Raw genomic sequence first — 55,625 nt, 5'->3', positions numbered from 1 at the left:
CCTCAGTTGAGGTCACGGCTGCCGGGTCTACGCCCTCCAGCAATCCGGCATAACCAGCCGCGGTTTTGGCGCGGGTAATCTGGTCCGGCAGCGCCCTGGCCAGATCTGCAGCGCGTTCGTCGGCACTGCGGGTTTCAAGCGTATCAAAATAGCTCATCACATCACCATCCCGCATCAGCTCAGCCACCGCTTGCGGCGGCGGTAGGACCGCACGTCGCGGAAGCTCTTGCGCCCCTCATCCGACATGCCGAGGTAAAATTCCTTCACGTCCGGGTTCTCGCGCAGCTCTGCCGCGGGCCCATCCATCACAACCCGGCCCGACTCCAGGATGTAGCCATAGTGGGCATAGCGCAGGGCGACGTTGGTGTTCTGCTCAGCCAGCAGAAAGGTCACGCCCTCCTGCTCATTGATCGACTTCACGATCTCGAAAATCTGCTCCACAAGCTGCGGTGCCAATCCCATCGAGGGTTCATCCAGCAGGATCGTCTCCGGGCGGCTCATCAGCGCCCGGCCCATCGCCACCATCTGCTGCTCGCCGCCCGAGGTGTAGCCCGCCTGGCTCTTGCGGCGTTCCTTCAGGCGCGGGAAGTAGCTGTATACCATCTCAAGGTCTTTCTGGATGTTCGCGCCGCCGTCCGAACGGGTATAGGCGCCGGTCAGCAGGTTTTCCTCTACCGTCAGGTGCTCGAAACAATGTCGGCCTTCCATCACCTGGATGACGCCCTTTTTCACCAGCTCTGCCGGGTCCTGCTCATGCACATGCTCGCCGCGGTACTTGATCGAGCCCTTGGTGACCTCGCCGCGTTCCGAGTGCAGCAGGTTCGACACCGCCTTAAGCGTAGTGGTCTTGCCGGCTCCGTTGCCGCCCAGCAGCGCGGTGATGCCGCCCTTGGGCACATTCAGGCTCACGCCCTTCAGGACGAGGATCACATGATTGTAGATCACCTCGATATTGTTGACCTCCAGCAGGGTCTCGGCCTGCACATCGGCGGTGTCGGCGGCGGTGTTCGCTGCATCCAGCATCAAAGCGTGTCCTCATGCCTGTCCCGGACCTGAGCCGGAACCCTGTTTGCGCAGCGCGGCGGCCCCCCGCCGCGCCGGTTGTTCCCGGCCCTGCCAAGGCAGGGCCGCCAAGCCCTTAGTTGCAGCGGGGCTCGATGTTGTTTTCAGCCGCGTAGGCGCCCGAATCTTCCTCGATCAGCTTGCCGATCACTTCGGTGTCAGAGGGTTTGAAGTCCGAGATCAGCGACCAGGTCTTGCTCTCCGCATCCCACTGGGTCACGCCCACAAGGCCGGGGCCGCCGTGGTTGTCGCAGGACACGTTGAAGGTCGGGCCGAAGTTCGGCATCCCCAGCGCTTCCATCTTGGCTTCATCGATCACCAGCGCTTCCATGCCGTCGCGCATCATCGCCGCTGTGATGTCCGCGGTGCCATGGATTTCCTGCGCGGTCTTGGCGGCCTCAGCTGCGAGCATCGCCGCGTACATGCCGCGGTTATACAGGACGTTGCCGACCTGATCGCCGGCACCCGCGGCCTTGCCTGCATCCACGACATATTTCTGGATGTCGTCAAACACCGGGAAGTCGCGGCCCACGTTGTGGAAAGTCACCGCCTTATAGCCATCGGCCTTGTCGCCTGCCGGCATAACATCATGCTCGGCACCGGACCACCACACGCCGATGAAGTTCTCCATCGGGAAACGGATGTTGGCAGCTTCCTGGATCGCCACCTGGTTCATCACGCCCCAGCCCCACATCACGACATTGTCGGGACGCTCGCGGCGGATCTGCAGCCACTGCGACTTCTGCTCCTGGCCCGGGTGATCCACCGGAAGGGCAATCAGCTCAAAGCCATGCTTCTTGGACAGCTCTTCCAGAGTGCGGATCGGCTCCTTGCCATAGGCGGAGTTGTGGTAGACCAGCGCAATTTTCTTGCCGCTGATGTCGCCGCCGTTGGATTCCAGCAAGTAGTTCACCACGCCCGAGGCACCGTTCCAGTAGTTGGCCGGATAGTTGAACACATGGCTGAACACTTCGCCGTTCGCGGCCGAAGTCCGGCCATAGCCCATGGTGTGCAGCGGGATGTTGTCCGCGGTCACCTTGGGGATCAGCTGGTAGGTAATGCCGGTGGACAGCGGCTGATAGATCAGCGCGCCCTGGCCCTTGGTGGACTCATAGCATTCCACGCCTTTTTCGGTGTTATAGCCGGTCTCGCATTCGATCACCTTGGCCGGCACACCGCCGATGCCGCCATCGCGCTCGTTCAGCAGGGTGAAATAGTCGTTGTAGCCATCCGAGAACGGGATGCCGCCCGCCGCATAAGGCCCGGTCCGGTAGCTGAGGTCCGGGAACACCAGGTCCGCCATTGCCGGACCGGCTGCCATCGCGGCGCCCAGCGCCAGTGTGGTCAGTGTCTTTTTCATCGGCTTAAATCCTCCCTTTGGTCTTATCCGATGGTTTCCAAAAACGGGGGTGGTCTTGCTTTTCTCCCCGCCAGCTCTCAGGCCGCCCGCATCAGTGCGGGAACGGCCACAGTCTCAGTTTCTCCTTGGCGACGCGCCACAGCTGCGCCATGCCGTGCGGCTCCGCGATCAGGAAGACGATGATCAGCGCGCCGACGATCACCAGCTGGAAATGCGCCACGATGTCAGTGGGCCAGTTCAGCAAATCCACGCCCACAACTTTCAGGATCACCGGCAGCAGCACCAGGAAGGCGGCGCCGGCAAAGGAGCCGAAGATCGAACCCAGCCCGCCGATAATCACCATGAACAGCACCAGGAAGGACTTACTGATGCCAAAGGCCTCGCCGACCTCGACTGCGCCCAGGTAGACCGCAAAGAACAGCGCGCCGGAGATGCCGATGAAGAAGCCGGAGACGGCAAAGGCGGTCAATTTGGCCTTCAGCGGGTTCACCCCGATGATCTCGGCGGCGATATCCATGTCGCGGATCGCCATCCAGCTGCGGCCCACGGTGCCGCGGGTCAGGTTGCGGGCGACCAGCGCGCAAACAGTCAGGAAGATCAGGCAGAACAGATAAGTGGCCCAGGCCGGCGCATTGGGGCCGGTGATCAGGATGCCGAAAGTATCCCGCTCCGGCGCGTTGATCTGCCCCGAGGCGGAGTAGTTGTAGAACCATGGCACCCGGTTGAACAGCCACACCAGAAAGAACTGCGCCGCCAGCGTCGCCACCGCCAGGTAGAACCCCTTGATGCGCAAGCTGGGCAGGCCGAACAGCACACAGACGCCAGCGGTGATGCCGCCCGCCAGGACCACATGGATGAACATGCTGACTTCGGGAAAGGCGGTCATCAGCTTGTAGCAGGCATAGGCGCCAACAGCCATGAACCCGCCGGTTCCCAGGCTCACCTGCCCGCAGTAGCCGACCAGAATGTTCAGCCCGATCGCGGCAATCGAATAGATCAGGAACGGCAGCAGGATCGCATTGGCCCAGTAATCGTTGATCAGGAACGGGATGATGCCAAAGGCCACGGCCAGCACCACATAGTACCGGTAGCGGTCGAATTTGATCGGGAAGGTCTGGCTGTCATCGGCATAGGAGACTTTGAAATCCCCGGCTTCACGGTAGAACATGTCTCAGATGCTCCCTTTCTCTTGCAAACGGGCCCCGGTCCGGGCGTCTGTTTTGATTGTTTCAGAGGCGGCATTCATTCGACCTGCCCCCATAGGGCCTGCGCCGCATCGCGCTGCTCGCGGGTCCTCCGCTTGGACGGCCTGGCATAGCCGCTGCGCTCGCTGCCGCGCACCAGCCGCAGATACGCGATGATCCCGGTGATCAGGCCGAAGGCGGCCAGCAGGGCAGCGGTCACGATCTGGGTTTCCGTGAACCCTTCCGCCGTCAACGCCAAGTATCCGAACGACCAGAACCCGGCCCAGGCAATCACGTTGATGATGGCAATCGCCTTGGTCATGCCGCGCTCCCAGCGTTAACCAGTTTGTCAGAAATCCGTGTCTGGCCACATTTTGCCCATTTCTTTGTGCCACCCTTTGCTTGGGTAAAGTGAGTGGGAACAATGACCGCGATTTTCGAGGAAATCCGGCGGCTGGAGGCCGCGCGGAAGAAGGGTGACATCTCAGCCGCCGAATTTGCAGTGGCCAAAGCCAAGCTTCTGGAAACGGTGGAAGACGCAACAGTGCTGCCGCCGTTCCAGCCGGCAGCGCCGCGGCGGCGGGCTTCCAGCGCCGCACCCGGACCCTGGGGACTGATGCTGATGGGTATTTGCGGGGCAGGACTGCTGACGGTGCTGGCGGCGCAGCTCATCGGCGACTTGACCCTCGCCTTCACATTGATCGCCACGGTGTTCGCCGCCATCGTCATCGCCGCCTTCCGCCGACTGGAGGGCTGAGCACCAGGGGAGCAGATCATATGAGCCTCAGACCCGTTCAATGATCTTCTCCCCGAACAGGCCCTGCGGGCGGAACACCAGGAACAGCAGCGCCAGCACATAGGCAAACCAGTTCTCGGTGGCGCCGCCGACCATCGGGCCGATGGCGAATTCGAACAGTTTCTCGCCCACACCAATGATCAGGCCGCCCACGATGGCGCCGGGGATCGAGGTGAAGCCGCCCAGCATCAGCACCGGCAGGGCTTTCAGCGCGATCAGCGACAGCGAGAACTGCACGCCGGACTTGGTGCCCCAGACGATGCCCGCAACCAGCGCCACGAAGCCTGCAACCGACCAGACCAGAACCCAGATGAAGTTCAGCGAGATGCCGACCGACAGCGCCGCCTGGTGGTCATCCGCAACTGCGCGCATCGCCCGGCCCTGCTTGGTGTACTGGGCAAAGCAGACCAGGCCCGCCACCAGCAGCGCCGCAATCACTGTCGCCACGATATCCAGGTTGTCGATGAAGAAGCCGTAGCCGAAGATGTTGAAGGTGGCTTCGTCGATCCACAGGTTGATCCCCTGCGGCAGACCCACGTCCAGCGTCTTGATCTCGGAGCCCCACATCAGGTCGGCGACGCCTTCCAGAAAATACGCCAGACCGATGGTGGCCATGAACAGGATGATCGGCTCCTGGCCCACCAGGTGCTTCATCACCAGCACCTGCACCAGCCAGGCCAGCAGCACCATCACCGCCACCGTCAGGGCAATCGCGAGCACCCCGGGCACGTTCCAGCCGAAATGGGTGATATGGCCGCCGAAGACCGCATTGATGACATGCGAGAACGGCACCTGCCCCTGCATGATCCCGACCAGCGTCATCGCCGCAAACAGCGCCATGACCCCTTGCGCATAGTTGAAAATGCCGGAGGCCTTGTAGATCAGGACAAACCCCAGCGCCACCAGCGCATAAAGCACGCCCGCCATCAGGCCGTTCAGCGTCACTTCCATCGCAAAGACGAGTTGTTCAGGCATTAGAGACTCTCCTCGGAATTCTGCGCGGTGGCGGTGCACAGGGGGTGCACAGGGGGTGTACGGTAGTCATCCCGCCGGGGCCGGGTGTTGCTGCGTTGCAACTCAGTCATGGGAAACCCCCAGATAGGCGTCGATCACATCCTGGTTACTGCGCACTTCAGACGGTGTGCCGTCCCCGATCTTCTTGCCGTAGTCCATCACCACCACACGGTCGCTGAGATCCATCACCACGCCCATATCGTGCTCGATCAAGGCAATGGTGGTGCCGAATTCGTCGTTCACATCCAGGATGAAGCGGGACATGTCCTCCTTCTCTTCGACGTTCATGCCGGCCATCGGCTCATCCAGCAGCAACAGCTTCGGCTCCGCCGCCAGCGCGCGCGCCAGCTCGACCCGCTTCTTCAGGCCATAGGGCAGCCGCGAAACCGGAGTCTTGCGGATGTGCTGGATCTCCAGAAAATCGATGATCCGCTCCACAACCTCGCGGTTCTCGGTCTCTTCCCGCTCTGCCTTGCCCTTCCACAGCGCCTGCGCAAACAGGCCTGTTTTCATGTAGTTGAGCCGCCCGGTCATGACGTTGTCCAGAACGCTCATGCCCTCGAACAACGCAATATTCTGGAAGGTGCGGGCGATGCCCTGGCGCGCCACCTCATAGGGTTTCATCTGCGGGCGCTTCTTGCCGTGGAACAGCACCTCGCCCTCCTGCGGCACATAGAAGCCCGAAATCACGTTCAGCATCGAGGATTTGCCGGCCCCGTTGGGACCGATGATCGCGCGGATCTCGCCCTCGCGGATATCGAAGGAGATGTCCTTGATCGCCACCACGCCGCCGAACCGCAGGGTGATATTCTTCATCTCCATCACCACACCGCCGATGGTGCGGCCGTCCTCGGTGACGTAGCTTAAGGAATTGTCAAGCATAACAACGGCCTCCATTTTTTTGCCACATAGAAATTTTAAGATTTCCATGCGATACTTGTTCAAAACGAGCAGCAAGGAGATCGAAGTTATGTTCGGCGAACTTGAGCATTCCTGCCTTCTGAAGATGGCAATCGAATGCAAGCAGATGGGCCTTAGCCAATCCGAAAGCCTGGCCTCCATTATCGAGCAAACCCATGGGTTCAGCTCCCCCTTCAAGATCCAGCAGGTGGTCAACACGGCCTACAATCCCGGCCTGAACCCCGACCTGATCTGAGGATCGCCCGGCCTGCCCGGCACGGGGCGGAAGTGTGTCCGGAGATACAGGCCTCATTCTGCGGCCACCTTGTGAACCGCTGCCGGTTTCACATCCGCATCGACAATGGTCAGCGTCGCTTTGATCGAGCCCTTGCGGCCATCTTCATAGGTCACCTCCGTGACCGTCGAGACCTTTTCCGAACCGTCGTAGAGTGCGGCGATGATATCGGCAAATTTCTCTTCCACGATGCGGCGGCGCACCTTGCGGGTACGGGTCATTTCACCGTCATCGGCATCCAGTTCCTTGTGCAGGACCACAAAGCGGTGGATCTGGCACCCGGACAGCATCGGATCCTCTGCTACCGATTTATTCACTTCCGTCACATGCGAACGGATGGTTTCCAGAACCTTCGGATGGCCCGCCAGTTCCTGGTAGGAGGCATAGGCGATATTGTTGCGCTCAGCCCAGTTGCCCACCGCCGTCAGATCGATGTTGATGAAGGCGGCACAGCGGTCGCGGCCATTGCCGAACACGACTGCCTCCAGGATATCCGGGTAGAATTTCAGCTTGTTTTCCACATATTTGGGCGCAAACATGCTGCCATCAGCCATCTTGCCCACGTCCTTGGCGCGGTCGATGATCCGCAGATGGCCGGAGCTGTCCTCGAAGAAGCCGGCATCGCCGGTGGCCACCCAGCCCTCGGGGTCCTTGGTCGAAGCGGTGGATTCCGGGTTCTTGTAGTACTCCACAAAGGTGCCGGGTGAGCGGTAGTAGATCTCGCCATTATCGCCGATCTTGATTTCCACCTCCGGTGCCGGAACGCCCACGGTATCGGCCCGCACTTCTCCATCAGGCTGCACCGTGATGAACACGGTGGCCTCGGTCTGGCCGTAAAGTTGTTTCAGATTGATCCCAAGCGAGCGGTAGAAATCGAAGATCTCCGGCCCGATCGCTTCCCCCGCGGTGTAGCCGACGCGGATACGGCCATAGCCTAGGGTGTCCTTGAGCGGCCCGTAGACCAGAACATTCCCCAGCGCGTACTTCAGGCGGTCCATCAGCCCGACCGGCTTGCCGTCCAGAATGTGACCGCCGACTTTCTTGGCGTGGGCCAGGAAGTGATGGAACATGTTGCGCTTCAGGGCGCCCGCGTCCTCCATCCGGATCATCACATTGGTCAGCTGGCCTTCGAACACGCGCGGCGGCGCAAAGAAATAGGTCGGACCGATTTCGCGCAGATCGGTCATCATGGTGTCGGCGCTTTCCGGGCAGTTCACGCAGAAGCCGCACCAATAGGCCTGGCCCACTGAAAAGATGAAATCTCCCACCCAGGCCATCGGCAGGTAGGACAGGATATTTTCGCCCTTGGTCAGACCGTCGAACTCGGCGGAGTTCTTGGCGCTTTCGATAACGTTGCGGTTTGACAACACCACGCCCTTGGGCTTGCCAGTGGTGCCGGAGGTATAAAGCATCACGCAGGTGCTGTCGTAGGTCAACTTGTCCTGGCGCGCCTGCAGTTCGCCGGCCAGTTCGTCACGGGCGGCGCGGCCCTGGTCCTGAATATGGCTGAACTGGTGCAGCTGCGCATGGTCGTATTTCCGCATGCCGCGCGGGTCGAGATAGATCATGTGCTCGAACTGGTGGAGCTGATCCTGGACCTCGATCACCTTGTCGGCCTGCTCCTGATCGCCCACGATCACAAAGCGCGCACCGCAATGGCCCAGCACATAGGCCATCTCCTCTGCCACCGCGTCCTGGTAGAGCGGCACCGGCACGGCACCCACCGCCTGCGCCGCAACCATCGACCAATATAGATAAGGCCGGTTGCGGCCGATAATGGCGACGAAATCGCCCTCGTTCACGCCGAGGTTGACAAGCCCCAGCGCCAGCGCCTCGATTTCTTTCGCAGCCTCGGACCAGGTCCAGCATTGCCAGATGCCGAATTCCTTTTCCCGGTAGGCCGGCGCGTTTGCGAATTGCACCGCATTGCGTTGAAGCAGCGCCGGCAGGGATTGCATCCCTTCGGCGCCCATCTGCATCTGAGCCAACTTTCTTTCCTCCCTTTCCGGCGTTGCTGCCGGACCGGCCGCTGTCCGCGGCTCTGGCCCCGATTAGGGACGACCGGATGTTAACCCGTCAACTTTTTCCTGATGTTTTCCCAAATCTTACAAATTGTAACAGCATAGGCCCCCTTGTTTTCCGGGCTGTTACGAACAATTGCCGTAGCACCAAAAATTGGAAATACTGCAACACTCCTGCAACCGCCCTTGCAAAGCGCGCGAAATGCGCACGAACCGGCGGATTTCGAATCAGATGCAGAGGCTGGTCTTTTTTAAGAACGGAATCAGATGTGCCATCATCAGCACACCATGCCCGGCAATCAGAAGGCGACCGCGGCCTTGACGCCACGGCACGTTTACCGTCCGCGGCCGAATGGCAATTTGCTCCGCAACCGCCGCAATGCTAGCCATGGTCCGGGGAGCACCATGAACCGCACAAGCAAGCAGCACGCCGCCATGACGACCGCCGGGCTGAATCTGATCGCCCAGGCGCTGTCGATTTATGACAACGACCTGCGGCTGGCCGTGTGCAACCGCCGCTTCCAGGAAATGTTCAATCTGCCGGACCACCTGGCCCAGCCTGGCGCCGCCTTTTCCGACACCATCCGCTTTCTGGCCGAAAGCGGCGAATATGCCCCGGAAACGGATATCGAAGAAATTGTGCGGACCCGTGTCGAACAGGCCCTGGATTTCGTGCCGCATTACTTGGAGCGCGAACGTCCCAACGGGCAAATGATTTCGATCGAGGGCTCGCCGCTGCCGCAGGGCGGTTGGGTCACAGTCTACACCGATATCACCCGCACCAAACAGGCGGAGCAGCTCCTGCGCTCCCGGTCTGAGGAAATGTCAGAGAAACTGATTGCCTACACCGAGGAGCTTTCCGCCGCCAACCGGCAGCTGGCGGCCAGCAATACCGCGCTGGAGGAGGCCAAGCGCCAGTTGACCGAAATCGAAGGCCGCACCCGCCTCACCACCGAAATGATGCCGGCTCATATCGCCCACGTCGATGCGGACGGCTATTACACCTATACAAACCGCCGCCTCAGCTCGGTGTTTCCCAGCCGCCCATCTGACATTCTGGGGATGCATATCTCCGACGCATTGGGCGAGGACGCCTTCGAGCGGATCGAACCGCATCTGCTGGCGGCCTACAAAGGCGGCAGCCCGGTCTTTGAGTTCACCGAAAGTCACGGCAGCCGCCGTATCCGGGTGGCCTTCACCCCGGACCAGCACGGCGGCGTCTATATCCTGTCGATGGATGTAACCGAGGAAACCCAGGCCCGCGTCGCCCTGCAGCAGGCGCGCCGGCGCGAGATGGCAGCACAGATGACGTCCGGCCTTGCGCATGACTTTTCAAACCTCCTGACAATCATTCTCGGCATGCAGGGCAAGCTGGAGAAGATGGAGCTGAGTGACGGAGCCGCTGAACTGATCAAGGGCACATTGTCCGCCGCAAGACGCGGCGGGCGGCTCTTGAACCGGATAGCCGAGATGACCGGCCAGCGCAGCCTGCGTCCGCAGGCCACCGACATGCACACGCTGCTGGGCGAGCTGAAGATTCTCGCGTCGCCATTGCTGCCGCAGGGGATTGGGCTCAGCATCCTCGACAACATGCCCGACGAGGTGCTGCTGCTCGACAGCGGCAAGCTGCAGGATGCGCTGCTGAACCTGATCCTGAACGCCCGCGATGCCTGCGGAACCACCGGGCAGATCACCGTCAGTGCCCATGCGGTGGGCCGGACCTGGGTAGAGATCACAGTTAGCGACACCGGGCCCGGCTTCTCACCCGAGGCATTGGACAAAGCGCTCAATCCCTTCTTCACCACCAAGGGCAGCGAGGGATCCGGCCTCGGCCTGCCAATGGTCTATGACATGGCAAAGCTGGCGGGCGGCGACATTCGGATCGGCAACGGCGTCTCCGGTGCCGCGATCATCCTGCGCCTGCCTTACCGGCTGGCTCCGGATGCAGGCGGCGGAATGGCCTTGCTGGTAGAAGACAGCGAGGAGCTGCGCGCCGCCTTCCGGGACATGCTGATAGATCTCGGCTACTCGGTAATCGAAGCCGCCAGTGTGGATGAAGCCTGCGCGCTCACCGCCGGCCTTCCGGACATCGCCCTGGTCCTATCGGACATTAAGCTGGAAGGCACCGCCACCGGCATCGACCTGGCCTCCCGCCTTGACGGTTCCGGCCTGCCCTGCATCCTGATGACTTCGCTGCCGGTCAGCGATCCGCTGTTTCGCAAGGCATTGAAATGCGGCCCGGTTTTGCGCAAACCTTTCACCACGCACCAGCTGTCCGAGCTGATCAAACCGGAGCCTGCCGCATGACGCCCCCCCTGGTCACCATTCTGGATGACGAGCCGGAGATCCGGCAGATCCTTACCGATACATTGGAGGAAGCCGGCTTCCGGACCCTCAGCTTTTCCCGCGCACGGGAGTTCGAAGCCGCGCTGAACCGGATGACCCCGGATGTCTGCCTGGTCGATCTGTCGCTGCCCGACACTGACGGTCTGGCGCTGGTACACCGGCTGGCGCTGGAGCAGGGCGCCGCTGTCATCATCATCTCCGGCCGCGCCCAGGTGCAGGACCGGGTGACCGGACTGGAACTGGGCGCCGATGACTACATAACCAAACCGTTTGACCCGGCCGAAGTCGTCGCCCGCATCCGCGCCCGCCTGCGCAGCGGCCCCCGCACCATAGCCCCGGCAAGCGACACTGCCCGGTTTTCCGGCTGGACAGCGCATTTCGACCGCTATGTGCTGGAGGACGACACCGGCGCAGAGACGCAGTTTTCCCATGCCGAAGGCGAGGTTCTGCGGCTGTTCTTAGACAGCCCCAAACGGCTGATCTCCCGTGCCCAGATGCAGGAGACACTGGGCGGTGCCGCCGGAGACAGTTTTGACCGGGCCATGGATGTACGTATCTCGCGCCTGCGCACCAAGCTGCGCGAAGACCCCAAGAATCCGCGGCTGATCAAGACGATCTATGGCGCGGGCTACATCTTTCTGGGTGATGTGGATTGGACCTGATTTCGCAAAAGTAGAAAAGCCGTCTGAAAACACTACGCTTTCTCCTGTCAGATGGAGGAACGTGCGATGACGCAGCTGCAGTATTTCACCACCCTGTCCGGGCTTTGGTTGGCGGTGGCCTGGGTGCCCTATATTCTCGACAGGATCTTTGTCCGCGGCCTGAAGGGGGCGCTTGCCAATCCCAGCCCTGATGACAAGCCGCAATCACCCTGGGCCCAGCGCGCGCACCGGGCGCATATCGTCGGGGTGGAGCTGTTTGCCGCCTTTGCGCCGCTCTCCATCCTGGCCATGCTGGTGCTCCCGCCGGACCAGCAGCCCGGCACTCTCGGGCTCGCTTTCTTCACCGGCATGGCTGCGCATTATGTGATCTACATGATCGGTATTCCGGTTCTGCGTACTGCGGCCTTTGCCGTGGCAGCCCTGTCCTCGGCGCTGCTGGGTCTCACCGTCCTCGGCGTGATGTAGAGATTCTTGCCGGGGCGAATCGCTTGGCGTAGAATCTGGGCATGTCCACCTGTCTGCTCTACCGCCAAGCCCCCTCGCGCCCGTCGCGATTCTACCGCATCGAGCTGGCGATGAACCTGTTTTCTGAGGTTTCCGTGCTGCGCGAATGGGGCGTGGCCGGCCGCAACGGGCAAAGCGTGATCAATATTTACGGCAACCTGCGCGAGGCCTCTCTGGCCGCCGACAAGCACCGCAACCGGATGCTCAAACGCGGCTACGGCCGGGCCTGACCGGCGCCGCGCCAGCGGCGCCCGGCCCAACTGTGACGGGCATTCTGCGAATGGCCGGGAACAGGCGGGAGCGCCCGGCCCCTGTCGCGTGCCGCCAGGGTCATGCCGCCAGCGCCCGGGCCGCCCGGTCCAGCACCTGCAGGCCCAGCACCAGATCCGCCTCGTCCGTGTCCTCGTCAAAGGCGTGGCTGATGCCGCCGACCGAGGGCACAAACAGCATCCCTGCAGGCATCACCGTGGCCAGATTGGCGGCATCATGCAGCGCGCCGGAGGGCATCTTCTGCCACTTGCCGGGCGCAAATGCCTCCGCAGCGTCACTCAGCTCCGCCTGAAACCGTGCATCCATCGCTGCCGGCTCAATCCCGAGCACCGGGCCAAACGCCGCTGTGATACCGTGATCAGCAGAGACTTCCCGCGCGGTCTCCTTGATGAGCGTTTCCATCCGCGCCAGCCGGTCTGCATCCGCATCGCGCCATTGCAGGGAGAATTCCACCCGCCCGGGCACCACGGAGGAGGCATTGGGATGCAGTGCAACTTGGCCGATGGTCCAAACCGTGGCAGGCGTGGCCACATTGGCAAACCGGCCGTTCAGGCTCTCGTTGAAGGACGTTAGCGCCTGGAACGCGTCGCGGCGCAGGTGCATCGGCGTGGTGCCCGCATGGTTCTGGCGGCCCTCGAAGGTGATCCGCATATCGCGAATGCCGACGATATCCGTCACAACCCCAATCCCTAACCCGGTCGCCTCCAGATAAGGGCCTTGTTCGATGTGCATCTCCAGAAACCCGCTGAACCGGCCATGAGGCAGGAAATGCCCGGCCAGGACCGCCATCTGCGCCCGCATCTCTGCCAGCGTGGCGCCTTGCGTATCGGTAAACCCATCCGCCTCCTCCAGCGCCAGCTTGCCAGTCCAGACGTCCGAGCCGGTCAGCACCCCGAACCGCCCCTCCTCATCCTGAAAGCTGACGCAGGAGATCCGTGGCCCGCCCGCCTCCCTGGCCGCGCGGGCAACCTCCAGCCCGGCCACCACGCCCAGCGCCCCGTCCAGCCAGCCGCCCTCGGGCTGGCTGTCGCTGTGCGAGCCCACCAGCAGGCTCCGCTCCCCTGCCAAGCCGAAAAGATTGCCCAGCGGGTCGAAATGCGGCTCCAGCCCGGCCTCTTCCATCCGCCCGGCCAGCCATTTGCGCGCTGCAATGTCAGCTCCGGAAAAGGCCTGCCGCACCACGCCCTTGCCCACACCCGATGCCCCGAAGCTGCGCAATATGTGCAGATCATCAAGAAATCTCTGAGGATTGAGGGGCATCACATATCTCCTGGCTGACAAGCCCACAGTGCTCCAAGTTTTTCCCGCTCTCAATGGAATTGATGGAACCACTGCCCAAACCCTCTCTTCCCTCTGCCCGGAACCTCCCCTAAGACTTTCCCGGTAACAACGGAGCCGCCTGTCGATGTCCCACATCACGCTGATCCGCCACGGCCAGGCCAATACCAGCGCCCGGGACGAGGCGAGCTATGACCGTCTGAGCGACCTGGGCCACCAGCAGGCGGCCTGGCTGGGGGAGCATCTGCGCAGCAGCGGCAATCACCATCCGCGCGTCTACTGCGGCACGCTGACCCGGCATATCGAAACCGCCGCCTCGATGGGATACACCGAAGTTGTGCAGGACGCCCGCCTCAACGAGATGGAGTATTTCACCCTCGCCGAGGCGATGCGCGATCAGCATGGGCTGGCGGTACCGGAGGAGCGCGAAGGCTTTGTCGACCACCTGCCCAAGGTTTTCACCGCCTGGGCCGCAGGTGAGATTGCAGAGCCTTACGAAAGCTGGTCGCATTTCGAAACGCGGACACGGCAGGCGCTGGAGGAAATCGCTGCAGGTGACGGCCCGGCACTGGTGGTGACCTCCGGCGGGCTGATCTCGATGGCAATGCGTCAGACTCTGGGGCTGGACACCGCGGGCATGGCGCGGATTGCGCTTGCGGTCATGAACACCTCTATGCACCGGCTGTTTCCCATCGGCGGCCACTGGAGCCCGGTTTTGTTCAACGCAGTGCCGCATCTGGAAGCGCCGGACCGACATTTTGCCCAGACACATCTGTGACGTCAGGGAGGAGGAAAAACATGCAGTTCTATTACGCCCCCAATACAATCTCGGTGGCCGTGGCCATCGCGCTGGAAGAGGCCGGGATCGAGTATGAGACGGTGAAAATCGACTTTGCCGCCAAGGAGCAGACCGGCGCGGCCTATGCCCAGATCAACCCCAAAGGCCGGGTGCCCGCGCTGGCGGTGGAGGGGGGCATCCTGACCGAAACCGGCGCGTTGTTGGAATTCATCGCCGACAAGGCGCCGGACGCCGGTCTGCGCCCGAAGGACCCGGTGCGTCTGGCCCGGATGCGCGAGGTGATGTTCTACCTTGCCTCAACCATGCATGTGAACCACGCCCACAAGCTGCGCGGCAGCCGTTGGGCCGGCAAGACCTCCAGCTACAAGGACATGCAGGCCAAGGTGCCGCAGACCATGACAGCCTCCTGCGAATACATCAGCCAGTCCGGGCTGCGCGGCCCCTTTGTGCTGGGCGAGGAAGTCAGCCTCGCCGATTGCTACCTCTATGTGGTCTGCACCTGGCTGGACGGTGACGGGGTCAAGGTCGAAAACTTCCCCAAAATCCAGAACTTCATGACGGCAATGGAACAGCGCGGGTCGGTGCGCGCAGCCTATGCCAAGGGAATGCTTTGAAGGACAAGAAGATGACTCATCTGTGGGTACGGGCCGAACAGCGCCCCAATGAAGAGCGGGTTGGCCTGACTCCTGATGGCGCCAGGGCACTGTTGTCAGACGGCATCAAGGTCACGGTAGAGGAGAGCTCCGTGCGGGCAGTCCCGCTGCAGGGCTACATTGATGCAGGCTGCGAGATTGCGCCGGAGAACTCCTGGCCCGAGGCGCCTGAGGACGCGATCATCTTCGGCCTGAAGGAATTGCCCGAGGACGGCACCCCGCTGCCCCACCGCCACATCATGTTCGGCCATGCCTTCAAGGGCCAGCACTGTGGCAAGGCGCTCCTGGAGCGGTTCAAGGCCGGCGGCGGCACGCTCTATGATCTGGAGTATCTGGTGGATGAGACCGGCCGCAGGGTTGCTGCCTTTGGCTATTGGGCGGGTTATGCCGGCGCCGCGGTGACGCTGAAATCCTGGGCTGCCCAGCAGCGCGGCGAACTCTGCGGGCCGGTTGGCGTCTATCCCGGCAAGGATGCGCTGCTAACGGACCTGGGTGCGGAGCTGGACACGCTGAACATGGACCGTCCGTCTGCCATCGTGATCGGCGCGCTCGGCCGGGTCGGCACCGGTGCTGCCGATCTCTGCGAGGCCATGGGCATCGAAGTCACCAAATGGGACATGGGTGAAACCGCCCATGGCGGCCCCTTCCCGGAGATCCTGGCCCATGACCTTTTCCTCAATTGCATCTTCGCCCGCCCCGGCACCCCGGTCTTTGTGCCGCGCGAGGCACTGGCCGCAGACCGCAAGCTGACCGCCATCGGCGATGTCGCCTGTGACCCGGACAGCGATTACAACCCTGTGCCGGTCTATGACCGCGCCACCACCTGGGACGCCCCCGCCCTGCGTGTCGCGGAAAACCCGGTGCTCGACGTAATGGCGATCGACAACCTGCCCTCGATGCTGCCGGTGGAAAGCTCCGAAGATTATGCCGCCCAGCTCCTGCCCTCGCTGCAGACGCTGACCGATCTGGAAGGCGGCGTCTGGGCCCGGGCCAAGACCACCTTCCTGGAGCACCTGCCAGTATGAAGCATCATTCCGCTCGCAGTGACGGCTGCGGCCGTCCGCGGGCGGAAGCAAAGCGCCCGCCTTTGGTGGCGGACGGGCGCTGCCCGGCATGCCGCCGGACGAACGGCTTTTCATGCCTCCGCCGAACAAGCAAGGGAGACCAAAAATGACAATTCATTGGTGCGGCACCGGCCTCTCCGCCATTCCCGGCCTGCGCCGCCTGCTGGAAGCGGGCCATAATGTCGCGGTCTGGAACCGGACAACCGACAAGGCCCGCGAGGCCGTGGGCGACCTGACCACCAACATTCACAGCTTCAGCCTGGCCAACCTGGGCCAGATGCTGAGCCCGAAGGATGTTATCGTCTCGATGCTGCCCGGCGACTGGCACGTGCCGCTGGCCGAACTCGCGATCAGTCACGGAGCTCATTTCGTCTCCTCATCCTACATCGCGCCGGAGATGCGCGCGCTGGACAAAAAAGCCAAGGTTGCCGGCGCCTGCCTGATCAACGAGGTCGGCCTGGATCCGGGCATCGACCACCTGATGGCGCATGCGCTGGTGGCGGACTACAAGGCCTCCGATGCCTATGACACGGAGAATGAGATCAGCTTCATCTCCTATTGCGGCGGCATCCCCAAGACACCGAACCCGTTCCGCTACAAGTTCAGCTGGTCGCCGCTTGGCGTGCTCAAGGCGCTGCGGTCGCCGTCCAAGTCGATCCGCGATTTCAAGGAACTGGACATCGCCCGCCCCTGGGACGCAATCTCCTCCTACGACGCACCGCTGCCCGCCCCGGAAAGCTTCGAAGTCTACCCGAACCGCGACTCGATCCCCTTCATGGGCCAGTACGAATTCGGCGAGGACTGGAAAGTGAAGGAATTCGTCCGCGGCACCCTGCGCCTTAACGGCTGGGCCGATGCCTGGGCAGAAGTATTCAAGGAGGTTGAAACCCTCTCCGGCCCCGAAGGCGACGCCCGGCTCAAGGAAATGTCAGACCAGTTCTGGGCCGAGAACGCCTATGACGAAGGCGAGCCGGACCGGGTAGTGCTCTGCGTCGGGCTGAAAGCCGAGAAAGACGGTACCGAAGCCTGGCACAAGACTTATGTCATGGACGCCTGGGGTGACGCGCGCGGCACCGCAATGGCGCGTCTGGTCTCCTATCCGGTGTCCTTTGCCATCGAGGCTGCCATGAATGGCAAGATCGCCGCCGGCGTTCACGCCGCACCGAGCGACCTGGGCCTGGTCGAAAAGTGGATGGGCGAGATCGGCAAGCTGGCACAGCACCTTGAGGTCGTCGACAGCAAGCCCTGATGACTGCTTGACACAACAAAGGGCGCCGGATTGCGGCGCCCTTTCGCGTTGCGAACCTGGTGCAGCTGTTTAGCGGCCGATCACATCATCTTCAACATCGTTGACGTCAATGCCCAGCGCCTCCAGCCCTGCTTCCAGATTGTCCGCCAAATGCGGCGTGCCGAGCAGGTAGTCGACGGTCGGCGTTGTTGCTTCCTGCCGGGCGGTATAAATCGCCTCGCCCAGCTCCTCCGGCTCAAAACTGCCGCGGCCGACCCACATAATGCCGACTAGCTCCGCCTGCTGGTCCTCGCCCATCCGGTCGATGAAAGCGCGCAGCTCACCTTCCGCGCGGCCCAATTCCCGGGCCATCATCGCCACCTGTGCCACCTTGCGGACTGAGATCTCCAGCATTGCTCCATTCCTTCTGTTCGCAGCCTCAGCATATCAAACAGCAGGCAAAACGCCTAAGTCTTTGATCTGGGGCAAACAGCGGCGCAATCAGCCCTGCGCCTTGCCGAACAGCGCGAGCCCGCTTCGGCGCCCGCGCAAAACCTCCGGCGGCAGCGCAGTCCATGCCGCGCGCGCGGGCTCTACCCCGGCTTCCTCCAGAAGCGCCTCGGACACAATCAGCGCCATCCCATGATCCTTGGTCAGCTGTTCCAGCCGCGCCGCCGTGTTCACCGTGTCACCGAAGACTGAGTACTCGAGCCGTTCCGGTGTGCCGGTGACGCCGGAAAACACTTCGCCCCAATGCACCCCGATCCCGGCTGCCAAACCTTCTTCGCCAGCCTGCTCCCGCACCTTGCGCCACTCCTCCATCCCGGCTTGCAAGCCGTCGGCACAGTCCAGTGCCCGCGCCGCCGCGCTTTCACCTTCAAACAGGATCATCGCCGCATCGCCGATGTATTTGTCGATCAGCCCTCCGGTGCGGCCCGCAACCTCTTCGACCCGGGCCCGGAACCCCGTGATCAGACGGCTCACTTCCTGTGGCTCACGTCCTTCGCACCAGCTGGTAAAACCGCGGATGTCGATGAACAGGATCGCCATCTTCTGCTGGCGCCCTTCCTGAAGCGCTTCCAGTCCGCCGCCAGCCAGGCGGCCAGCCAGCTGGGCGGGCAGGTAGCGGGTCAGGTTGGCCTTCTGCCGCGCTTCCTTGATCGAGCGCTGCAGCAGACCGCGCATCCGCACCGCCGCGACAATCAGCACAAGACCCGCCAAAGCGATCATCAACACCCGCATCAGATTGGGCGGTGTTGCCATCGCCAATTGCATCCGCTGCACCGCATCCGCCGATACCGATGGCGGTTCCCACATCAGAAGCCCGGCAAAGCCCGCCGCGACCAGCAGCACCTGATAGGCCAGCAGCAGCGGGTTGAACCGCAACACCCCAAAAGCCAGGACCAGCGGCGCCATCCAGGTGGAAGGCATTGCAAAAACCGCATCGCCCGGAAGCCCGGAATTCACCAGCGACAGCCAGGAGTTGAGAAACAGAAAAATCCCGTCAGCACTCACTGCCCCCCAGATCATCCAACGCCGGAACACGCTCTTCCGGATTGCGGCAAGGATCAGCACGCCGACCGCCATATAAGCCAGCATGGTTGCCGCCGCGAGGCCGACCTGGTGCCATAGATATTCCTGATCCAGAGCCTTTACCGCATTGGCTGCATGCACCAGCCCCACCAGCAACCCGCCCGAAACTGCGATCCGCAGCAGCGCGACAATGCTTTCGGCCTCGACCTCCGCCGCCCGCAGCAGGGCAGCATCAGCGGGCACGCCTGCCCGCACGGCCAGCAGATTCTGCACCTACTCCTCCGCCAGCAGCGCCACCTGGCGCGGCTCCACTTCCACCTGGCCGGGATCCTCCAACTCAGCCCCTCTTGCCACCACGCCCATCGACTCGAACTTGCGGGCCGAGGGCAGCACCCGGGCTTCCAGTGAGCCCACCGCCTTGTTGTAGTTGTTCACCGAAGACGACAGCGACTTGCCTACGGCGGCAAGGTTTTTCGAGAACGTCGACAGCCGGTCGTAAAGTTCCTTGGCTGTCTTTTGCACTTCGACAGCGTTTTCCGCCATCTTCTCCTGCTGCCAGCCATAGGCGATGGACTTCACCAGCGCCATCAGGGTGGTCGGCGTAGCAATCAGAACTTTGTTTTCAAAGGCGTATTCGATCAGGCCCGGATCCGTTTCCACTGCCGCGGAAACAAAGGTCTCGCCAGGGATGAACATAACCACGAAATCTGGTGTTTCGCCCAAAGCACTTTGATAGGACTTTGACGCAAGCTGGCGCACATGTGTCTTCACGTGGCCCGAATGCCGCAGCAGTGCCTCCTGCTGCTGATCAGGCGTCTCCGCCTCCAGCGCATCCAGATATCCCTCCAGCGGGGTCTTGGCATCCACCACGATGCTCTTGCCGCCAGGAATACGCACAACCGCATCGGGGCGGCGCATCCCGTCGTCGGTGCCGACGCTTTTCTCCAGTTCGAAATCCACATGCTCGGCCATGCCGGCCATTTCGAACACCTGGCGCAGCTGCATCTCGCCCCAGCGGCCGCGGGTCTTGGGCGCCCGCAGCGCCTGCACCAGCTTGCGGGTCTCGCCGCCCAGCATGGCCTGGCCCTCGGCCAGATGCTTCACCTGCGTCTGGATTGCGCCGTAGGCCTCGTTGCGGGCCTGCTCGATTTCCTTGATCCGTTCACCGAACTGGCCGAGTTTCTGATCCAGTGGTTTCACCAGCCCCTCTATTGCCGCGTGGCGCTTGGCCAGATCCTCATCCGCCGACTTGCTGTGCGCTTGAAAGCGTTCGCTGACCAGGCTCAGGAAGTTTTCCGAGTTCTGCTTCAGCACACCAGAAGCAAGCGACGCAAACTTGTGCTCCATCTGCTGGTTCATGTGGTGGAGCTGTTCCAGCCGCGCCGCGTGTTCGGCTTTCAGCGCCTGCACCTGGGCCTCGGCCTGATACCGTGCGGTGCGTTCGTTCTCGCTGGTGCGGCGCAGGGTGGAAAGTTCATCCGCCAGTTCCGGCAGCCGCGCAACCTCAGCCTGCAAACCGGCATTATGGCTGCGCAGATCAGCGTTGAGCTGCTCCATATGCCTTGCGTGGCCGCGCAGCCGCAGCGCCCCCAAGGCCAAAAGCGCCGCCAGTCCGGCCAGCACGTAGATGGCCCATGGGGCCTGTTCCAGTGTCACTGCTCAATCTCCTCAGTTTCGAGGGTTCTTATTCAGGTGCGCCCGAACAGGCGCTCGATATCCGCCAGCTTCAGCTCCACATGTGTGGGGCGGCCATGATTGCACTGGCCGGAGTGGGGTGTTGCCTCCATCTCCCGCAGAAGCGCATTCATCTCCTCGCCCCGCATCCGGCGGCCGGAGCGGATCGAGCCATGGCAGGCGACCCGGCTCAGGATCGCCTCGATCTTGGCCTGCACCAGCTGGCTTTCACCCTGATCCGACAGCTCATCCAGGATGTCCCTGATCATCGCCTCGGCGTTCACTTCTCCCAGGATCGCAGGCGTTTCCCGTACCGCAATGGCATTGCCGCCGAACGCCTCGATGCCAAGCCCGAATTTTGCCAGCTCCTCGGCCACCGCCAACAGGCAGGCACAGTCATTGTCGCTCAGCTCGACAATTTCCGGGATCAGCAGCGCCTGGGCCGCGACGCCGTTTTCGGCCATCTGCTTCTTCAGTTTTTCATAGACCAGCCGTTCATGGGCTGCATGCTGGTCAACGATCACCATGCCGTCAGCTGTCTGGGCAATGATGTAGTTTTCATGCACCTGGCCGCGGGCCGCCCCCAGCGGCAGCTGCTCGGCCCCGGGCGCGGCAGCCTCGGGCGCATCCGAAAGCTGACCCGGGGCCACTGGGAGTTCCCGAACTTCCGTCACCCGGCCGCTGTAGGCACCGGCCAGGTCGGCAAAGCCTGGCGATGGCGGCGCATCATGGGAAGACGTCTGCGGCTGGCCGGGGGACTGCGCCGCATAGGACAAGCTGCGTGCGCCGTAAGAAGGGCGGTCCATCTGATAGATCCGGGGGGCGCCGCTGGCGGTGGGCTGTTCCGGCTTCATCGCCCCCAGAGTGGCGCCTGCCACCGTGGTCGAGGCCCGGTGCCCGGCCTCGGCCAGCGCATGGCGCAGAGAAGAGACGATCAGCCCGCGGGCCAGGCCAGGGTCGCGGAAGCGCACCTCGGATTTGGCCGGGTGCACGTTCACATCGACCAGCTGCGGATCACAATCAATGAACAGCGCCGCCGCCGGATGCCGGTCGCGGCTGAGGAAATCGAAATAGGCCGCACGCAGGGCGCCGGTCAGCATCTTGTCCTTCACCGGCCGCGTGTTCACGAAAAGGAACTGCGCCACCGCCGCACCGCGCGAATAGGTCGGCAGCGCCGCGTAGCCATAAAGCCGGATCCCCTCGCGGGCGGCGTCAATCTTCAACGCGTTCTCGGCAAACTCCCGCCCCAGCACCGAGGCCAGCCGCCCGTGCAGCGCGTCAAACAGATCACCCGACAGCGGATCGGCGCGGAAGGTTACCCGCCCTTCGCCGCCGCCAGTTTTCCCACCCGACACATCGCGCAGGGTGAAGCCCACCGACGGCTCTGCCATCGCCAGCCGTTTCACCGTGTCCGAGATCGCCTGGGATTCCGCCCGGTCGGTGCGCATGAATTTGAGACGGGCCGGCGTTGCAAAGAACAAATCCCGCAGTTCGACAATGCTGCCCCCCCGCAAGGCGGCCGGTTTCACCGGCTCCAGCTTGCCGCCGGAGACCCGGATCTGCGCCGCCTCATGCCCAGCCGCGCGGCTGGTGATGGTCAGCCGTCCGACGGCGCCCAAGCTTGGCAGCGCCTCGCCGCGGAATCCGAATGTGTGGATGTTCAGCAGGTCCGAGCCGTCGATCTTGGAAGTTGCATGGCGGCTGAGCGCCAGCGGCAGATCCTCCGGCGTCATGCCGCAGCCGTCATCCGTCACCCGGATCAACGTCTTGCCGCCATCGGCGATTTCCACTGTGATCCGTGCCGCTCCGGCATCGATGGCGTTTTCCACCAGTTCCTTGACCGCCGAGGCGGGCCGTTCCACCACTTCCCCGGCTGCAATCCGGTTGATGGCGCTGTCATCCAACTGGCGGATGACAGGACGGGTTCCCGACTGGGAGTTTTCGCTGATATGGGGGTCTGCACTGCTCATACCGCTAAATTTAGCATGTGAGGGCGATTCTGCCACCGGAATGCGCACGGCTTCGGCCAAAGAAGCGCAATAGCCAATTCCCGCCGCATTCCGCCTGTTTCAGCCGTCCGGCCGGGGGGAGCGCCAGTGTTCGGGCAAATTTTTTGTCCATTCAGTCAAAAAATCAGCCCGGAGCCTTGGACGCTCGCTTGCCAATATGCCGCACCCGTGCGAATTTTGCGCGGAACTCTTCTGAGGATCCCCAATGGAAAGCCATATCGCTGAACGAAGCACACAGCTGCCGCAGCTGGCCGAACCGCGCAATCCCGGCATGGCGCTGGACCTGGACTGGGTCGCCGCCGTGCAGGCCAATACATCGGCCATCGAACGCCGCTGCGCCACCCTGCCGGGCCGCCGCAGTGTCAAGAAGGACCACCAGGCGGCATGGCTCTTGAAAGCCGTCAGCCTCATCGACCTCACCACTCTGTCCGGTGACGACACAGAGGGCCGGGTGCGACGCCTGTGTGCCAAGGCGCGCCAGCCGGTGAACGCCGGCATCCTGCGCAGCCTGGGGATGGAGGGCCTGACCACCGGGGCGGTCTGTGTCTATCATGATATGATCCCCACCGCGGTTGCAGCGCTGCACGGCACCGGCATCCCTGTGGCCGCAGTGTCCACCGGCTTCCCGGCGGGCCTGTCGCCGTTCCACCTGCGGCTGGCCGAGATCGGGGAAAGCGTCAACGCCGGCGCCGAGGAGATCGACATCGTGATCTCCCGCCGCCATGTGCTGCAGGGCAACTGGCAGGCGCTTTATGACGAGATGAAAGCCTTCCGCCTGGCCTGCGGCGAGGCCCACGTAAAGGCGATCCTGGCCACCGGGGAGCTGGGCAGCTTGCGCAATGTGGCCCGCGCCTCGCTGGTTTGCATGATGGCCGGTGCCGATTTCATCAAGACGTCCACCGGAAAGGAAAGCGTCAACGCCACCCTGCCCGTCAGCCTGGTGATGATCCGCGCGATCCGCGACTATTATGACCGCACCGGCCACCGTGTCGGCTACAAGCCCGCGGGCGGAATTTCCAAGGCAAAGGACGCACTGGTGTACCTTGCGCTGATGAAGGACGAGCTGGGCAGCCGCTGGCTGCAGCCTGACCTGTTCCGCTTTGGCGCCTCCTCTCTGCTGGGCGATATCGAGCGCCAGCTGGAGCATCATGTCACCGGGGCATACTCTGCCGGCTACCGCCACTCCATGGGGTGAGGGCGCCGGAATTCAGCGCGAATTCCGGGCCGGTTTCCGTGCCGGAAACCGGTTCCGCGATAAGGATCAGTATCATGACCATCAAAGAGATCTTCGACACCATGGATTACGGCCCCGCCCCCGAAAGCGCCGCCGAGGCGCTGGCTTGGCTGGTCGATCAGGGCAGCCGCTTCGGCCACTTCATCAATGGCAGGTTCACCGCTCCCGGTGACGGTTTCGACAGCCGGAACCCCGCCACCGGCGAAGTGCTGGCAACCCTGACCCAGGCCACCCAGGCCGATGTGGACGCGGCGGTCGAGGCCGCCCGCAAGGCGCAAGGCAAGTGGCAGGAGCTTGGCGGCCCGGGCCGGGCCAAGTACCTCTATGCCATCGCGCGGCTGCTGCAAAAGCACGCCCGCCTGTTTGCTGTTCTGGAAACGCTCGACAACGGCAAGCCGGTCCGCGAGAGCCGCGATATCGACATCCCCCTGGCGCAGCGGCATTTCTACTATCACGCAGGCATGGCCCAGCTGATGGAAAGCGCGCTGCCGGACGCCGAGGCGCTTGGCGTTTGCGGCCAGATCATCCCCTGGAACTTCCCGCTCCTGATGCTGGCCTGGAAGATCGCACCAGCCATCGCCATGGGCAACACTGTGGTGCTGAAACCGGCGGAATACACCTCGCTCACTGCGCTGCTGTTCGCCGACATCTGCCACCAGGCGGGCCTGCCAAAGGGCGTTGTGAACATCGTCACCGGTGACGGCGCCGTGGGCGAGATGATCACCGCCGCGGAAGTGGACAAGATCGCCTTCACCGGCTCGACATCGGTCGGCCGCCGCATCCGCGAAGCCACCGCTGGCAGCGGCAAGGCGCTGACGCTGGAGCTGGGCGGCAAGTCACCCTACATCGTCTTTGACGACGCCGATACCGACAGTGCCATCGAAGGCCTGGTCGATGCAATCTGGTTCAACCAGGGCCAGGTCTGCTGCGCAGGCTCGCGCCTGCTGGTGCAGGAAAGCATTGCCGGGCGGTTCCACACCAAACTCAAGGCCCGCATGGACAGCCTACGTGTCGGCAACCCGCTCGACAAATGCGTCGACGTCGGCGCCGTGGTCGACCCGGTGCAGCTCGACACTATCAGCAGCCTGGTCGCGGCCAACCAAGCCGGCACCATGCACCAGGCGCAGGTCGAAATGCCCGCGGGCGGCTGCTATTACCCGCCAACCCTGATCGAAGGGCTCTCCCCCGCTGATCCGCTGATGCAGGAGGAAATTTTTGGACCGGTGCTGGTCTCCTGCACCTTCCGCACCCCGGAAGAAGCGGTGGAACTGGCCAACAACACCCGTTACGGGCTCGCGGCAACGCTTTGGACCGAGAACGTCAACCTGGCGCTCGGCATGGCGCCGAAACTGGCGGCCGGTGTGGTCTGGATCAACGGCACCAACATGTTCGACGCTGCCGCCGGCTTTGGCGGGGTGCGCGAAAGCGGCTTTGGCCGCGAAGGCGGCTGGGAAGGCCTTGCCGCCTATACCCGCCCCAAGTCCAAGGCCAAACCGCTGGCAAAGGTTGAGCCGTTTGAGGGCAGCGGTACACCGGCGGATCCGCTGGACCGGACCGCCAAGCTCTATGTCGGCGGCAAGCAGGCCCGCCCCGACGGCGGCTACAGCCAAGCCATTTATGGCAAGTCCGGCGCGCTTCTGGGCCATGCGGGCCTTGCCAACCGCAAGGACGTGCGTAACGCAGTCGAGGCCGCCGCAGGGGCCAAGAGCTGGTCCAAAACCACCGGCCACCTGCGCGCCCAGATCCTCTACTACATCGGTGAGAACCTCTCGGCCCGCGCCGCGGAATTCGCGGCCCGCATCGACGCAATGACTGGTAAAAAGTCCGGCGCGGCTGAAGTTGAGGCCGCAATTCAGCGCCTGTTCACCGCTGCAGCATGGGCCGACAAATACGATGGCCAGGCCCACGGCGTGCCGATCCGCGGTATCGCACTGGCGATGAAAGAGCCGGTGGGCGTGATCGGCGTTCTATGTGCCGATGAAGCGCCGCTTCTGGGCCTTGTGTCTGCCATGGCGCCTGCGATGGCCATGGGCAACCGGGTGGTGCTGGCAGCCTCGGAGCCCTTCCCGCTGGCGGCGACCGATTTCTACCAAGTGCTCGACACCTCGGACGTGCCCGCGGGCGTTGTCAACATCCTGACCGGCAGCCATGCGGAGCTGGCCAAACCGCTGGCCTCGCATCTGAATGTGGACGCAGTGTGGAACTTCTCCTCTACCAGCCTGTCGGCCGCGATCGAGGCCGCATCAGCAGGCAATCTGAAACGCACCTGGGTCAATAACGGAAGCGCAGCCGACTGGATGCAGGATCAGACCAAACGCTTTTTGCAGGAGGCCACCGAGATCAAGAACATCTGGGTGCCCTACGGCGAATAAAGCACGGACCCGCTGAAATCGCCGGCATCTGCTAAGACAAACAGCGCCGCTCCTTACCGGGCGGCGCTGACTGTTGAGAGGCCAAAGCTTGTCCCGGGCCCGCAGATCGGCTGCGGACCGAGGGCCGCGCCGCACGCGCGGCACACTCTTTAAGCGCGGCAGGCTGCCCTCAACCTTTCAGTCTCTCCTCGGTATTCAAGCCCCGCCAGGTGCCGCATGGGCCATGCCCATGGCTGGGGATGTCCGGCTCAGGCGGGCAGCCTGCAGGTGCACAAGTACCCCCCTTGCCTGCATTGACGTCAGAACAAAAGAAAACGCCCGCTCCCACAAGGGAACGGGCGCTGAAAATCCGGATAAGCGCGGATTAGCGGCGGATGCCCAGACGCTTGATCAGGTCCTGGTAACGGGCCTCATCCTTGCCTTTGGTGTAGTCCAGCAGCTTGCGGCGCTGAGCCACCATCTTCAGAAGGCCACGGCGGCCGTGGTTGTCCTTCTTGTGGGTTTTGAAGTGCTCAGTCAGGGTGTTGATGCGCGAGGTCAGGATTGCAACCTGGACTTCCGGCGAGCCGGTGTCGCCGTCCTTGGTTGCGAATTCTTTCATCAGGCGTGTTTTTTCTTCCGCAGTGATCGACATCGGGGTCTCCTTCATAGGTTGGAGTGGATGGCGCAGGCCGGGATGTCGTCCAGCACAGGCCCATGGAGAAACCTGCCGCAGAATCGCAGCAGATGCGGGCATATAGGATATTTCCCCAGTGAAGGCAAAGATTAACTGCCGCGTCTGGATGCAGTAGACCCGATGCCAGTCCTACTGCGGCAGCAGGCCGGACCCGGCGGCCGATGCCCTGTCGATCAGCACCAGATCCGCCACCGTGAGCCCATCCGCACCCGTGATCCGCAAGGCAGGCTCGCCATCGATCAGGATCAGCTGCTCCTCCCCGGCTTCCGGGTTTTGCTGCACCTCCACCGTGGGCTCCCCGTTCCCTTCAAAATCCCAGACCAGCACCAGCTGATCTTCGGACGCATCATAATCCATCAGCTGCACCGCATCCGCAGTCCCGGTCCAGCTTCCGGCCATGAACTGATCCCCACCGGCCCCGCCGGTCAGCACATCGCCAGCCCCGGCCATCAGCGTGTCGTCGCCATCGCCGCCATTCACATAATCCAGGTCCGCGCCGTCCCCGGCACCGGAAACCATGTCATTGCCATAGCCGCCAAACAGCACGTCCTGGCCGGCCCCGCCCGTCAGGCTGTCATCGCCGTCATTGCCGTGCAGCGTGTCCTGGCCTTCACCGCCCTCCAGCCAATCCTGGCCCTGGCCGCCATGCAGCAGATCCGCACCGCTGCCGCCCTGAAGCGTATCCTCGCCAAAATGCCCGTAGAGATCATCCTCTCCGGCGCCGGCTTGCAGCAAGTCATCTCCGTCTTCGCCGTGCAGCAGATCCCGCCCGTCCCCGCCGAACAGACTGTCACTGCCGCCGTGCCCGTGCAGAACATCGCTGCCCAAGCCGCCATCAATCCAATCATCGCCGCCGTAACCGCCAATCTGGTCATTCCCGCCGCCGCCGCTAAGGATGTCCGCCGCCTCGCTTCCCGCCAAAACATCACCGCCATCGGTGCCGGCCACTGTCTCGCCGCCCGGTTCGATATACCCGCCATCCAGCCCGTCCCCATCGGTTTCCGGACCAGGCTGCCCATCGGTTTCATCCTCCTGTGACGAACCGGTCTCAACCAGAACCGCACCGCCAACCGCAACAAGACCGAGTACACTTGCCAGCCACAACATTGCCAACTCAACCCCTGGAAACACCAATACACATCAAAACAATCACACGTAGTGACAGCAATTGCAAAACAAAACAGGAACGCCAGTTAACAGGAACTGAAACCGTTCCTACTTCGCCTGCCACACCTCCGGTTGCTGGCTGTAAGCAATGTACAAAGGGTGTTTCGGGTGGCCCGCCTTGCTGAGGCCCAGATGGTGCAGCGGCTTGCCGGTTTCCCGCAATGCAGCCGCAACCCGCGCGCCCTGCCCGCGGTGCGCGCCATGGGTGCCCCAGCCGCAAATCACCGCATCCGACCAATCAGCCCCTTCCAAAATGGCCGCCATGTTGTCCGGTCCTTCCGGCATCTCCAGCCGCCGCATCTCCCGCGGATCAGTCACCCGGCAGGCAAATATGTTGGTGGCCCGGAAACCGCCAAACCCCAACGCCCGGGCACGGCGCTCGCAGCGTTCGATGGTCGGATCGTTCTGCACTTCGGTTGCGGTCGAAGGGTTCAGCATCACAAACATCACCCGCCGCCCGGCGGGATCCCACACCCGGGTCAGGCTGTACCGGTAGGTTTCGCAATCTGAATAAACGGCGGTCGAGGGCGCATCGCCCTTGGTGTGGCTGCGGATGATCATGCAGGTATAGATATCGCGTAGCGGCTTGTATTCCAAGCAGGCTTCCTCCACCCTGGATGGTATCACTGCGCAGCCTTGCTGCATTTGGTTTAGTTTGTTTTTACAGGCAGGCATGGAACTCCTTATTCTTCTCGCCTTTGCAGGCTCCGTTGCAGCGGTCGGCTATGATGGCTCGGACGATGTCACCAAAGATCCGGATGAACCGGCGGATCCGCTTGAGCCGGAAGTGCCGGTAGAACCGGTGGACCCCGCCCCGCAGCCGGAAGCTCTCGAATTATATGGCACCGCTGGAAGAGAGGAGGTACTGGACGGCGGCACCGGAAACGACACCCTCACGGGAAATGCCGGCGATCAGGACCATTTGGCAGGCAGCAGCGGCGATGACGAACTGCATCTGGGCGCGGATAATTCCGCTGAAGGCGGTGCAGGCGAAGACCTGTTTGTTCTCGTTGATGAAGGCAGCCGGGAGACAGTGATCGAAGATTTTGAGCTGGGGGGCGACCAGCTGGCGATGGTGGATGCATCCCGACACATCGAACTGTTCGAGACCGAAGACGGTAACGGCCTGCGTTTCATCGACACTCTCAACAACAAGACGATCCTGACCCTGCCGGATGTTTCGCTGAGTGAGGGCGACATCCTGGAGGTGGAGCTCTATGACGGCAACGGCGATTTTTACCGCATGGAGAGATTTGAGAACCCCGGCATAAGCGTACCCTTTGCCTTGGACGCGATCGGAGGCACCGCGGGTGATGACGATCTGGAAGGTACCGCGGGGGGTGATGTGATCTTTGGCGAAGGTGGTGCCGACACCCTCTCCGGCGGAGAGGGGAACGACTCGCTCTTCAGCGGCAGCGGTTTGGTTCATTACAGCGGATCCTACAATCACTACCCTGGCGACTTGACCATGGTCGGCGATGACGGCGATGTTCTCTTCGGCGGCAGGGGTGATGACCACCTGTGGATCGGGCCGGGGACCACCGCGACGGGCGGAGAAGGGGCGGACGGTTTCCACGCGTTTACCAATGTCTACGATGCCCGGACCCCGGCAGCGGAAATCACCGACTTCGATCCTATCGAAGACAAGCTGATGATTGATTTTCCGGTTACTGTCGGCTACAGCACGCTTCCCGATTTCCATTTCGAGGATGCCATTGCCGGGCTGGCAATCGGATATGACGCGGTTCACGACCAAACCCTGATCGCCATGGATGGTGTCGGCATTGCAACTTTGCCGGGGGATCAGTCGGAAGTCAGCATTGCCTTCCACGATGATTATTCCACGGATGAAGACCGGTGGCGGGATGCGGCAGGGAACCCGATCTCGCCGGAGCAAGGCGCCGCGGCCAGCGTGATTCTGACCGCGCAGCAGGATCAGTCGGTTCTGGGAACAAACTACGGTGCCCGCGCCGCCTGACCCCTGACGGGGAACCGGCGCACAGGCCGAAGACAATCCAGGGGCGATTAAGTCAGCAGTACTGGCCTTTTCCAATTCGCTCAGGATTGGGCCAGGGATATGAGTATAAGGTACGGGCGCCGCGATGGAAGCGTAGTATCCTTTAAAGCGTTATGCATTCTTAGATGGAGTTCACCAGCGGCCACGGCTAGGGCGCGGCTCCGCTCTGATTTGTTAACAGGATTGCCATCGAACTTCTGCTTTAGCTGGCTGCCGCCGGCTCCGCAGCCGTGACGATCGATAACAGCCCGGATACGGAGACGCCGGTCGAGCCGGATAGCCCCTTTGACCCGACTGGTGAGAGCAACTCCGATGACACTCTGACAAGCGGCACCGGTAAAGACACGCTGACTGGCAACCTGAACGACGCCGATCTGCTCCAGGGCGGTGCCCGCGGCGATCAGCTGAACCTGGAGCGCGGCAATGCCGGAACCGGCCGTGCGGGCGCAGTTCTGTTTTCCGTGGAAGACACGGCCTACTGGGATGACGGCGATGCCGCGATCAGGCTGACCGATTTCAACCGCTCCGAGGATCAAATCCTGCTGCAGGATTTTGCCGCCACCCTGCAACTCCAGCCGCTGGAGGATGAGGAGGGGATCGGCATATTCTCGAATGGCGGCGAGCTGATGCTTGCCCTGCCGGGGGTGGAGGACCTGCCGGTGGACGAGATCCTTGTTGAAGACCGGGTTGGGACCAATGGCGCCAATGCGCTTATCCACTTTGAAGTCCGGGGCGCGGACGAGAGTGAGATTTCGGTTGAAGAACCGGTAGGCGATGCCCGCTACCAACTGATCCAGACGGTAAATGGGATAGCGGCATCTCCGTGACTGCTGATGAGCCGATCATCCGCGCAGGGCCCGGCGGCGAAGTCACAGACAGGATTTCGGCCTATGCAAAGCCCGGCAGTATGCTGAGCGCCACCTTGGTCACCGATTTCGACCCGGCAACGGAAAACGTGGAGGTAGTTCTCAGCGGCGGCAATACAACAGAAGAAGGCGATCTGCCCGCCGGTCCCAGCTATGATCTGCGCGGCCGTGTCACCGTGAGTGAAACCGGTGACGGCGGCTCAAGCGTTCAGGTAGACGGGCACGAGTACCGCATCTGGAAGGTCAAACAGGCCTGGATACCGGCTTCCTGCACACGTCGGAATAGGGTGTTGAAACTTGGTTGATCTGGACGGCAACGCGGTCAGCAAGAAGGGCCTGCACAACCAGCACAGCGTTTTTCACAATTATAGCGGCTAAGCTCGAGCCACCCGGCAAGCCGCCGGATCACTCCGGCTGCACAAAGACCCGGCTCGGGTGCAGTTCCCCGGCTTTGTAGATGCCCACGGCCACCGCTTTGCCCTCCAGCGAGGCCCATGCCTCGTCGCCGTATTCCACATCCGAGGCCATCACCATGCCCGGGTTGCCATTGCGCAGCCGCACGGCGCCCTGCGGGGTGCATTTCAGCTCGGGCAGATCGGCAAGGCCCTCTTCCAGTGGCCGGAGGTACTGGTCAAGCTCAGGCGATTTCGCCAGCTCGTCGATCTGCTTCAGCGAAATGCCCTCTTCGGCATCAAACGGGCCGGACCAGATCCGCCGCAGCTGCCTTACATGGCCATGGCAGCCCAGCGCCGCGCCAAGGTCGCGGGCGATCGAACGGACATAGCCGCCCTTGCCGCAGGTCATTTCCAGAACCACGTGGTCCTGGTCCGGACGGTCCAGAAGGATCAGCTCTTCCACCCACAGCGGGCGGGCTTCGATCTGCACATCCTCGCCGTCGCGGGCCAGCTTATAGGCGCGCTGGCCGTCGATCTTCACCGCAGAGAATTTCGGCGGAACCTGCATGATCTCGCCCAGGAACGGCGACAGCGCCTCCTTGATCTGCTCGTCGGTGGGGCGCGCCTCGCTTTCAGCGATCACTTCGCCCTCGGCATCGTCCGTGTTGGTCGCCTGGCCCAGCCGCACAGTGAAGGTATAGGCCTTCAGCGCATCGGTGATGTAGGGAACGGTCTTGGTCGCCTCGCCCAGTGCCACCGCAAGAACCCCGGTCGCCTCGGGGTCCAAAGTCCCCGCATGCCCGGCCTTTTTGGCATCCAGCGCCCAGCGCACCTTGTTCACAACCGCGGTCGAGGTCAGCCCCGCGGGCTTGTCCACCACCAGCCAGCCGGAAATATCGCGCCCTTTGCGTTTGCGTGCCATGCCTTGTCCCCATGTGTACGTGAGGCGCGCCGGTTACCGGATCGCCTGGACAGTGTCAATTTAGCAAATGAGCGGGCTCAAAGGAAAGCGTCAGAGACTGCGGGATCCAGCCATGCTTGCCCCTGCCCGCCTCTGGCGCTAGGCAGGCGCCCATGGCCGTTTCAAGCGAATACACCCCGCCGCAGGACCCGCTGGAGATCCTGCACCACGACGCCGAGCTGCTGGCGGTGAACAAGCCTGCCGGCCTGTTGTCGGTGCCGGGGCGCGGCGAACATCTGGCTGATTGCCTGATCAGCCGCATCCAGGCGGTGTTTCCCGAGGCGCTGCTGGTGCACCGGCTGGACCGGGACACCTCCGGCGTGATGGTCTTTGCCCTCACCCCGCATGCGCAGCGGCACTTGTCGATGCAGTTTGAGAAACGCACGGCAAAAAAGGCCTATGTGGCACGGGTCGCTGGCAAGCTGGAGCCAAGGACCGGCACCGTGGATCTGCCGCTGATCGTCGACTGGCCGAACCGGCCTAAACAGATGGTCTGCCATGAGACCGGTAAGCCTGCCGCCACCGATTGGCGGGTGATGAAATATGAGGCCGGAGCCACCCGGGTGCGGCTGACGCCAAAGACCGGACGCTCGCATCAGCTGCGGGTGCACATGCTGTCGCTGGGCCACCCGATCCTGGGCGACCCGCTTTATGCCAGCGGCACGGCACTGGACCACCCGCGCTTGATGCTGCATTCCGAGGAGCTGCGGATCAAGCACCCGGACAGCGGCGAATCGCTGAAGTTCCGGGTGAAACCGGTGTTCTGAAACCGCCACAGGTCACGGGGCCTCCATCACTATCATGAACAGTGTGTCCGCCTGCAGCGCCTCATAGCTGTGCGGATGGTCGCCGGGATAAGTGTAGTAGTCGCCTGGCTGCAGGATCTCCTCCTGTCCCTCCGGCCCCGCCCGCATCTGCCCTGCACAGACCAGCATATGCTCCACCGTACCGCGCGGATGCGGCTGGGCGCGGCGGATCTCCCCCGGCTGCATCACCACCCGGTAGACATCCCGGCGCACATGCGGCGGGCATCGTGACAGCAGCACCGCGGCGAATTCCGATTGTTCCGACTCCAGCACCTCGCCTTCCCCCGCCCGGACCAGTTTGGTGGCCGGAGCCTCGGTATCAAACAGCAGGCTCAGCGGAACGCCCAGTGCTGCGGCGAGCGCCCAAAGCGTCTCTACACTGGGATTTCCGCTGCCTGCCTCCAGCTGCGACAGCGTCGATTTGGCGATACCGGCCTGGGCGGCAAGCGCCGAAAGCGACTTGCCCGCGCGGCTCCGCTCCCGCCGGATGGCGGCGGCAATCATCTGATGAGGAGCTGACATGTTCTGTATTTCACCTCTTCGTTCGACTTGACGAACGAACGCGCCGTTCGATATAGAAGCCTCGCGTTCGGTATAAATGAACCTGAAATACGTCGCCAGAGGAGATCTGCCATGACCTTGCAGGAGAGTGCCGAGGGTTCGCCCTGCCGCAGCCAGCTGACCGCAGGGCTGCAGGATATCCTGCCGCTGGCGATCGGCGTTGGCGTCTACGGGCTGGCCTTTGGCCTACTGGCGGCACAGGCGCAGATGGATACGCTGCAAACCGGGGTGATGGGCACAATTGTCTTTGCCGGCTCCTCCCAGATCATCGCGGTTGAACGGCTGGTGGCAGGCGCAGGCGCAGGAGCGGCCATTCTGGCGGGGCTGGCACTGAACCTGCGGCTGTTGCTGATCACCGCCTCGCTGCGCCAAGAGCTTGCCGGGCGGCCTTGGTGGCAGGTACTGTTGGGGGTGCATCTGGCCACGGATGAGAACTGGGCGCTGATGCACGCGGTGCGCGCCCGCGGCCGCCGTGCAGGCTACTGGTATCTGGTGGGCGGCGGGCTGGGGCTGGTGGCTGTCTGGGTGCTGGCGACGGTTGCAGGCGCCGCGTTTGCCACTTCCGTGCCGGAGCCGAAGGCCCTGGGCATGGATTTTGCCTTCACAGCTGCCTTCATCGCCATTCTCCGGTCGTTGTGGAGCGGCAGTACCATGCTGCTGCCTTGGGCGGGCGCTACCGTCATCGTATTGCTGACTGGACTGTTCACCCCGCTGGACCCCACCTGGACGCTGATCCTGGGAGGATTGGGCGGCGCTGCAATTGCCGGAGTGCTGGGCGATGACTGAGACATGGACCCTGATCTTCGGCTTGGCGGCTGCCACCTTAACAGTACGGCTCTCTGGTTTTCTGCTCGGCCGGAGGCTGCCGGAGTACGGTCCATGGGCACGCGGCCTGCAGGCACTGCCCGGCTGCCTGATCCTGTCGCTGGTCACCTATCTTCTGATGCAGGGCGGCCCGCAGGAATGGGCGGCCGGTGTTGCCGCCCTGGCCGTTGCCTTGGCCACCCGCAGCCTGCCGCTGACAATGGCTGCTGGAATCGCCGCAATCTGCCTGCTTAGAGCCTATTTTTGACCGGGGTCGCACAGGTTTGCCACGGGTCAAGGGTCGCATCAGCAGTGATGCGGCACACGCGGCTCATCCTCGAGATGCGACAGGCCGCCGCCTCAGTCGGACAGCCATCTTCGTGAGGCCGGGCTCCGTGCCTTGCACAGCAAGGGCCACGCCCAAGCCGACGAGCCGCCCAGCGCAGCCGGGGGGCTTGCAGGCCCGGGAGCCCCCTCTATGGATTCCTTTCGCAAAAAAGAAAACCGCCCCTGAGGGCGGCTCTCAATGAAAGCGCGCGTGACAGGAGGCTTACTCAGCCGCCCAGCCGCCGACAGCCTTTACTTCCAGGAAATCCTCGATCCCCCATTTGCCGCCCTCGCGGCCCTTGCCGGACTGTTTCATGCCGCCAAAGGGAGAGCCCGCCGAACGCGACTTGCCGTTCATTTCCACCATGCCCGAGCGCAGCGCGCGGGCCATGCGGTTGGCGCGGGCGCCGTCCTGAGTCTGCACGTAGTTGGTGAGGCCGTACGGCGTGTCATTGGCAATCTCGACCGCTTCTTCCTCTGACTCGAACGGAATAATCGACAGAACCGGGCCAAAGATCTCTTCGCGCGCGATGGTCATCTGGTTGTTCACATCGGCAAAAACCGTTGGTTTCACGTAAAAGCCCTTGTTCAGCCCGTCCGGACGGCCGGTGCCGCCGGCCACCAGCTTGGCGCCTTCGTCGATGCCCTTCTGGATCAAGTCCTGGATCTTGTTCCACTGCAGCTCGTTCACCACCGGGCCGATATGGCGGCCTTCCTGGCTGGCCGGGCCGACCTCGACCTTGGCGGCCACTTCCGCAGCCTCGGCAACCACGCGGTCATAAATGCTGTTCTGCACCAGCATCCGCGACGGAGCGTTGCAGCTTTGGCCGGTGTTCTGCATCATATGCAGCACGCCGCGCTTGACCGCTTTCTCGTCGGCATCCTCAAAGATCACGTTGGCGCCTTTGCCGCCCAGTTCCAGATCCACCTTCTTCAGGGTCGGTGCCGCAGCCTGGGTGATCGCAATACCTGCGCGGGTGGAGCCAGTAAAGGAGATCATGTCCACATCCGGATGCGTGGTCAGCTGCGAGCCGACACCGGGACCGTCACCGTTCACCAGATTGAACACACCCTTCGGGAAACCGGCCTCATCCATCAGTTCGGCAAAGATCATCGCATTCAGCGGGCTCTGCTCGGAGGGCTTCAGTACCATTGTGCAGCCGGCAACAGCCGCCGCTCCGACCTTGAGCGTCACCTGGTTCATCGGCCAGTTCCACGGGGTGATCAGGGCGCAGACGCCTACCGCCTCGTGAATGATGCGGTCGTTCGGGCTGCGGTCATTCAGCGGCGCATCAAAAGGAAACTCCTTGGCCGCGGTGATGAAATTGTGCAGGTGCCAGCTGCCGGCACCCACTTGCGAGCTGCGCGACATGTCGATCGGCGCGCCCATTTCCAGCGACATCGCCTGAGCCAGATCCTCGGCACGGGCCTCGTAGACATCGATCAGTTTCTCAACCAGCGCAATTCGCTCTGCCACCGGTGTCGCCATCCAGCCCGGCAGCGCCGCCTTGGCCGCGGCAACAGCGGCGTTGGTGTCAGCCTCAGAGCCCAGCGAGATCACCGCGCAGGGTTCCTCGGTTGAAGGGTTGATCACCTCGAAATCGTTGGGCGCAGAGGGCTGCACCCAACGGCCGTTGATGTAAAAGTCGCGTTTCTCGATCATGTCGGGATCTCCCAAATCAGACGTATTTTGCCACCGCCTTGCCGGTTTCGCGGCCACTGTGTCACTGCGCCGGCAAGGGGGCAAGGGCTTTGCCGTGCAATTTGATCAAATTACTGCAATCCCTGTCAATGGCTGTTCCGGAACGGTCGTCGGCTCCTGCCTGCCGGCGGTGTGGCGATTTTTTATGGTTTCCCGCTACGGGGGCTGTATCGTTGCTCTAGAGTACTTAGGCTTCAGTCAAGACGACTCAAAACACATCTGACAAGGAGATACCGCCATGGGTTTGCGCATTAACGACACGGTCCCGGATTTTACTGCGGAAACGGATCAGGGCTCCATCACCTTCCATGACTGGATCGGCGACAGCTGGGCGATTCTGTTCTCTCACCCCAAGGACTTCACACCGGTCTGCACCACCGAGTTTTCCGCTGTGGCGCAGCTGAGCGATGAATGGGCCAAGCGCAACACCAAGGTGATCGGCGTTTCCGTTGACGGTGTTGAGGACCACAAGAAGTGGAAGAAGGACATCGAAGCATACGGCAATGCCGCGCCGGGCTTCCCGATCATCGCCGATGACGGGCTGGCGGTCTCCAAAGCCTTCGACATGCTGCCTGCCGAAGCCTATCTGCCCGACGGGCGCACCCCCGCGGACAGCGCCACTGTGCGCTCGGTCTTCATCATCGGCCCGGACAAGCAGTTGAAGCTGAACATGACCTACCCGATGACCGTCGGCCGCAACTTTGCCGAAATCCTGCGGGCGCTGGACGGGCTGCAGATGACGGCCAAGGGCGTTGCCACCCCCGCGAACTGGGTGCCGGGCGAGGACGTGATTATTCCACCTGCGGTTTCCAACGAGGAGGCCAAGGCGAAGTTCGGAGAGTTCGAGACCATCTTCCCCTATCTGCGCAAAGTCAAAGCGCCGGAATAACCGGCGTTTTCAATCGCAGTATCAGCAAACCGCTTTCGGGCGGCTTGCTGATACCGGGGGTTTACTGCGTTCCGCCCGGTGCGGATGCAAAGCGCGGCGCCCGGCTTTGCCGCAGTTGCAGCGCCTCGGATGCAATGCACTGACCTGCCTTGCCCTCCAGCCGGGAGGCAAGGCACAGGGTGATGTTCGAACCATCCTCGGTCAGCCAGCATGGCGACTTCTTGAGAAATGCAAGGTCAGAGTGCGTGTGCAGATACGCGGGCAACGTATAGCTGACTCCCTGAGCGGCCACCGCAGTGAGGATGAAAGCGGTGTAATCCTCGGCCGGGGCCCCCTGCGACAGCAGCTCCGCTTTCAAGGCAGCCAGGCTGGGGCGCTCAAATATGACAGTCTCTGCCGCAATCTGCCGGACCGCGTCCCGCGGCAGCTGGGCCAGACGCTGGTCCAGATCCGCGGTCTTCAGCACTGCGCCGTGTGAAAACCCATGCTTCAGAACCCATTGGGTCAGACCAGTCTCGCCGCGGCGGACGATGAACTTCTTGTTGTTGGTCAGCGGGAAACGCTTCCAGAATCTGAGGAAGCCCGGATCCTCCATCAGCCGCCCCGAGAGCATCAGCGCATAGGAGCAGTACTGGAAATTGCGGCTGGCAGTGGAATAGCCCCAGCGGATCTCGCGGAAGTGTTCGGCTTCCACCCGCGGGTGGCCGTAGTTGCAGGCGGCGGCGGCAAAATCCACATTCAGGGCTTGCGCCCCGGCCAGCCAGTCCTTGGATCCCGGCAGCGGGAACCAGGAGGAATCATTGAGCAGCACCAGGCGGTCTATGCGATCGAGCCGTGCCCGGGCAGCCAGCAGCCCGTCCCGGTAGCCTCCGAAATCATACCCGAAATTGGGGCGTTCGATACAGAGCCAGCAGACTTCCTGCAGCCGCTGCCGGTCGCCATCGCTGAGAGGGATGTTGGAGACCACAACCGGAGCATAGCCGCTGTCAGTCAGATACCGCAGCGCGAGGACATGCGAGGCCAGCAGGCCCTGGCTGGGAAAGATCAGATAGACCGCGGGCTGCGGGCCGGGCGGTATGGCACCTTTGGTGACGCGGGTCCTGCGGGCGAGGAACGCGTCATAATACCAGCGCCCGAGCAGCAGCGAGCCTAAGCGGCTGGGCAACTGCGCGATCTGCTGCAGCGGGCGCTTCAGCTCGCGGGTGATTTTCCAAAGCGGGGGCCGTTTCATGAAAGACGCCTGTAATCTTTATCGGTTGGAAGGCGCGCCGGGTCAGCTTGTCTGCCATGGCGGCAGGCGGTCCGCAGCCTGCTGGCCCGGACTGCTGAGGACGGCGCGGAAATAATACCAGTTCTTGGCGCGTTTGCGCGCCGACAGAAGGTTCAGTGGTGAGATCAGCTGCAGCACAGCCTCCCCCAAGGCGCGCAGGAAACCAAACGGCAAGCCATGCTTGCGCGCACCATAGACGCGAGACTGGCCCATGTACCAGGCCTTGAGTGCCGCCGTCCTGGCGGAGCGTTCGGTGGCATGGCCCAGCAGATGCCTAACCTGCGCGCTATAGACATAGCGCAGCGGGCCGCATTGATCCTTCAGGCGCAGACTGAGGTCGTCATCTTCGTGGAACAGAAAGATCTTCGGATCAAAGCCACCAACCTGATCGAATGCCGCTTTGCGCACCAGGAGCGCGCCGCCGGACAGCACCGGCACCTCGCCGTCCTGCTTGGCAGCGTCGCGGTCCAGCCAGAGCGATTTCGGGATCAGCTTGCTGCGGCGTTTGAAGAACAAGGAGCCGTCGCCCTTGACAATACGGGTGTTGAAAGCGGAAGCGCCGGGGTGGGCATCGGCGGCGGCCAGCAGGTGCTCCAGCGTGTCCTCGAACAGCGCCGCATCGGGGTTCACGAAGAACAGGAACTCTGTAGCGGCCAGCGCGGCGCCCTGATTGCAAGCACGGCCAAAGCCCAGGTTTTCGGAATTGGCAATGAACTGCGCGCCATGCGCCTCGGCCAGCGCCCGGGTCCGGTCTGCGTCCCTGGATGCGTTGTCGACCAGGATGACGGGAACCCCTGACGGGATGGAGTGCAGCAGGCTCTCAACAATCACCGAGGAATTATAGGTGACCGTGACAATGGAAATACGGGAATTCAAATCCTGTTCCATAAGCGCCCCGCAGAAATTGAATAGCCCGGGGCACGTTTGGCACGCGTCCCGGGCTTATGTGCGGTCAGAGAAGGATCAGTCCTGCTCAGCCTTTTCTCTCTTTTCCGGCGCGATTTCTTCGCCGGTTTCCTGATCGACGATCTTCATCGACAGGCGGACCTTGCCGCGGTCGTCAAAGCCCAGCAGCTTGACCTTCACTTCCTGACCTTCCTTCAGAACGTCCGAAGGATGGTTCAGGCGGCGGTTTTCGATCTGGGAGACATGCACCAGGCCGTCGCGCTTGCCGAAGAAGTTCACGAAGGCGCCGAAGTCGACGATTTTCACGACCTTGCCGGTGTAGATCTGGCCTTCTTCCGGCTCTGCCACGATCGAATAGATCATGTCATAGGCCTTCTTGATGGCCTCGCCGTTCGGGCTGGCGATCTTGATCACGCCATCGTCGTTGATGTCGACCTTGGCGCCGGACACTTCGACGATCTCGCGGATCACCTTGCCGCCGGAGCCGATCACTTCACGGATCTTGTCGGTCGGGATCTGCATGGTCTCGATGCGCGGGGCGTGGACCGAGAACTCAGACGCTTCGGTCAGGGCTTTCGCCATCTCGCCCAGGATGTGGATACGGCCGTCCTTGGCCTGAGCCAGGGCTTTCTCCATGATCTCGGGCGTGATGCCTGCGACCTTGATGTCCATCTGAAGCGAGGTGATGCCGTTTTCGGTGCCCGCCACTTTGAAGTCCATGTCGCCGAGGTGGTCTTCGTCACCCAGGATGTCGGACAGGATCGCGTAGGAGCCGTCGTCTTCCAGGATCAGACCCATTGCAACGCCGGCAACCGGTGCTTTCAGCGGAACACCTGCGTCCATCATCGACAGCGAACCGCCGCAGACCGAGGCCATCGAGGACGAACCGTTCGATTCGGTGATCTCGGAGACAACGCGGATGGTGTAGGGGAAGTCGGTTGCCGCGGGCAGAACCGCCTGCAGCGCGCGCCAAGCCAGCTTGCCGTGGCCGATTTCGCGGCGGCCCGGAGGGCCCACGCGGCCAACTTCGCCCACCGAGTAGGGCGGGAAGTTGTAATGCAGCAGGAAGTTCGATTTGAAGTTGCCGTGCAGAGCGTCGATGAACTGCTCATCGTCGCCGGTGCCCAGCGTGGTCACAACCAGACCCTGGGTTTCACCGCGGGTGAACAGGGCAGAGCCGTGGGTCCGCGGCAGCAGGCCGGTTTCGGACACGATATCGCGGATCTCGTCGGTCTTGCGGCCGTCGATACGCTTGCCGGTCTTGACGACGTCGCCGCGCAGAATACCCGCTTCCAGCTTCTTCAGCGCGGAACCCAGGTTGGCGTCTTCCAGCTGCTCTTCGGTCAGCGCAGCCTTGATGGTGTCGCGGGCAGCGGCAACAGCGGCAGTGCGCTCCTGCTTGTCGCTGATCGCAAAAGCGGCGCGCATCTCGGTTTCGCCAGCCGCCTTGACCGCTTCATACAGCTCGGAATAGTCCGGCGCCTGGAAATCGAACGGTTCTTTCGCAGCTTCTTCGGCCAGCGAGATGATCAGGTCGATCACCGGCTGGATCTGCTCATGAGCGAATTTCACCGCACCCAGCATTTCTGCTTCGGTCAGCTCGTAAGCTTCCGATTCCACCATCATCACGGCGTCCTTGGTGCCGGCAACAACCAGGTCCAGACGCTGTTCGGGGTTCAGGCGCAGGTCCTGCATGTCGTCGACGGTCGGGTTCAGAACGTACTCGCCGCCCTCGAAGCCAACGCGGCAGCCTGCGATCGGGCCCATGAACGGCGCGCCCGACAGGGTCAGCGCCGCCGAGGCTGCAATCATTGCAACCATGTCAGGGTCATTGACCAGGTCGTGGCTCAGCACGGTGCACATCACCAGCACTTCGTTCTTGAAGCCGGGGACGAACAGCGGGCGGATCGGACGGTCGATCAGGCGCGCGGTCAGGGTTTCTTTTTCGGTCGGGCGCGCTTCGCGCTTGAAGAAGCCGCCGGGCACCTTGCCCGCAGCATAGTATTTTTCCTGGTAGTGCACGGTCAGCGGGAAGAAGTCCTGGCCGGGCTTCTGCTGACGGGCAAAGGTCACGTTGGCCATGACCGAGGTTTCGCCCAGGGTGGCAATCACGGAGCCATCAGCCTGGCGGGCAACCTTGCCGGTTTCCAGTGTGAGCGTCTCTTCGCCCCACTGCATCGATTTTTTCGAAACGTTAAACATCTAGCGTATCCTGTATAGGAGCACTCCCGGCCCTCCGGGTCTCCCGTTTGCGTGGCGGCCCCATTGCCGCCGGCCCCATCTATCTTTCTTTCGCGTGCCGGAGCCTGGGCACATCGTCTCAGATAGGCCCGCCCATACATGACTTTGGGGCAAATTGAAAGGGAAAGCGGATACCGCCCGCCGCCATGGGCGGCTGGGCGCTGTGCTCAGCGCCGGACGCGGAACCGCAGCCCGCCCGGCGCTGATTCAATTGGTGGTTTCCAGCCCTTCGGGGCGGCCGGCAATGGTGAAATGCAGGCCATCGGGATCCAGGAACTCTGCCGCAAACCGCTTCACGTCTTCCAAAGTGACGGCGTTGATGCGGTCGTTGCGGGTTTCCACATAGCTGACCGGAAGGTTGTCCATCTGCATCCCCGCCAGGATCGAGGCAATGCGGCTGTTGCCGTCAAAGCGCAGCGGATAGGCACCGGTCAGATAGGTCTGGGCGTCGCGCAGTTCCTGTTCCGTCACGCCCTCCTCCGCCATGCGGCGCCATTCATTGCGGATCACCTGCACCGCCTCGGCCATCTTGCCATTGGCAGAGGCCACCGACCCCATGTAGACCGCCGCCAGATCGCGCGGCACCAGATAGGAATAGACCCCGTAGGTCAGGCCGCGCTTTTCCCGCACCTCTGTCATCAGCCGGGTCTCAAAGGAGCCGCCGCCCAGGATCTGGTTCATGACATAGGCCGTGAAGAAATCCGGATCCTCGCGCTTGATGCCTTTCTGGCCGAACAGAGCCACCGACTGAGGCGTGTCGAAATCCACAACGGTGATGCCGCCCTCGATGGCCACCTCGGCCGGGCCGGGAATCGGCGTGCCCTCAGCGGGCAGTGCCCCCAGCAGGTCGTCCACCAGCATGCCAAGCTCTTCGGCGGTGATGTCGCCAACGGCACTGACATACAGCCTGTCACGGGCAAAAAGCGCCTCATAGGCATCGAAGATATCCTGGCGGCTGAGCGCGGAGACAGTCTCAATTGTGCCCTTGCCATCGCTGCCATAGGGGTGGCTGCCAAAGGCCATTCTGGAAAAGGCTTCGCCTGCGATCTTGTTCGGGTTCTTGGCATCGGAGCGCAAGCCCGCAAGCACCTGCGCCCGCACCCGGTCCAGTGCATCCTGGTCAAAGCGCGGCTCAAACAGGGTCTGGCGCAGCAGCGCCACGGCCTCCTCGCGGTTCTCGGTCAGAAAGCGGGCGGATATCGAAACCGAATCCTTGTCTGCATCATAGGTGAATTCCGCCGCCAGCGACTCCAGCGCCCTGGCATAGTCCTGGGCCCGCAAATCGCCGGATCCTTCCTCCAGCAGGCCGGTCATCATGTAGACCCCGCCGCGCTTGCCCGGTGCATCCAGTGAAGTGCCGCCGCGAAAGCGCAGTTCCAGCGCAGAGAAGGGAATCGCGTGGTCTTCCACCAGCCAGGCGGTGATGCCGCCGGGAGAAGTGACCTCCTCAATCTTGATCCCGGCCCAGGCAGGCAGCGCCAGGAAACAGGCCGCCAGTGCCGCAGCGAAGTATTTCAGCAGGGTCATTGTGTTACCTCCTGGTCGCGCACCATCCAGCCGGTGACCGAGGTTTCCGGGCGCAGAACCTCATTGGCAGCGGCAATGATCTCATCGGCCGTGACCGATTGCAGGATCTTGGGCCAGTCCTGAACGTCCTTGACCGTCAGTCCGATACTGAGCGCCTGGCCATAGCGGTTGGCGGTGCCGTTCACGTTGTCGCGGTCATAGATCTCCGCCGCGCGCAGCTGCAGTTTGATCCGCTCCAGCTGGGCCTCGTCCACGCCCTCCTCCAGGAAACGGGCGATGGTGGCGTCCAATGCCGCTTCGGCCTGTTCCATGCCGATGCCCTCAGCCGGGACAATCAGGAAGGTAAAGGAAGTGTCGTCCAGCGTGCTGCCCGAATAGAAGGCGCCGGTATAAACCGCCACCTGCTGGTCGAATTGCAGCGCATTGGCCAGGTACGAGGTATTGCCGCCGCCCAGAAGCTCCGCCAGCAGGTACAAGGCTGCAGCTTTCTGCTGGGCGCCGCTGTCGCGCTCGGGCGCCAGGTAGGAGCGCTGCACGTAAGGCTGCGCAACACGCGGGTCCTTGAAGGTCAGGCGCCGCTCGGCGGTCTGCGGCGGCTCCTGGCTTCGGAAGCGTTCCGGCAGCTCCGGGTTGGCCGGGATCACGCCATAGTATTCATCCGCCAGCGCCTTCACCTCCTGCGGCTGCACATCGCCGGACACGACCAGAATCGCGTTATTGGGCGCGTAATAGGTTTGGTAGAAGGACAGCGCGTCCTCCATATCGAGGCTTTCCATCTCATGCCGCCAGCCGATCACCGGCTGGCCGTAGCGGTGATTGAGATATTGCACCGCCTGCAACTGCTCGCGGAACAGCGAGACCGGATCGTTGTCAGTGCGCTGGTTGCGCTCTTCCAGGATCACCTCACGCTCGGTGACGATATCCTCCTCGCTAAGGCGGAGATTGGTCATCCGGTCGCTTTCCATCTGCATCATCAGCTCCAGACGGTCGGCGGCAACCCGCTGGAAATAAGCCGTGTAGTCATAGCTGGTGAAGGCGTTGTCCTGGCCGCCATTGGCGCGCACTGTCGCGGACAACTCGCCCGGGGCAAGCTTGTCCGTGCCCTTGAACAGAAGATGCTCCAGGAAATGCGCCACCCCGGACTGGCCCGGCGGTTCATCGGCAGAGCCGGCCCGGTACCAGACCATCTGCTGCACGACGGGTGCGCGATGATCCTCGATCACCACTACATCCATGCCATTGTCCAAGGTGTACGCGGTCACTGCCTCATTTTCGGCCCGTACAGGCGCGGTCAGGGCAGCACTCAGCGCTGCGGCGGCCAATGTGATCCTCAGGACCATCTGGCATCCTCCAATTTCTGCACCAATGCCCTTGCCCAGGACGGTGCGTTTACTGCTCTTTTGCCTATAGCATCCACAAGTCGCCGCCCGTGGCCTGCGGAAAGACTGCTGTCAACCTACGCTGCTGCTGGCGTCTTGCAAGACTGGCTGGCAGAAAAGTGAGGATCAGAAACTTTCCGCTGGCGGTGCAGAGGGGGTGGCAACCCCCGTCCGGCGGAACTGCTCGTTGGCGGCGTGCGGATCCAGTGTCTGCTTCCTGTAAAGCTGCTCGTAGCGGTCGACCGGGAACAGCTTGATCCGGCCAACCCGGCGGTTTCGGTGGCGGAAATTTGCGTCTTCTTGCGCAACGGTTTCGCGCACGCCCGGCTCAACGCCGTAGCGGCTGGATGCCGTGACCAGGGCTGCATCGCCGGCGGGTACACCACCAGAGGGCACCAACGCGCCGGGCTTGCCGCCAAGAGCGGCTACGGCTTCAGCCTGCGGATTAGGATCGGTCAGATTGCCGCCTCCGGGAGTGGGCGTCGGCAGGCTGCCGTAGTTTTCCGGTGCGGCCAGCGGTTTGGTCGGAAGCACCAGAAATTCATCCGGACCAGTGCCGGGCTTCTGGATGAGGCGCAACCCCTTTTGCCCGCAGCCGGTTGCCGCCAGCGCGCCTGCCAGAACAATCACTCCGAACGGGATCCGCATCAGCCCAAACTCCTGCCTGTTTCTCAGCGCTTTTAACGCAATTGCCCAGCGAGGTCTACGCAGGCTTTTTGCGCCGCCCGTCAAAGAAGATCAGCCCGGCTGCGCCGCCAAAGATGAAGATATCTGCAACATTGAACACAAACGGATTCTGGATTCCGCAGCAGGAAGTATTGAGGAAATCCAGCACGTACCCGTAAAGCAGCCGGTCCGCGACATTGCCTAGTGCGCCGCCGATCACCAGTCCGGCGGACAGCTGCATGCCGCGCGACCCTTTCTGCGCGCGGCCGATCCACACCATCAGCGCCGCGCAGATTACCACCGACAAGCCGATCAGAATCCAGCGCGCGGCCTCGTCGCCGCCGCCGAACAGTCCAAAGTTGATGCCGGTGTTCTCACCGTAGCGGAAGTTCAGAAACGGCGGCAGCACGTCAATCCGGTGGCGCTGGTCCAGCCCCATCGAGTGGATCACCAGGTATTTGCTGGCCTGATCCGCCAGGAAAGAGAGGGCTGCCCCCCAGATCATCCAACGTGCTGCCATGTCTTGTCGTGCCCTGCTTAGTGGCGGAAGTGGCGCATGCCGGTAAAGACCATCGCCAGCCCCTTGTCGTTGGCCGCCTTGATCACCTCATCATCGCGCATCGAGCCGCCCGGCTGGATCACACAGGCACCGCCCGCAGCCGCAGCTTCCAGCAGCCCGTCGGCGAAGGGGAAGAAGGCATCGGACGCCACCGCGCAGCCTTTGGCGAGGCTTTCTGCCAAGTCCAGCTCGACTGCCATGCGGCCGGCCTTGGCGGCGGCAACATTGGCGCTGTCCAGGCGGCTCATCTGGCCGGCGCCAACGCCAACGGTTGCCTTGTCCTTGACGTAGACGATGGCGTTGGACTTCACATGCTTGGCGACCTTCCAGGCAAACAGCAGATCCTGCATCTGAGCATCAGAGGGTGCCTTCTCTGTCACCACCTTCAGGTCATCCATGCCGACGTAACCCACGTCCTTGTCCTGAACCAGCATCCCGCCGGCCACCTGCTTGTAAGCGGTGATGGGCTGACGCGGATCGGGCAGGCCGTCGGTCAGCAGCAGGCGCAGGTTCTTCTTGGCAGCAAAGATCGCCTTCGCCTCTTCCGACGCGCCGGGCGCGATCACCACCTCGGTAAAAATCTCCACGATCTTCTTCGCGGTGTCTGCGTCCAGCGGCTGATTCAGCGCCACGATGCCGCCAAAGGCCGAGGTGCGATCGCAGTCGAAGGCCTTCTGATAGGCCTCGGCCAGGGTCGCGCCCTTGGCCACACCGCAGGGGTTGGCGTGCTTGATGATCGCGACGGCGGCGCTTTCGGCCGGGTCAAACTCCGCCACCAGCTCATAAGCCGCGTCGGTATCGTTGATGTTGTTGTAGGACAGTTCCTTGCCCTGCAGCTGCACCGCCGTGGCCACGCCGGGACGGTTCGAGCCATCAGTGTAGAAGGCCGCTTCCTGGTGGCTGTTCTCGCCATAGCGCAGAGTCTGTTTCAGCTCGCCGGCAAAGGCACGGCGGCGCGGAGTTTTCTCTTCCAGCGCCGAGGCCATCCAGTTTGAGACCGCCGCATCATAAGCCGCAGTGCGGGCATAGGCGGTCTGGGCCAGCCGTTGGCGGAACGCGTAAGAGGTCTGGCCGTCGTTCTTGTCGAGCTCTGCCAGCAGTGCCTCATAGTCCTGAACGTCGGTCACCACGTTCACAAACAGGTGATTTTTGGAGGCCGCCCGGATCATCGCCGGGCCGCCGATGTCGATGTTCTCGATCATCTCATCGTAGCCCGCACCGCGCGCCAGGGCGGCTTCGAACGGGTAGAGGTTCACGACCAGCAGGTCGATGGCGCCGATCCCGTGCTCGTTCATCGCGGCGACATGGGTTTCGTTGTCGCGCAGCGCCAGCAAGCCGCCATGCACCATCGGGTGCAGGGTCTTCACCCGGCCGTCCATCATTTCCGGAAAGCCGGTCACTTCGGAGACATCCCTGACCGTCAGACCGGCGCCGCGCAGCGCCTTGGCGGAACCGCCGGTGGACAGCAGTTCAACACCGCGCGCATCCAGCGCCTTGCCCAGCTCAATCAGGCCGGTCTTGTCGGATACGGAAAGCAGCGCACGGCGTACGGGGTGAAGGTCGGTCATGGCAGGGCGGTCCTTTGCAAAGGCTCAGTCAAACGTATCGGGTTCGTCCCGGTTCAGGTCTCGCACGGCAATGGCAGTCTCCTGCGCCTTGCTGAGCGTCCACCGGACGCGGGTGGCATATCCCATCGCTCGCCCGGATAAAACGATCTGCTTTGCCGCACGCGGCTTCAAGCGGGTCTTTTCCAGGAAAACGCTCGGCTCCAGCCGCAGCTGGCAGCTGCCGTCATGGCGGAACACCCAGATCTCCCCGCTCTTGAGCGCCATGGATACCGCCGCGCCGCCCAAGTCAAGGGCTGCGTCCACCTCCGGGTGCAGGTGCAGACGGATGTCAAAGCCGATGCCGCCGTTCTGGCTGGCATCCCGCACCTTTGAAAACTGGCGCTTGGCGGTCTCATCCAGTGCCACCAGCATGTCCTCGCCGCTGAGGCCGCGCCCGTCAAACGACAGGTCCAGGGTACGGGCATGAGTCAGGCCGAAATGGGCGGCATAGCCGTTGTGCCCTCCCTGAAAGCGGCTGCCGCCGGCTAGGTCGGCGACTTCCAGAGGCACCTCGTCCGGGGCTTCGATCAGCTCCTCATGACCAGTGGTCCTGTGCGGCGGCGCCAGCCGGGCGCTGGAGTGCCCCTCGATGCACAGCGTGGTGTGCGAGGGCGTGGCCCGCCCGGCCCGGCGCCATTCAACGCCAAACGATTCGCCCGAGCCGCAGTTCACGATCAGGGGCCGCCGGCCCGATGTCAGCTCAAACGCCAAGGTCGACGCGTGACCGTTGTAAGACGCCTTGCCCTTGGGCGGAGCGGAAGCGTCCACGATCACCGAGGTACGCCGCGCCGACAGCCGGGCAAAGCCCATCGCCAGCCCGTCCGCATGGCGTTCTGCCACATGGCTGGCGGCAAGCGCGTGGTCCAGCCGCCCCTCCAGCCCGCGGCCGCCGCCATGGAACCGCGCCAGCCCGCCATCGCTGTGGCGAAGGGTGCGCAAAGTCGGCGCAATGCGCTCAATGGCAGCGGACTGCGCGGGCGGCACCATGCGCCCGGCTTCGTGCAGGGCGGCAGCGGCCCAAGACAGCAGAGTGAAGACTTCCAGCAGCTCTTCCGGGTTGCGGGTCGGCAACCCGCCCTGATCGTCGATCTGGGACCCGCACTCCGCTGCCAGCGCCCTGACCGCCGGATCGGCCAGTTCTTCGCGCCCCTGCAGAGCAAGACCCGCGTAGATCAGGCCGCACAGAGCCTCAAACCGCGGCAGCCCGGGCGCGGCCCCCTGCCAGCGTTGGGACAGATACCAGGTCTGCCGTGCCAGTGAGCCGTAGAAAGCTTCCGTCTCGTCCTTGTGCTTGCCGCTCAGCAGGAACAGCGCGTGGTTGATCCAGCGGATCACCCGCCGGCCGGTCAGATCCGGCAGCCAGGCCAGCCCGCCGCCGCGGCCATGCTGTTCGATCCAGCCCCAGACCCATTTCTGCGCCTTGGCGCGGGCCTTGAAATCGCCCACCGCGGCCAGATCATCAAGCCAGGCAAAACCGTGCCGTTCGGCATCAAAGGCGGCATCCGGGGCGGCAACTTCCCACAGCCCGGTGTCGGGCGATTCGATCAGGTAGCCGGCAAACAGCAAATTGCCCGCCACCAGCTGGCGGCCACGGGCGAAGCTGCCGATTGTGCGCGGTTCCGGCTGCGAGACAAAGCCGGTGGCAGCAGGCTGGCTGCGCGCCCGCCAGGCGTAATACCGGTTCAGCAGGCGAGTGCCGCGGCCTGCCATTCTGTCATAAGTGGACATGCTCTTTTGCCTCACGCCAGTGGATATTTCCGGGGCGTTTTGGCGCGAGCATAACGCGGGGTTTGGATCAAGTCACCGGCGAATGCCGGTGACGCCCCGGGGTCATGCGGATTTGCGCAGCAGGGCCAGATAGAAACCGTCCATGCCGCCTCGCTCCGGCCAGTAATCAGGGCGCAGACGCAACCCGCCTTCTTCGGTGATCCATTCCGGCTCCACGCCGGGCAGCGCCAGTGCCTCGCGGTCAGCCGCCATCTCCGGGAACATCTCCAGCGCGTCCTCGACCTGGCATTCGCCCTCATCCGGCAGCAAGGAGCAGGTGCAATACATCAGCCGTCCGCCGGGTTTCACCAGCGACCAGGCATGGGCCAGCATCCGCGCCTGCAACTCAATGAGCTCCCCGAAGTCGCTGCCATCCTTGGCCTGCGGCAGATCCGGATGGCGGCGGATGGTGCCGGTGGCGGAACAGGGCGCGTCCAGCAGCACCGCGTCGAACAAGCCGGATTGCTCCAGCGCATCACCCACAATCAGCTCAGCTGCCAGCCCTGTACGCGCGAGGTTTTCCCTGAGCCGCTCCATTCGCGGCTCAGAAGCGTCCACCGCCGTCACCTTGGCACCCGCAGCAGCCATCTGCATGGTCTTGCCGCCCGGCGCCGCGCACAGTTCGAGAACTCGTTCGCCGGGCTGGACGTCCAGAATACGGGCAGGCATTGCGGCAGCGGCGTCCTGAATCCACCAATCGCCAGCCTGGTACCCCGGCAGCGCCGACACCTGCCCAGCACCGGTGATCCGCAGCGTTCCTGTCGGCAACTGTTCCCCGGTTAACGCCTGCAAGCCTACGCCGGGCTTGCCGGTGATATCCAGCGGTGCGCCTGCGAAGTGCGCAGCTTCCATACTCAGCATCACCTCGGCGCCCCACGCCTGCACCAGCGGCTTGCGCAGCCAGTTCGGCAGGCGCGGCGTGCGCAGCTTGGCCCACTCCGCCGGGCCGTCCTCGGCCACTTTGCGCAAAACCGCATTGACAAGGCCTTTGAGCTGGCCATGGCGGCGGTGCTTGGAGACAATGGCCACCATCGCATTCACCACCCCATGCGCCGCGCCGCCAGAACACAGCTCGACTGTGCCCAGCCGCAGCACATTCATCACCATGAGCGGCGGCGTTTTCTTCAAGTGCTTCTTCAGGATCCGGTCGGCGCGCTCAAGCCCGCGCAGGGTTTCTACTGCCAGCCGCTGCGCCCGCGCGCGGTCTTCCGGAGCCAGCTTCTCCAGCGCCCCCGCAGCATAACATTCCGCCAGAAGCCGCCCTTCTCCCATGACCTGGTCCAGCAGGTAGACAGCGGTGCGGCGGGCGTGATTGGCATCGGACATCTGGCATCTCCTAGGTCGCGGGTTGTTTGCGCCGGACAGGGGCGTATATCATGGTGCGAGCATAAAGGAACCCGCGATGAACAAAGAGATTGCGCCCGAAAAGACAGACCTGCCGCCCGCCGCCCTGCGTGCGCTGGCCGAAGCCGAAGAACGCCGCCGGGACGCCGGGACGCAAGAACCGTGCCCAAAGGAGCTGGGCGGCCGCGACGGTCCTGACCCCGCCCGCTATGGCGATTGGGAGAAAAAAGGCATCGCCGTAGATTTTTGAGCGGCGGTCAGGGGGTTTTACCCCCTCGCAGGCACAGCCTGCTCACCCCCAGAGTACTTTTCAAAGGTGAAACGGCTTTCATCTTTTCCTAAGTACTCCCGCCGGAGGCAGCGGCGCTGAAGAGCCGCTCTCAAAGCCTTACAGCCCCAGCACGTCCACCATGTCATACTGGCCGGGCGCCTTGTCCTGCCCCCAGAGCGCAGCTTTCAGCGCACCGCGGGCAAAGATGGCGCGGTCGGTGGCCAGATGGCGCAGCACAATGCGCTCGCCAGCAGCGGCAAACAGCACGTCATGTTCCCCCACAATGTCGCCACCGCGGATTGCGGTGAAGCCGATGTCGCCGCGCTTGCGGGCGCCGGTGATGCCGTCACGGCCGGAATCACGCACATCCGCCAGCTTGACCCCGCGGCCCTCGGCCGCTGCCTCGCCCAGCATCAGCGCAGTGCCGGAGGGCGCGTCCACCTTGTGGTGGTGATGTGCCTCGATGACTTCGATATCGAAATCCTCGTCCAGCGCGGCAGCGACCTTCTTGGTCAGCTGCACCAGGAGGTTCACGCCAAGGCTCATATTGCCCGCGCGCACGATCACAGCGTGGCGGGAGGCCGGTTCCAGCTGGGCGATCTGCGCATCCGTCATGCCGGTGGTGCCGATCACGTGCACGGCGCGGGCCTGGGCTGCCAGCTTTGAAAACGCCAGCGTCGCCTCTGGCGCGGTGAAGTCAATCACGGCTTGCGCCTTGGAAAACGCCTCCAATGCATCCGCGGTGACAGTAACGCCAACCGCCGCCCCACCCATCGCTTCGCCCACGTCGCGGCCAACCCAGTCGTGGCCCTCGCGCTCGACCGCGCCAACCAAAGTGGCCTTATCGCTCTCCAGCACGGTCTTGATCAGCATCCGCCCCATACGGCCCGATGCACCGGTAATCACGATCCCTGGTTTGTGAGTCATTGGCCCATTCCCTTGTTCAAGCTGGAATTCTCCTACATCGCCGGGCAGCGCTTGGCAAAGCCTGCGATCCGGCTTAGATCGGGAATATGGCAAAGAACAAATTCCACGATGGCCCTGGTCCATCCCAGCGCCAGCTCCGCGTCGGCGAGCTGATCCGCCGCTCCCTCTCCGAGGTGCTGGCGCGCGGCGATGTGCATGACCCGGAGCTGAACCGCATGTCGATCACCGTGGGCGAGGTCCGCACCTCGCCTGATCTGAAAATCGCCACCGCCTTTGTGCTGCCTCTGGGCGGCAAGGGGCAAGAGGATGTGCTGAAGCTTCTGGCCCGCAACAAGAGCGAGCTGCGCCGTATGGTGGGCAAGAAGCTGGGGCTGAAATTCACCCCCGATCTGCGCTTCCGGCTGGACGAAACCTTCGACCAGATGGATGAAACCCGCCGGATGCTGAGCCAGGACGCGGTGCGCCGCGACACCGAAGAGTGATCCGCAAGGCCGCCTTGCTGCTGGCCGCGCTCTGGGCTGCCCCGGCTGCAAGCGCGGTCGAATGCCGTGATGTGGCCTATGAGGGCAACCGCTATTCAGTCTGCGAGGTGGATGCGGCCCGGGAACAGCTGCGGCTGTTTCTGAAGGATGGCGACGGCCGGGTCTACGGGCATTTCTCGACCCTGGATGCAGCGCTGGCAAAGGACGGCAAGGTGCTGGCCTTTGCCACCAATGCCGGGATGTACCACACCGACCGCTCTCCTGTGGGTCTCTATGTCGAGGACGGTGCGCAGGAGATGCGGCTGGTGACCAGTGCCGGGCCCGGCAATTTCGGCCTGTTGCCCAACGGCGTCCTGTGCATCCGCAAAGGCCGCGCCGATGTGTTCGAAACACTGGCCTTTGAAAAGGCAGCTCCTGCCTGCTCGCACGCCACTCAGTCGGGGCCGATGCTGGTGATCGATGGAGAACTGCACCCGCGCTTTCTGGCCGATTCGGACAGCTATTATGTGCGCAACGGGGCAGGCACCTCAGCCGATGGCACAAGGGTGGTTTTTGCCATCTCGCGCAATGCGGTGACCTTCCACCAGTTCGGCAGCCTGTTCCGCGATTACCTGGAACTGCCCAATGCGCTGTACTTCGACGGCAATATCTCGCGCCTGCACGCGCCGCAGCTGGGGCGCAGCGATGCGGGCTTCATGATGGGGCCGGTTGTCGGCGTGGTCGAGCAGGCACCGACAGGCGAATAAGCGCCCTCAGCCGGGACATTTGCGCATCTTCCGCACCATCGGCAGCGTGTAGATCACCAAGGCCGCCCAAATCATCGGAAAGGCAATCATGCGGGCGCGGCCGAATTCTTCGCCGAACAGCAGCACCGCCGCCAGCATGATCATCGTCGGTGCGATATATTGCAAGATTCCCATGGTCGAGAGCCGCACCAGTTTGGCGCCGTTTGCATAGACAATGAGCGGCACCGCGGTGACCACGCCGCAGCCCAACAGCAGCGAAGTGTCGCTAAGTGACGCGCCAAAACTGCTGTTGCCGGTAGCCATGAGATAACCGAAGTACCCCAAGGCCGGCGGCAGAAGAATCAGGACCTCCAGCAGGAACCCTTGGTTGGGGCCGATCGGCAGGGACTTTTTGAAGAAGGCATAGAACCCCCAGGACAGGGTGAGGCCAACCGCCACCCAGGGCACCCGGCCCGCTTCCAGCGTCAGCACCACCACTGCGGCTGCGGCCAGGGCAACGGCCGCCAGTTGCGCCTTGCTGAGCGGTTCGCGCAGCAGCAAGGCACCCAGCGCGATGCTGAACAGCGGGTTGATGTAATATCCAAGCGCCGCATCCAGCGCCCGCCCCGCAGCAATCGACCAGACGTAGATCCCCCAGTTGACCGAGATCAGCGCCGCAGTGATGCAGGCCATGCCCAGCATCCGGGGGGTCTTCAACGCTGCCCGCAGGTCCCTGGTCCGGCGCAGGACGATCAGCAGCGCTCCGGCGACCGGCACCGACCAGATCACCCGGTGGGTGACAACCTCAGCCGCGGGGATATGGGACAGCGCCTTCATGTAGAGCGGCAGAACCCCCCACAGCAGATAGGCGGTGACGGCAAAGGCCAGACCGCGGGGCGTATCCATGTTTTCAGTGATGTGCGGTGTCATGCGGCGCTCCTGTACAGGCCGCGTTATGGCTGATTTCGAGGCCGGGGAAACTTAATTTTCCGTAATGCCGGGTATTCAGCTGCATTATGGGCCGCACGCCGCAATCCCGGCCGGACCTGCACAGAAAAAACGGCCCCGGAAACCGGAGCCGCAAGTCAATCAATCCGGGGTGCGGCTGCGCGTCAGGCTTCCAGCGACCGGCGCAGCATTTCCACATCTTCGGCGATCTGCCCGTCGGTGGTCTTCAGTTCCTCGATGCGCTTCACACCATGCATCACAGTGGTGTGGTCGCGCCCCCCGAAGCGGCGGCCGATTTCCGGCAGGCTGCGGCTGGTCAGCTGCTTGCACAGATACATCGCCACTTGGCGCGGGCGCGCATAGGAGCGCAGGCGCTTCGGGCCGATGATGTCGGACATGCGGATATTGTAGTACTCGGACACCTTGCGCTGGATCTCCTCGACGGTGATCTTGCGTTCCGAGGCGCGCAGCACGTCGGCCAGGCAGTCCTGGGTCAGGTCCATATCGATCTCGCGGCCCACCAGCGATGCAAAGGCAAACAGACGGGTCAACGCGCCCTCAAGCACGCGAACGTTGGTCGAGATCCGGTGCGCCAGGAATTCCAGAACTCCATCGGCGATCCGCAGGTCCGGATAGGTCTCGCGCTGCAGCTGCACCTTGGTCTGCAGGATGCCCAAACGCAGTTCGTAATCGGTCGGGTGCAGGTCCACCACCAGACCGCACTGCAAACGGGATTTCACTCGGTCCTCCAGATCCTTGATCTCCCCCGGGGCGCGGTCGGCGGAGATGATGATCTGTTTGTTCTGGTCCACCAGCGCGTTGAAGGTGTGGAAAAACTCCTCCTGGGTGGAATCCTTGCCTGCGATGAATTGCACGTCATCCACCATCAGCACGTCGACCGAGCGGAACAGGTGCTTGAAGTCCATCATCTTGCGCTCGCGCAGGGCCTGCACAAAACGGTACATGAACTGCTCTGCCGACAGGTACAGCACGTTCAGTTGCGGGTTCTTTTCCTTCAGTTCCCAAGCGATAGCATGCATCAGGTGGGTCTTACCCAGGCCGACGCCGCCGTAGAGCACCAGAGGGTTGAAAGTAACCGGGCCGCCTTCGCCAACGCGGCGCGCGGCGGCGTGGGCCAGCTCGTTCGGCTTGCCCACGACAAAGCTGTCAAAGGTGAAACGAGGGTCCAGCGGTGCTGCCTGCAGCGCTTCCAGCGTGTCCTTGCCTGCTGCAGATGCCGAGGCTGCTGCCGGTGCGGTCATGACAGCCAGATCCTCCTGCGCACCGCCGTAGGCCTCAGCCGCACCGGCGGGATTTGCCGGCCGTGCCGGGCTGTTGACTGCGACCCGGAAGGCCAGGCGCTGAACCGGCTCGCCGGACATGGTCAGCTCATGCAGAATCAGATCTGAAAAGTTCTGGCTGACATAGTTTCCCATGAAATTTGTCGGCACCTTGAAGACGGCGACCCCGCCGTCCACAGCGTCAAATTCCAGGGGCTCGATCCAGGTTGTGAAATTGTTCTGGCCGACCGTCTTCAACAGCCGGTTTCGAAGCTGTCCCCATTTTTCTTCTGTCAT

54 protein-coding genes (1 of these 54 running past the window's edge) are annotated in these 55,625 nt (G+C 63.0%); 22 read left to right on the top strand and 32 right to left on the bottom strand.

What is annotated here, in order from left to right; genetic code table 11:
- From OKQ63_RS00270 to OKQ63_RS00250, 5 genes are all read right to left on the bottom strand, one after another.
- Window positions 1-157, bottom strand: partial view of a phenylacetate--CoA ligase family protein gene (locus tag OKQ63_RS00270; RefSeq protein ID WP_264212010.1) — the start only. Its footprint begins 1,061 nt before the window's first position; the window shows 157 of its 1,218 coding nt (coding positions 1-157); the start codon lies at window positions 155-157; its stop codon lies off the left edge, out of view.
- A 17-nt stretch (window positions 158-174) separates the two neighbouring features.
- On the bottom strand, window positions 175-1,023 hold the full coding sequence (locus OKQ63_RS00265; protein ID WP_264212009.1) for an ABC transporter ATP-binding protein: 849 nt from the start codon (window positions 1,021-1,023) through the stop codon (window positions 175-177).
- A gap of 115 nt (window positions 1,024-1,138) precedes the next feature.
- Window positions 1,139-2,422, bottom strand: coding sequence for an ABC transporter substrate-binding protein (locus tag OKQ63_RS00260; protein ID WP_264212008.1), 1,284 nt, complete (start codon window positions 2,420-2,422; stop codon window positions 1,139-1,141).
- Between the two features lie 91 nt (window positions 2,423-2,513).
- Window positions 2,514-3,590, bottom strand: a complete 1,077-nt coding sequence (locus OKQ63_RS00255; RefSeq protein ID WP_264212007.1) for a branched-chain amino acid ABC transporter permease — start codon at window positions 3,588-3,590, stop codon at window positions 2,514-2,516.
- Window positions 3,591-3,664: 74 nt separating this feature from the next.
- Window positions 3,665-3,928, bottom strand: a complete 264-nt coding sequence (locus OKQ63_RS00250) for a hypothetical protein (protein ID WP_264212006.1) — start codon at window positions 3,926-3,928, stop codon at window positions 3,665-3,667.
- A 102-nt stretch (window positions 3,929-4,030) separates the two neighbouring features.
- Here OKQ63_RS00250 and OKQ63_RS00245 point away from each other — a divergent pair, with 102 nt between their 5' ends.
- Window positions 4,031-4,363: an SHOCT domain-containing protein gene (locus OKQ63_RS00245; RefSeq protein ID WP_264212005.1), complete on the top strand. Its 333-nt coding sequence runs from the start codon at window positions 4,031-4,033 to the stop codon at window positions 4,361-4,363.
- A gap of 27 nt (window positions 4,364-4,390) precedes the next feature.
- On the opposite strand, the gene OKQ63_RS00240 is transcribed toward OKQ63_RS00245, so the two are convergent.
- Both OKQ63_RS00240 and OKQ63_RS00235 read right to left on the bottom strand, forming a co-directional pair.
- Window positions 4,391-5,377 carry a branched-chain amino acid ABC transporter permease gene (locus OKQ63_RS00240; protein WP_264212004.1) on the bottom strand — a complete coding sequence of 329 codons (987 nt, stop codon included), beginning with the start codon at window positions 5,375-5,377 and terminating at the stop codon, window positions 4,391-4,393.
- Between the two features lie 102 nt (window positions 5,378-5,479).
- Window positions 5,480-6,298, bottom strand: a complete 819-nt coding sequence (locus OKQ63_RS00235) for an ABC transporter ATP-binding protein (RefSeq protein ID WP_264212003.1) — start codon at window positions 6,296-6,298, stop codon at window positions 5,480-5,482.
- Between the two features lie 88 nt (window positions 6,299-6,386).
- Between OKQ63_RS00235 and OKQ63_RS00230 the strand changes: the two genes are divergently transcribed.
- Entirely contained in the window at window positions 6,387-6,572 is a 186-nt protein-coding gene (locus tag OKQ63_RS00230) for a hypothetical protein (protein WP_264212002.1), read from the top strand.
- A 53-nt stretch (window positions 6,573-6,625) separates the two neighbouring features.
- On the opposite strand, the gene OKQ63_RS00225 is transcribed toward OKQ63_RS00230, so the two are convergent.
- Window positions 6,626-8,590 (bottom strand): AMP-binding protein, encoded by a 1,965-nt coding sequence (locus OKQ63_RS00225; RefSeq protein WP_264213967.1) that lies wholly within the window; start codon window positions 8,588-8,590, stop codon window positions 6,626-6,628.
- Between the two features lie 447 nt (window positions 8,591-9,037).
- Between OKQ63_RS00225 and OKQ63_RS00220 the strand changes: the two genes are divergently transcribed.
- From OKQ63_RS00220 to OKQ63_RS00205, 4 genes are all read left to right on the top strand, one after another.
- Complete coding sequence (locus OKQ63_RS00220) at window positions 9,038-10,939, top strand: hybrid sensor histidine kinase/response regulator (RefSeq protein ID WP_264212001.1); 1,902 nt, start codon at window positions 9,038-9,040, stop codon at window positions 10,937-10,939.
- Window positions 10,936-11,640, top strand: a complete 705-nt coding sequence (locus tag OKQ63_RS00215; protein ID WP_264212000.1) for a response regulator transcription factor — start codon at window positions 10,936-10,938, stop codon at window positions 11,638-11,640. The genes OKQ63_RS00220 and OKQ63_RS00215 overlap by 4 nt, the downstream gene beginning before the upstream one ends.
- A 66-nt stretch (window positions 11,641-11,706) precedes the next feature.
- Window positions 11,707-12,105: an MAPEG family protein gene (locus OKQ63_RS00210; protein WP_264211999.1), complete on the top strand. Its 399-nt coding sequence runs from the start codon at window positions 11,707-11,709 to the stop codon at window positions 12,103-12,105.
- Window positions 12,106-12,146: 41 nt separating this feature from the next.
- The gene (locus OKQ63_RS00205; protein ID WP_264211998.1) at window positions 12,147-12,374 is read left to right on the top strand and encodes a WGR domain-containing protein; all 228 of its coding nucleotides are present in this window, start codon (window positions 12,147-12,149) and stop codon (window positions 12,372-12,374) included.
- 100 nt (window positions 12,375-12,474) lie between these two features.
- Here OKQ63_RS00205 and OKQ63_RS00200 read toward each other — a convergent pair whose 3' ends face one another.
- Window positions 12,475-13,674, bottom strand: a complete 1,200-nt coding sequence (locus tag OKQ63_RS00200) for a hydantoinase/carbamoylase family amidase (RefSeq protein WP_264211997.1) — start codon at window positions 13,672-13,674, stop codon at window positions 12,475-12,477.
- 145 nt (window positions 13,675-13,819) lie between these two features.
- On the opposite strand from OKQ63_RS00200, the gene OKQ63_RS00195 reads away from it, so the two are divergent.
- The 4 genes from OKQ63_RS00195 to OKQ63_RS00180 all read left to right on the top strand — a co-directional run bounded on the left by OKQ63_RS00195 (window position 13,820) and on the right by OKQ63_RS00180 (window position 17,457).
- On the top strand, window positions 13,820-14,470 hold the full coding sequence (locus tag OKQ63_RS00195) for a histidine phosphatase family protein (protein ID WP_264211996.1): 651 nt from the start codon (window positions 13,820-13,822) through the stop codon (window positions 14,468-14,470).
- 20 nt (window positions 14,471-14,490) lie between these two features.
- The gene (locus tag OKQ63_RS00190) at window positions 14,491-15,105 is read left to right on the top strand and encodes a glutathione S-transferase family protein (protein WP_264211995.1); all 615 of its coding nucleotides are present in this window, start codon (window positions 14,491-14,493) and stop codon (window positions 15,103-15,105) included.
- A gap of 11 nt (window positions 15,106-15,116) precedes the next feature.
- Entirely contained in the window at window positions 15,117-16,169 is a 1,053-nt protein-coding gene (locus OKQ63_RS00185) for a saccharopine dehydrogenase (protein WP_264211994.1), read from the top strand.
- A 145-nt stretch (window positions 16,170-16,314) separates the two neighbouring features.
- Window positions 16,315-17,457, top strand: coding sequence for a saccharopine dehydrogenase family protein (locus OKQ63_RS00180; protein ID WP_264211993.1), 1,143 nt, complete (start codon window positions 16,315-16,317; stop codon window positions 17,455-17,457).
- 69 nt (window positions 17,458-17,526) lie between these two features.
- On the opposite strand, the gene OKQ63_RS00175 is transcribed toward OKQ63_RS00180, so the two are convergent.
- The 4 genes from OKQ63_RS00175 to mutL all read right to left on the bottom strand — a co-directional run bounded on the left by OKQ63_RS00175 (window position 17,527) and on the right by mutL (window position 22,613).
- A complete protein-coding gene (locus tag OKQ63_RS00175; RefSeq protein ID WP_264211992.1) occupies window positions 17,527-17,850 on the bottom strand; it encodes a DUF3775 domain-containing protein in 324 nt (107 codons plus the stop codon).
- Between the two features lie 87 nt (window positions 17,851-17,937).
- Window positions 17,938-19,242 (bottom strand): adenylate/guanylate cyclase domain-containing protein, encoded by a 1,305-nt coding sequence (locus OKQ63_RS00170; RefSeq protein WP_264211991.1) that lies wholly within the window; start codon window positions 19,240-19,242, stop codon window positions 17,938-17,940.
- Entirely contained in the window at window positions 19,243-20,625 is a 1,383-nt protein-coding gene (locus tag OKQ63_RS00165; protein WP_264211990.1) for a DNA recombination protein RmuC, read from the bottom strand.
- 32 nt (window positions 20,626-20,657) lie between these two features.
- Window positions 20,658-22,613: a DNA mismatch repair endonuclease MutL gene (gene mutL / locus OKQ63_RS00160; RefSeq protein WP_264211989.1), complete on the bottom strand. Its 1,956-nt coding sequence runs from the start codon at window positions 22,611-22,613 to the stop codon at window positions 20,658-20,660.
- A 244-nt stretch (window positions 22,614-22,857) separates the two neighbouring features.
- On the opposite strand from mutL, the gene deoC reads away from it, so the two are divergent.
- Entirely contained in the window at window positions 22,858-23,847 is a 990-nt protein-coding gene (gene deoC / locus OKQ63_RS00155) for a deoxyribose-phosphate aldolase (RefSeq protein ID WP_264211988.1), read from the top strand.
- 74 nt (window positions 23,848-23,921) lie between these two features.
- On the top strand, window positions 23,922-26,258 hold the full coding sequence (locus tag OKQ63_RS00150) for an aldehyde dehydrogenase family protein (RefSeq protein WP_264211987.1): 2,337 nt from the start codon (window positions 23,922-23,924) through the stop codon (window positions 26,256-26,258).
- A gap of 364 nt (window positions 26,259-26,622) precedes the next feature.
- On the opposite strand, the gene rpsO is transcribed toward OKQ63_RS00150, so the two are convergent.
- The 3 genes from rpsO to OKQ63_RS00135 form a co-directional block, all read right to left on the bottom strand.
- A complete protein-coding gene (gene rpsO / locus OKQ63_RS00145; protein ID WP_024088374.1) occupies window positions 26,623-26,892 on the bottom strand; it encodes a 30S ribosomal protein S15 in 270 nt (89 codons plus the stop codon).
- A gap of 171 nt (window positions 26,893-27,063) precedes the next feature.
- Window positions 27,064-28,041, bottom strand: coding sequence for a calcium-binding protein (locus OKQ63_RS00140; protein WP_264211986.1), 978 nt, complete (start codon window positions 28,039-28,041; stop codon window positions 27,064-27,066).
- Window positions 28,042-28,149: 108 nt separating this feature from the next.
- The gene (locus OKQ63_RS00135; RefSeq protein ID WP_264213966.1) at window positions 28,150-28,662 is read right to left on the bottom strand and encodes a DUF1643 domain-containing protein; all 513 of its coding nucleotides are present in this window, start codon (window positions 28,660-28,662) and stop codon (window positions 28,150-28,152) included.
- Window positions 28,663-28,687: 25 nt separating this feature from the next.
- Between OKQ63_RS00135 and OKQ63_RS00130 the strand changes: the two genes are divergently transcribed.
- The 3 genes from OKQ63_RS00130 (at window position 28,688) to OKQ63_RS00120 (ending at window position 31,289) form a co-directional block, all read left to right on the top strand.
- Entirely contained in the window at window positions 28,688-30,079 is a 1,392-nt protein-coding gene (locus OKQ63_RS00130; protein ID WP_264211985.1) for a calcium-binding protein, read from the top strand.
- Window positions 30,080-30,348: 269 nt separating this feature from the next.
- Complete coding sequence (locus OKQ63_RS00125) at window positions 30,349-30,945, top strand: hypothetical protein (protein ID WP_264211984.1); 597 nt, start codon at window positions 30,349-30,351, stop codon at window positions 30,943-30,945.
- Window positions 30,942-31,289 (top strand): hypothetical protein, encoded by a 348-nt coding sequence (locus tag OKQ63_RS00120; RefSeq protein ID WP_264211983.1) that lies wholly within the window; start codon window positions 30,942-30,944, stop codon window positions 31,287-31,289. The genes OKQ63_RS00125 and OKQ63_RS00120 overlap by 4 nt, the downstream gene beginning before the upstream one ends.
- Window positions 31,290-31,389: 100 nt before the next feature.
- On the opposite strand, the gene truB is transcribed toward OKQ63_RS00120, so the two are convergent.
- Window positions 31,390-32,301, bottom strand: coding sequence for a tRNA pseudouridine(55) synthase TruB (truB, locus tag OKQ63_RS00115; RefSeq protein WP_264211982.1), 912 nt, complete (start codon window positions 32,299-32,301; stop codon window positions 31,390-31,392).
- Between the two features lie 152 nt (window positions 32,302-32,453).
- Between truB and OKQ63_RS00110 the strand changes: the two genes are divergently transcribed.
- Entirely contained in the window at window positions 32,454-33,107 is a 654-nt protein-coding gene (locus OKQ63_RS00110; RefSeq protein ID WP_264211981.1) for an RluA family pseudouridine synthase, read from the top strand.
- A gap of 12 nt (window positions 33,108-33,119) precedes the next feature.
- Here OKQ63_RS00110 and OKQ63_RS00105 read toward each other — a convergent pair whose 3' ends face one another.
- The gene (locus OKQ63_RS00105) at window positions 33,120-33,668 is read right to left on the bottom strand and encodes a helix-turn-helix domain-containing protein (RefSeq protein ID WP_264211980.1); all 549 of its coding nucleotides are present in this window, start codon (window positions 33,666-33,668) and stop codon (window positions 33,120-33,122) included.
- Between the two features lie 111 nt (window positions 33,669-33,779).
- Between OKQ63_RS00105 and OKQ63_RS00100 the strand changes: the two genes are divergently transcribed.
- Window positions 33,780-34,493 (top strand): AzlC family ABC transporter permease, encoded by a 714-nt coding sequence (locus OKQ63_RS00100; protein WP_264211979.1) that lies wholly within the window; start codon window positions 33,780-33,782, stop codon window positions 34,491-34,493.
- Window positions 34,486-34,779 (top strand): AzlD family protein, encoded by a 294-nt coding sequence (locus OKQ63_RS00095; RefSeq protein WP_264211978.1) that lies wholly within the window; start codon window positions 34,486-34,488, stop codon window positions 34,777-34,779. The genes OKQ63_RS00100 and OKQ63_RS00095 overlap by 8 nt, the downstream gene beginning before the upstream one ends.
- Window positions 34,780-35,061: 282 nt before the next feature.
- Here the strand turns inward: OKQ63_RS00095 and OKQ63_RS00090 are convergent, their stop codons facing one another.
- Window positions 35,062-36,501, bottom strand: a complete 1,440-nt coding sequence (locus OKQ63_RS00090; protein ID WP_264211977.1) for an aldehyde dehydrogenase family protein — start codon at window positions 36,499-36,501, stop codon at window positions 35,062-35,064.
- A 277-nt stretch (window positions 36,502-36,778) separates the two neighbouring features.
- Between OKQ63_RS00090 and OKQ63_RS00085 the strand changes: the two genes are divergently transcribed.
- Window positions 36,779-37,429 (top strand): peroxiredoxin, encoded by a 651-nt coding sequence (locus OKQ63_RS00085; RefSeq protein ID WP_264211976.1) that lies wholly within the window; start codon window positions 36,779-36,781, stop codon window positions 37,427-37,429.
- Window positions 37,430-37,490: 61 nt separating this feature from the next.
- Here OKQ63_RS00085 and OKQ63_RS00080 read toward each other — a convergent pair whose 3' ends face one another.
- The 10 genes from OKQ63_RS00080 to OKQ63_RS00035 form a co-directional block, all read right to left on the bottom strand.
- Window positions 37,491-38,660: a rhamnan synthesis F family protein gene (locus tag OKQ63_RS00080; protein WP_264211975.1), complete on the bottom strand. Its 1,170-nt coding sequence runs from the start codon at window positions 38,658-38,660 to the stop codon at window positions 37,491-37,493.
- A gap of 42 nt (window positions 38,661-38,702) precedes the next feature.
- Window positions 38,703-39,575, bottom strand: coding sequence for a glycosyltransferase family 2 protein (locus OKQ63_RS00075; protein WP_264211974.1), 873 nt, complete (start codon window positions 39,573-39,575; stop codon window positions 38,703-38,705).
- Window positions 39,576-39,662: 87 nt separating this feature from the next.
- Window positions 39,663-41,807 carry a polyribonucleotide nucleotidyltransferase gene (gene pnp / locus OKQ63_RS00070; protein WP_264211973.1) on the bottom strand — a complete coding sequence of 715 codons (2,145 nt, stop codon included), beginning with the start codon at window positions 41,805-41,807 and terminating at the stop codon, window positions 39,663-39,665.
- A 246-nt stretch (window positions 41,808-42,053) separates the two neighbouring features.
- Window positions 42,054-43,373 (bottom strand): M16 family metallopeptidase, encoded by a 1,320-nt coding sequence (locus OKQ63_RS00065; protein ID WP_264211972.1) that lies wholly within the window; start codon window positions 43,371-43,373, stop codon window positions 42,054-42,056.
- A complete protein-coding gene (locus tag OKQ63_RS00060) occupies window positions 43,370-44,713 on the bottom strand; it encodes a M16 family metallopeptidase (protein ID WP_264211971.1) in 1,344 nt (447 codons plus the stop codon). The genes OKQ63_RS00065 and OKQ63_RS00060 overlap by 4 nt, the downstream gene beginning before the upstream one ends.
- Before the next feature lie 165 nt (window positions 44,714-44,878).
- Window positions 44,879-45,400, bottom strand: coding sequence for a DUF3035 domain-containing protein (locus OKQ63_RS00055; RefSeq protein WP_264211970.1), 522 nt, complete (start codon window positions 45,398-45,400; stop codon window positions 44,879-44,881).
- A gap of 55 nt (window positions 45,401-45,455) precedes the next feature.
- On the bottom strand, window positions 45,456-45,938 hold the full coding sequence (lspA, locus tag OKQ63_RS00050) for a signal peptidase II (protein ID WP_264211969.1): 483 nt from the start codon (window positions 45,936-45,938) through the stop codon (window positions 45,456-45,458).
- Between the two features lie 17 nt (window positions 45,939-45,955).
- Window positions 45,956-47,545, bottom strand: coding sequence for a bifunctional phosphoribosylaminoimidazolecarboxamide formyltransferase/IMP cyclohydrolase (purH, locus tag OKQ63_RS00045; protein ID WP_264211968.1), 1,590 nt, complete (start codon window positions 47,543-47,545; stop codon window positions 45,956-45,958).
- A gap of 24 nt (window positions 47,546-47,569) precedes the next feature.
- Window positions 47,570-49,312, bottom strand: coding sequence for a heparinase II/III family protein (locus OKQ63_RS00040; protein WP_264211967.1), 1,743 nt, complete (start codon window positions 49,310-49,312; stop codon window positions 47,570-47,572).
- A gap of 102 nt (window positions 49,313-49,414) precedes the next feature.
- Window positions 49,415-50,677, bottom strand: coding sequence for an RsmB/NOP family class I SAM-dependent RNA methyltransferase (locus OKQ63_RS00035; RefSeq protein ID WP_264211966.1), 1,263 nt, complete (start codon window positions 50,675-50,677; stop codon window positions 49,415-49,417).
- 76 nt (window positions 50,678-50,753) lie between these two features.
- Here OKQ63_RS00035 and OKQ63_RS00030 point away from each other — a divergent pair, with 76 nt between their 5' ends.
- Window positions 50,754-50,945 (top strand): DUF1674 domain-containing protein, encoded by a 192-nt coding sequence (locus tag OKQ63_RS00030; protein WP_264211965.1) that lies wholly within the window; start codon window positions 50,754-50,756, stop codon window positions 50,943-50,945.
- A gap of 138 nt (window positions 50,946-51,083) precedes the next feature.
- On the opposite strand, the gene dapB is transcribed toward OKQ63_RS00030, so the two are convergent.
- Window positions 51,084-51,893, bottom strand: coding sequence for a 4-hydroxy-tetrahydrodipicolinate reductase (dapB, locus tag OKQ63_RS00025; RefSeq protein WP_264211964.1), 810 nt, complete (start codon window positions 51,891-51,893; stop codon window positions 51,084-51,086).
- An 86-nt stretch (window positions 51,894-51,979) separates the two neighbouring features.
- Between dapB and rbfA the strand changes: the two genes are divergently transcribed.
- Both rbfA and OKQ63_RS00015 read left to right on the top strand, forming a co-directional pair.
- The gene (gene rbfA / locus OKQ63_RS00020) at window positions 51,980-52,375 is read left to right on the top strand and encodes a 30S ribosome-binding factor RbfA (protein WP_264211963.1); all 396 of its coding nucleotides are present in this window, start codon (window positions 51,980-51,982) and stop codon (window positions 52,373-52,375) included.
- Window positions 52,372-53,121 (top strand): phosphodiester glycosidase family protein, encoded by a 750-nt coding sequence (locus OKQ63_RS00015; RefSeq protein WP_264211962.1) that lies wholly within the window; start codon window positions 52,372-52,374, stop codon window positions 53,119-53,121. The genes rbfA and OKQ63_RS00015 overlap by 4 nt, the downstream gene beginning before the upstream one ends.
- 6 nt (window positions 53,122-53,127) lie before the next feature.
- On the opposite strand, the gene rarD is transcribed toward OKQ63_RS00015, so the two are convergent.
- Together rarD and dnaA are read right to left on the bottom strand one after the other, a co-directional pair.
- The gene (rarD, locus tag OKQ63_RS00010) at window positions 53,128-54,030 is read right to left on the bottom strand and encodes an EamA family transporter RarD (RefSeq protein WP_264211961.1); all 903 of its coding nucleotides are present in this window, start codon (window positions 54,028-54,030) and stop codon (window positions 53,128-53,130) included.
- A 182-nt stretch (window positions 54,031-54,212) separates the two neighbouring features.
- A complete protein-coding gene (gene dnaA, locus OKQ63_RS00005) occupies window positions 54,213-55,625 on the bottom strand; it encodes a chromosomal replication initiator protein DnaA (RefSeq protein ID WP_264211960.1) in 1,413 nt (470 codons plus the stop codon).

The sequence above is a fragment of the Leisingera thetidis genome (assembly GCF_025857195.1).
Taxonomy (GTDB): domain Bacteria; phylum Pseudomonadota; class Alphaproteobacteria; order Rhodobacterales; family Rhodobacteraceae; genus Leisingera; species Leisingera thetidis.
This window is presented reverse-complemented; position numbering and strand designations above follow the sequence as displayed.

What these genes read in the sequence shown, in the direction of transcription:
- OKQ63_RS00200 (WP_264211997.1), bottom strand. Translation starts at nt 13,674, where the DNA reads ATGCCCCTCAATCCTCAGAGATTTCTTGATGATCTGCACATATTGCGC.
- OKQ63_RS00225 (WP_264213967.1), bottom strand. Translation starts at nt 8,590, where the DNA reads ATGCAGATGGGCGCCGAAGGGATGCAATCCCTGCCGGCGCTGCTTCAA.
- OKQ63_RS00055 (WP_264211970.1), bottom strand. Translation starts at nt 45,400, where the DNA reads ATGCGGATCCCGTTCGGAGTGATTGTTCTGGCAGGCGCGCTGGCGGCA.
- rbfA (WP_264211963.1), top strand. Translation starts at nt 51,980, where the DNA reads ATGGCAAAGAACAAATTCCACGATGGCCCTGGTCCATCCCAGCGCCAG.
- OKQ63_RS00230 (WP_264212002.1), top strand. Translation starts at nt 6,387, where the DNA reads ATGTTCGGCGAACTTGAGCATTCCTGCCTTCTGAAGATGGCAATCGAA.
- OKQ63_RS00210 (WP_264211999.1), top strand. Translation starts at nt 11,707, where the DNA reads ATGACGCAGCTGCAGTATTTCACCACCCTGTCCGGGCTTTGGTTGGCG.
- OKQ63_RS00090 (WP_264211977.1), bottom strand. Translation starts at nt 36,501, where the DNA reads ATGATCGAGAAACGCGACTTTTACATCAACGGCCGTTGGGTGCAGCCC.
- OKQ63_RS00135 (WP_264213966.1), bottom strand. Translation starts at nt 28,662, where the DNA reads ATGATCATCCGCAGCCACACCAAGGGCGATGCGCCCTCGACCGCCGTT.
- OKQ63_RS00060 (WP_264211971.1), bottom strand. Translation starts at nt 44,713, where the DNA reads ATGGTCCTGAGGATCACATTGGCCGCCGCAGCGCTGAGTGCTGCCCTG.
- OKQ63_RS00150 (WP_264211987.1), top strand. Translation starts at nt 23,922, where the DNA reads ATGACCATCAAAGAGATCTTCGACACCATGGATTACGGCCCCGCCCCC.
- OKQ63_RS00255 (WP_264212007.1), bottom strand. Translation starts at nt 3,590, where the DNA reads ATGTTCTACCGTGAAGCCGGGGATTTCAAAGTCTCCTATGCCGATGAC.
- OKQ63_RS00195 (WP_264211996.1), top strand. Translation starts at nt 13,820, where the DNA reads ATGTCCCACATCACGCTGATCCGCCACGGCCAGGCCAATACCAGCGCC.
- OKQ63_RS00265 (WP_264212009.1), bottom strand. Translation starts at nt 1,023, where the DNA reads ATGCTGGATGCAGCGAACACCGCCGCCGACACCGCCGATGTGCAGGCC.
- mutL (WP_264211989.1), bottom strand. Translation starts at nt 22,613, where the DNA reads ATGAGCAGTGCAGACCCCCATATCAGCGAAAACTCCCAGTCGGGAACC.
- OKQ63_RS00260 (WP_264212008.1), bottom strand. Translation starts at nt 2,422, where the DNA reads ATGAAAAAGACACTGACCACACTGGCGCTGGGCGCCGCGATGGCAGCC.
- OKQ63_RS00085 (WP_264211976.1), top strand. Translation starts at nt 36,779, where the DNA reads ATGGGTTTGCGCATTAACGACACGGTCCCGGATTTTACTGCGGAAACG.
- OKQ63_RS00095 (WP_264211978.1), top strand. Translation starts at nt 34,486, where the DNA reads ATGACTGAGACATGGACCCTGATCTTCGGCTTGGCGGCTGCCACCTTA.
- OKQ63_RS00220 (WP_264212001.1), top strand. Translation starts at nt 9,038, where the DNA reads ATGAACCGCACAAGCAAGCAGCACGCCGCCATGACGACCGCCGGGCTG.
- OKQ63_RS00250 (WP_264212006.1), bottom strand. Translation starts at nt 3,928, where the DNA reads ATGACCAAGGCGATTGCCATCATCAACGTGATTGCCTGGGCCGGGTTC.
- purH (WP_264211968.1), bottom strand. Translation starts at nt 47,545, where the DNA reads ATGACCGACCTTCACCCCGTACGCCGTGCGCTGCTTTCCGTATCCGAC.
- OKQ63_RS00035 (WP_264211966.1), bottom strand. Translation starts at nt 50,677, where the DNA reads ATGTCCGATGCCAATCACGCCCGCCGCACCGCTGTCTACCTGCTGGAC.
- OKQ63_RS00100 (WP_264211979.1), top strand. Translation starts at nt 33,780, where the DNA reads ATGACCTTGCAGGAGAGTGCCGAGGGTTCGCCCTGCCGCAGCCAGCTG.
- OKQ63_RS00080 (WP_264211975.1), bottom strand. Translation starts at nt 38,660, where the DNA reads ATGAAACGGCCCCCGCTTTGGAAAATCACCCGCGAGCTGAAGCGCCCG.
- pnp (WP_264211973.1), bottom strand. Translation starts at nt 41,807, where the DNA reads ATGTTTAACGTTTCGAAAAAATCGATGCAGTGGGGCGAAGAGACGCTC.
- dnaA (WP_264211960.1), bottom strand. Translation starts at nt 55,625, where the DNA reads ATGACAGAAGAAAAATGGGGACAGCTTCGAAACCGGCTGTTGAAGACG.
- truB (WP_264211982.1), bottom strand. Translation starts at nt 32,301, where the DNA reads ATGGCACGCAAACGCAAAGGGCGCGATATTTCCGGCTGGCTGGTGGTG.
- OKQ63_RS00140 (WP_264211986.1), bottom strand. Translation starts at nt 28,041, where the DNA reads ATGTTGTGGCTGGCAAGTGTACTCGGTCTTGTTGCGGTTGGCGGTGCG.
- OKQ63_RS00175 (WP_264211992.1), bottom strand. Translation starts at nt 17,850, where the DNA reads ATGCTGGAGATCTCAGTCCGCAAGGTGGCACAGGTGGCGATGATGGCC.
- dapB (WP_264211964.1), bottom strand. Translation starts at nt 51,893, where the DNA reads ATGACTCACAAACCAGGGATCGTGATTACCGGTGCATCGGGCCGTATG.
- OKQ63_RS00030 (WP_264211965.1), top strand. Translation starts at nt 50,754, where the DNA reads ATGAACAAAGAGATTGCGCCCGAAAAGACAGACCTGCCGCCCGCCGCC.
- OKQ63_RS00185 (WP_264211994.1), top strand. Translation starts at nt 15,117, where the DNA reads ATGACTCATCTGTGGGTACGGGCCGAACAGCGCCCCAATGAAGAGCGG.
- OKQ63_RS00190 (WP_264211995.1), top strand. Translation starts at nt 14,491, where the DNA reads ATGCAGTTCTATTACGCCCCCAATACAATCTCGGTGGCCGTGGCCATC.
- deoC (WP_264211988.1), top strand. Translation starts at nt 22,858, where the DNA reads ATGGAAAGCCATATCGCTGAACGAAGCACACAGCTGCCGCAGCTGGCC.
- OKQ63_RS00205 (WP_264211998.1), top strand. Translation starts at nt 12,147, where the DNA reads ATGTCCACCTGTCTGCTCTACCGCCAAGCCCCCTCGCGCCCGTCGCGA.
- OKQ63_RS00065 (WP_264211972.1), bottom strand. Translation starts at nt 43,373, where the DNA reads ATGACCCTGCTGAAATACTTCGCTGCGGCACTGGCGGCCTGTTTCCTG.
- OKQ63_RS00105 (WP_264211980.1), bottom strand. Translation starts at nt 33,668, where the DNA reads ATGTCAGCTCCTCATCAGATGATTGCCGCCGCCATCCGGCGGGAGCGG.
- rpsO (WP_024088374.1), bottom strand. Translation starts at nt 26,892, where the DNA reads ATGTCGATCACTGCGGAAGAAAAAACACGCCTGATGAAAGAATTCGCA.
- lspA (WP_264211969.1), bottom strand. Translation starts at nt 45,938, where the DNA reads ATGGCAGCACGTTGGATGATCTGGGGGGCAGCCCTCTCTTTCCTGGCG.
- OKQ63_RS00245 (WP_264212005.1), top strand. Translation starts at nt 4,031, where the DNA reads ATGACCGCGATTTTCGAGGAAATCCGGCGGCTGGAGGCCGCGCGGAAG.
- OKQ63_RS00040 (WP_264211967.1), bottom strand. Translation starts at nt 49,312, where the DNA reads ATGTCCACTTATGACAGAATGGCAGGCCGCGGCACTCGCCTGCTGAAC.
- OKQ63_RS00215 (WP_264212000.1), top strand. Translation starts at nt 10,936, where the DNA reads ATGACGCCCCCCCTGGTCACCATTCTGGATGACGAGCCGGAGATCCGG.
- OKQ63_RS00240 (WP_264212004.1), bottom strand. Translation starts at nt 5,377, where the DNA reads ATGCCTGAACAACTCGTCTTTGCGATGGAAGTGACGCTGAACGGCCTG.
- OKQ63_RS00180 (WP_264211993.1), top strand. Translation starts at nt 16,315, where the DNA reads ATGACAATTCATTGGTGCGGCACCGGCCTCTCCGCCATTCCCGGCCTG.
- rarD (WP_264211961.1), bottom strand. Translation starts at nt 54,030, where the DNA reads ATGACACCGCACATCACTGAAAACATGGATACGCCCCGCGGTCTGGCC.
- OKQ63_RS00110 (WP_264211981.1), top strand. Translation starts at nt 32,454, where the DNA reads ATGGCCGTTTCAAGCGAATACACCCCGCCGCAGGACCCGCTGGAGATC.
- OKQ63_RS00235 (WP_264212003.1), bottom strand. Translation starts at nt 6,298, where the DNA reads ATGCTTGACAATTCCTTAAGCTACGTCACCGAGGACGGCCGCACCATC.